This is a genomic window from Pseudomonas sichuanensis (assembly GCF_003231305.1).
Classification (GTDB): Bacteria; Pseudomonadota; Gammaproteobacteria; order Pseudomonadales; family Pseudomonadaceae; genus Aquipseudomonas; species Aquipseudomonas sichuanensis.
In genome coordinates this window covers 1-56,141 of sequence record NZ_QKVM01000037.1, presented here as the reverse complement: position 1 = coordinate 56,141, position 56,141 = coordinate 1, and the positions used below count along the sequence as shown (strand labels likewise).

The window sequence follows — 56,141 nt, the reverse complement described above, 5'->3', positions numbered from 1 at the left end:
CGGTGACGCGAAGAAGGTCATCGAGGACATGGTCAAGGCCGTGGACTGATACCCGCCTCTATATATAGAAGCGTCTAAAGCCTCCGGGTGTTATGCCCGGGGGCTTTTTCATTTGCATGATCCAGATCAACGGCTCTATTGCGAGGCTTCGCCTACGACCATGGTCGCGGGACGGCACCGGGCTAAATCTCTAGACTGCGCTTCCAGTAGCTTCAGTAGCCTGAGATAACAATCCATGTACCGTGATCGCATCCGCTTGTCCTCCCTGCACAGCAAGGTAATGAGTGCGGCTGACGCCGCTGGCCTGATCGAGGACGGCATGACCGTCGGCATGAGCGGCTTCACCCGCGCCGGCGAAGCCAAGGCCGTGCCCCACGCACTGGCCGAGCGCGCCAAGCTGTCGCCGCTGAAAATCAGCCTGATGACCGGCGCCAGCCTGGGCAACGACCTCGACAAGCAACTGACCGAAGCCGGCGTACTCGCCCGGCGCATGCCGTTCCAGGTCGACAGCACCCTGCGCAAGGCCATCAACGACGGCCAGGTGATGTTCATCGACCAGCACCTGTCGGAAACCGTCGAGCAGCTGCGCAACAAGCAACTGACCCTGCCGGACATCGCGGTCATCGAAGCAGTGGCGATCACCGAAGAAGGCCATATCGTACCGACCACCTCCGTCGGCAACTCGGCCAGCTTCGCGATCTTCGCCAAGCAGGTCATCGTCGAGATCAACCTGTCGCACAACGCCAACCTAGAAGGCCTGCACGACATCTATATCCCGACCTACCGCCCGACCCGCACGCCGATCCCGCTGGTGAAAGTCGATGACCGCATCGGCAGCACCGCAATCCCGATCGACCCGGCCAAGATCGTCGGCATCGTCATCAGCGACCAGCCGGACTCGCCGTCCACCGTGCTGCCGCCTGACCACGAGACCCAGGGCATCGCCGACCACCTGATCGCCTTCCTCAAGGGCGAAGTGGACGCCGGCCGCATGACCAACAAGCTCGGCCCGCTGCAAGCCGGCATCGGCAGCATCGCCAATGCCGTGATGTGCGGCCTGATCGAATCGCCGTTCGAAGACCTGACCATGTACTCCGAAGTGCTGCAGGACTCGACCTTCGACCTGATCGACGCCGGCAAGCTGAGCTTCGCCTCGGGCAGCTCGATCACCCTGTCGAGCCGCCGCAATGCCGACGTGTTCGGCAACCTCGAGCGCTACAAGGACAAGCTGGTGCTGCGCCCGCAGGAGATCTCCAACCACCCTGAAGTGGTGCGTCGCCTGGGCATCATCGGCATCAACACGGCGCTGGAGTTCGACATCTACGGCAACGTCAACTCCACCCACGTCTGCGGCACCCGGATGATGAACGGCATTGGCGGTTCCGGCGACTTCGCCCGCAACGCCCACCTGGCGATCTTCGTCACCAAGTCGATCGCCAAGGGCGGCGCGATTTCCAGCGTTGTGCCCATGGTCAGCCACGTCGACCATACCGAACACGATGTCGACATCCTGGTCACCGAACAGGGCCTGGCCGACCTGCGCGGCCTGGCGCCACGCGAGCGTGCCCGCGCGATCATCGACAACTGTGTGCACCCGGACTATCGCGCTGCGCTGAACGACTACTTCGAACGCGCCTGCCAGCGCGGCGGCCACACCCCGCACATCCTGCGCGAAGCCCTGAGCTGGCACGAGAACCTGGAAGAAAGCGGGCGCATGCTGGCCGGTTGATCCGCTAGCGCTGTACCCATCGCGGGGCAAGCCCGCTCCCACAGATACATGTGGGAGCGGGCTTGCCCCGCGATCGTTTCACCCAAATGAGCTATCTGTGGGAGCGGGTTTACCCGCAAATGCTGCAGTAGCCATACAGGCGCTTTCGCGGGTGAACCCGCTCCCACAGTCAACCGGTCACCAGGCAAATAAAACTGTACTACTGTACTGGTAATTGTCCGCTTCCGAGCCGCGCCATTTCCCACAAAATCCAAAATTCGCACTAAATCAGTGCAGACCAGTACAGTTACGCCAATTTCGGGTGCAACAGTAGGATTACACAGTTAACTGAGCCATCGCTTTACTACAGAACTGTATCTACTGTTATGGACAGCAGAGGAGGAAGATGGGCACCAGTTAAATCACTCCCTAATGCCGCCACAAGCGGAAGGATGAAACATCATGGAACGCACCCTCAGTTCCGGTCTGGTTTTCGAAAGCAACGCCCAAGCTTCCCACGCTGCCCTGCCTCTGCGCGCCCTGTCGACCCTGCTGCTGTGGCAACGCCGCATGGCCAGCCGCCGTCAGCTGGCTCGCCTGGACTCCCGCCTGCTGGCCGACGCCGGTATCAGCGAGTCGCAGCGCTACGAAGAGCTGAGCAAGCCGTTCTGGCGCTAAGCCTCGGCCGTCGGCCAACGCCGGCACCGCGAATACACAAGAACCCGTCGCCGGAAACCGCGACGGGTTTTTTGTTTGTCCGCCGCGAGATAGAGCCATCGCAGTGCAATAGGTACAGTTTTACAAAAGTCGATATAGACAGGTACAGTTACGAAATGTGGCCGTTTGCCGCCCCAGGCGCTTGAACCGAGGCGTGTTACGCTTGTCCTACACGCCTGGCAACACCGTACCGTGACGAGCCAAGCGAGCGTCCGATAACCAGAACCCTCCAGACCCTTCGCAGGAGTCCACCCACCATGTCCCGTTATCATCTGTTTGGCGCCGCCGTGCTGCTGTCCCTCGCCGGTGCGGCCAATGCCACCAGCTTCGTGGTGACCACTGACACGGTAGTCCGTGCCGTTGCCGCCACCACCGATGCCACCTCCGACGTAACCTCGTCCTTCCGCGATGACAAGATCGTGCAGGCCGCCCGTGACGACGCCGCCAGCTTCGTTGGCAGCGAAGGCGCGATCCGCGGCGCCAAGCTGGAAAGCGCTTTGGTGCACATCCGCCAGCAGCAGCCCGCGCTGCAAGCCAGCGACGCGCAACTGGCCAGCGCCATCCTCGCGCTCTAGCACACGCCTTCACACCCGGATTCACTGGCCCCGGCCGGTGCATCCGGGGTAGCCTTCGCTGCCCGAAACCACCGCCTAGAGAGCCCATGCGTTATCTGCCGCCAGTGCTGTTAGCCCTCGCCGGTATGGGAAGCGCCCATGCCATGGATGTCACCACCCAGAGCCTCGTTGCCACCGGCTATGTCACCAGCCAGGTGACCACCGCGCCGTTCGATCGCAAGATCGTCGCCGCCGCCCGTGACGACGCTGCTGCCTTCGTTGCCAGTGATGGCTTGATTCGCGGTGCGCGCCTTCAGGCGGCGCTGGTTTCGTTGCGCCAGGTGCACAGCTGTCACTCTGTCGGCGACCTTGAACTGGCCGAAGCCATTCTCGTCCAATAATTACCTGTTACGCCTTTGTACCTTCTGGAGATGCTCCATGCGTAAATCGCTGATCGCCGCTTCCCTCGGCATGTTGCTGCTGGCCGACATGGCCCAGGCTCACACGCTGGTGGCTACCAGCAACATCATCGTCCGTGCCTCGGCGCGCACGATCGATTTCACCTCCGACACCACCACCTCGATTCGCGACTCGAAAGTCATCCGCGAAGCCCACGACGACGCCGCCAGCTTCGTCGCCAGCAATGGCAACATCCGTGGCGCCCAGCTCGAAGCGGCCTTCGACACCCTGCGCACCCGTGTGCCGCAAGCCCGCGACGCCAGCGACCAGGTGCTGGCCGAAGCTATCCTCGCCCTGTGAAGCACGCGCGTGCCTGGCTGCTCGGCTGCGTCCTGACGCTGCTCGGCACGCCCGCCCTGGCCGACCTGCAGTTGGTGCTGCAGGCAGACGGCCTCGACCAGCCACAGCAGCAGGCCACCCAGCAGCTGCTCGATGAAGCCATGGCCAAGCTGCCGCCACGCTTCAAGCAGCAGCTGGACCGCCAGATAACGGTGGGCTGGACCGACCGTATGCCCGAGGATGCCTACGGCCAGGCCTCGCCGGTCTCCACCCTCGACCTCAACCGCCGCCTGCTGCCGGGCCTGGTCGATGGCAGTGCCGCCCGCGAAAAGACCAACCGCCCCCACGGCACCGTCCGTGAAGAGCTGCTGGCCACGGTGCTGCATGAGCTCACCCACATCTATGACCGCGCCCGCCTGTGGCCCAGCGCCGAACGCCAGCTCATCACCCGCTGCAAGCGCCAGCAGGGCGCACTGGGCAAGGTAGGCCTGCCACAGGACTGCCGGGGCCAGGCCGAGCGCCGCTTCACCCTGAGCGACGATCCACGCCTGCTCGACCTGGCCGGCTGGGCGCAGTACGTCGGCCGCCGCGGCGAGCGCGAACAGCACAACGGCCAGGTGGCGCGCAGCCCCGACAGCTACGAGCTGAGCAGCCCGAAGGAATACATCGCGGTCAACATGGAGTACTTCCTCCTCGACCCTAGCTATGCCTGCCGTCGCCCGGCGCTCAACCAGTACCTGAGCGAGCATTTCGGCTGGGCACCGCCGCAGAACACCTGCGCCAAGGCCCTGCCGTTCCTCAACGCCGGCAATGACTTCGCCCGCCAGCCGCTTGGTGAAATCGACCCCGAACGGGTCTACGAAGTCGACTACCTGCTGGCCGAGGCCAACCAGAACCTGGTCAGCCGCTGGGGCCACAGCATGCTGCGCCTGGTGATCTGCGCCCCAGGCCGGCCGCGCGGTCCAGCGTGCCGCCTGGACCTCGACCAGAGCCTGGTGCTGTCCTACCGGGCCTTCGTCAACGATGTGCAATTGTCGAGCTGGGGCGGGCTGGTCGGGGCCTACCCATCGCGGCTGTTCGTCCTGCCGCTGGGCCAGGTGATCGACGAGTACACCAAGACCGAACTGCGCAGCCTGGCCTCGGTGCCGCTCAAGCTCAGCCGCAGCGAGATCGAGAACCTGGTGCGCCAGGCTGCCGAAATGCACTGGAGCTACGACGGCAACTACTTCTTCCTGTCCAACAACTGCGCGGTCGAGAATTTGAAGCTGCTGCGCAGCGGCACCGCCAACCCGCGCCTGAACGACCTCGACAACATCATGCCCAACGGCCTGCTGGAAGTGCTCAAAGGGCGTGGCCTGGCCGACACCAGTGTGCTCGACGACCCACGTGAGGCGCTGCGCCTGGGTTATCGCTTCGACTCCTACCGCGACCGCTACCAGGCCATGTTCGAGGTGTTGAAGAAGCAGTTGCCGATCAAGCAGAGCGCCGTGGAAGACTGGCTGGCCCTGGATGCCGAGCAGCGCCGTCCGTGGTTCGCGCGCGCCGACCTGCGCACCAGTGCGGCGCTGCTGCTGCTCGAACAGGCCAGCCTGCGCCGGCAGCTGCTTTTGGCCCAGGATGAGGTCAAGCAGCGTTACCTCAGTGGTCGGGCGATGAAGGATGGCAGCTTCGACAAGGCCGACCAGGCCCTGCAGGCGATTCTCGCCAACAGTGGCTACCTCAGCCGCCCGGCGGAACTGCTGGGGGCGGGCGGCTACGGCCTGCCACAGCCCGAGGAGCGCCAGCACCTGGAGCAGGAGAGCAAGGCACGCCAGGCGCAATTGCTGCGCCTGAGCAACGACCTGGACCAGCAGGTGAGGGCACTGCTGGGGCCGGAGCGGGCCAGGGAGATCAAGGCGGTGGAAGCCAACATCAAGCAGGTAGGCGAACACCTGCGCGCGCTGCACAAGGCGGCTGGCGGGTTGCAGTTGCCCTAGCGAAAGCCGGTGAGGGCCCAATCGCGGGGCAAGCCCGCTCCCACGCTGTGGACTGCCCCCAAGAAGTTGAACACTAGAGGGGTAGCCCACAACGTGGGAGCGGGCTTGCCCCGCGATTAGGGCAGAACAGCCAGCTCAAGACCTCACAGGCTTTCCTCATCCTCCTGGGGCAACCCATCACCCACCGGCATCCACGGCAAGCGGCTCGTCACCCAGATGTGCCGGCTGGGCTTCACCCGCTCGGGATGATCCAGCGTCGCCACCGTCACATCGATCGTCTGCGGGCTGCGCTCGGTCACCAGCGCCACATGGGCCCCACAACCACCACAGAAATAGCGGCTGCACCCAGCCGGCGCCACATACCGCTGCGCCGAGCCCGCCAACCACTCGAAATCCTCGCAGGCCAGCGTCACCCAGGTCACCAGCGTGCCGCCGCTGACCCGCCGACATATCGAGCAATGACAGTGGGCGACATCGCCCAGATCGCCCCGCAACCGGTAACGCAGGGCACCGCAATGGCACCCCCCTTGCTCGACACGCGTCATCATCATGACCTCCCGTCGCCTTGCACTGGCCGAAAGCTGGCTGAAAGCTTGCGCACATAGGATAGCGCCACCACCGGCAGCAGACCGGTCAGCCAGGGCACCCGGAAACTTCCGTGCCCGGCCCAATCAACAACAACAATGGTGATTCTGATGTTTTCCTGTGCCCGCCTTTTCGCAGTCCCTCTTCGCCTACTCCCCGCGCAGCGCCTGACGCGCTGATCCGCCCGAATCGTCCTTCCTTTCGCCGCGCCACGCCTGGAGTACCGCCATGCTGACCTTCCTCGGCTTTGCCATGGTCATCACCTTCATGTACCTGATCATGACCAAGCGCCTGTCGGCCTTGATCGCGCTGATCCTGGTACCGATCCTGTTCGCCCTGTTCGGCGGCTTCTACAGCGACATCGGCCCGATGATGCTGCAAGGCATCAGCAAGCTTGCGCCCACCGGCGTGATGCTGATGTTCGCCATCCTGTACTTCGCCCTGATGATCGATTCCGGCCTGTTCGACCCGGCCGTGCGCAAGATCCTCAAACTGGTCAAGGGCGACCCGCTGAAAGTCTCGGTCGGCACCGCGGTGCTGGCCCTGGTCGTCTCCCTCGACGGTGACGGCGCCACCACCTACATGATCTGCTGCGCCGCCATGCTGCCGCTGTACAGCCGCCTGGGGATGAGCCCGCGGATCATGGCCGGCCTGATCATCCTGGCCGGCGGGGTGATGAACATGACCCCCTGGGGCGGCCCGACTGCCCGCGCAGCCAGTGCGCTGCATGTGGACCCCTCGGACATCTTCGTGCCGATGATCCCGGCCATGGCCTTCGGTGTGCTGGCGATCCTCGCCATCGCCTACTGGTATGGCCTGCGTGAACGTGCCCGCCTGGGCGAGCTGCACCTGCCGACCGACGACATCGATCACAGCGAGATCAGCGTGTCGCAGTTCCCCGAAGCGCGCCGGCCCAAGCTGATCTGGTTCAACGGCGCCCTGACCGCCGCCCTGATGGTCGCGCTGATCGCAGGCGTGCTGCCGCTGCCGGTGCTGTTCATGATCGCCTTCAGTATCGCCATGATCGTCAACTACCCGTGCCTGCAGCAGCAGAAGGACCGCATCGGCGCCCACGCCTCAAGCGTGCTGGCCGTGAGCGGGTTGATCTTCGCCGCCGGCATCTTCACCGGCATCCTGTCGGGCACCGGCATGGTCGACGCCATGTCCAAGAGCCTGCTGGCGGTGATCCCGGAAGCGTTCGGCCCGTACATGGCGGTGATCACCGCCCTGGTCAGCATGCCGTTCACCTTCTTCATGTCCAACGACGCCTTCTACTACGGCGTGCTGCCGGTGCTGTCGGAGTTCGCCAGCCACTACGGCGTCACCCCGGTGGAAATGGCCCGCGCATCGATCGTCGGCCAGCCGGTACACCTGCTCAGCCCGCTGGTACCCTCCACTTATCTGTTGGTGGCCCTGGCCGGCATCGAGTTCGGCGATCACCAGCGCTTCACCCTCAAGTGGGCAGTGCTGGTATGCCTGTGCATAATGTTCGGCGCGCTGGCCCTGGGCACATTCCCGCTGTTCAGCAGTCTGTAATACACACGCTTCATCCAACCGCAAAGCGCCCGCCCTCCGGGCGCTTTGCCATTACCGCTCGAAGGAATACACATGGAATGGCTGACCAGCCCGGAAATCTGGGTTGCCTTTTTCACCCTCACGGCCCTTGAGATCGTGCTCGGGATCGACAACATCATCATGATCTCGATCCTGGTCAGCCGCATGCCCAAGCATATGCAGCCGCGCACGCGGATCTTCGGCCTGGCCCTGGCCATGGTCACGCGGATCCTGCTGCTGCTGTCGATCACCTGGGTCATGCGCCTGACCGACGACCTGTTCCATGTGTTCGGCCAAGGCATCTCCGGGCGCGACCTGATCCTGTTCTTCGGTGGCCTGTTCCTGCTGTGGAAAAGCTCGCAAGAGATCTACCACGGCCTGGAAGGCGAGGACGAAAACCCGGACGAGCCCAAGGGCGCGGGCGGCAAGTTCTTCTACACCATCATCCAGATCGCCATCATCGACATCGTGTTCTCGCTGGACTCGGTGATCACTGCCGTGGGCATGGTTTCCCACGTGCCGGTGATGATCGCCGCGATCATCGTCGCAGTACTGGTGATGATGCTCTGCGCCGGCACCATCAGCGACTTCATCGACAAGCACCCATCGCTGAAGATGCTTGCGCTTTCGTTCCTGATCGTCGTCGGTACCGTGCTGATCGCCGAATCTTTCGACGTGCATGTACCGAAGGGCTACGTCTACTTCGCCATGGCCTTCTCGCTGGCGGTGGAAGCGATCAACATCCGCATGCGCACTGCGGCGGCGCGCAAGAAGGGTGAAGAGCCCGACGCGGTGAAGCTGCGCAAGGACATTCCGGGTCAGTAATCCCGGCGAGCGCAGTACAGAAAGGGCCCTTCGGGGCCCTTTTTGCGTTCCTGTGGGAGCGGGTTTACCCGCGAACACCGGCAAAGCCGGTGCCATGCATGGTGGTGCCTGTTTCGCGGGTAAACCCGCTCCCACAGGATCGTGGCATGTTTCAAATATGTTTCAGCCATGCCAAGCTGGCGACAGCCGCGCAAAACAACTAAAGCTTGAGTGAGCCCTGCACAAAACCGATGCCCACCCCCGGGCCAGGCTCACTGCATTGCCGATTGGCCCCGCACTGGGGCACAAGAATAAAGGGGGCCCGACCATGCTGACCCTGCTCAACCTGCTCTCCGCCGTGGCCCTGCTGGTGTGGGGCACGCACATCGTCCGTACCGGCATCCTGCGCGTCTATGGTTCGAACCTGCGCCGGGTGCTCAGCCAGAACATGAACAAGCGCCCGCTGGCGTTCATCGCCGGCATCCTGGTCACCGCCATGGTGCAAAGCAGCAACGCCACCGCCATGCTGGTCACCTCGTTCGTCGGCCAGGGCCTGATGGCCATGACCCCGGCCCTGGCAATCATGCTCGGCGCCGACGTGGGTACCGCGCTGATGGCGCGGGTGCTGACCTTCGACCTGTCCTGGCTGTCGCCGCTGCTGATCTTCCTCGGAGTGATCTTCTTCCTTTCGCGCAAGCAGACCCGTGCCGGCCAACTGGGCCGCGTCGGCATCGGCCTGGGGCTGATCATCCTGGCGCTGCAACTGATCGTGCACGCCGCCACCCCGATCACCCACGCCCAGGGCGTGAAGGTGCTGTTCGCCTCGCTGACCGGCGACATCCTGCTCGACGCGCTGATCGGCGCGCTGTTCGCCATGATTTCCTACTCCAGCCTGGCCGCCGTGCTGTTGACCGCCACCCTGGCCGGCGCCGAGGTGATCAGCCTGCCGGTGGCCATCGGCCTGGTGATCGGCGCCAACATCGGCAGCGGCCTGCTGGCCTTCCTCACCACCAGCCTGCAGAACTCGGCAGGGCGGCGTGTGGCCCTGGGCAGCCTGCTGTACAAGCTGTTCGGCCTGGTGCTGATCATCCCGGTGCTGCACCCGCTGGTGGCCTGGATGGACAGCCTGAGCTTCAGCCCGCAGGAGCTGGTGATCGGCTTCCACCTGCTCTACAACACCCTGCGCTGCTTGCTGATGCTGCCCACGGTCAAGCCCATGGGCCGCCTGTGCAACTTCCTGCTGCCCGAACAAGGCAACGGCAACGGCCATACCCAGGCACGCCACCTCGACCCCACGGCACTCACTACCCCGAGCCTGGCGCTGGCCAATGCGGTGCGCGAAACCCTGCGCCTGGGCGATCTGGTCGACAGCCTGCTCGATGCCATGCTTGGCGCCCTGCGCGGTACCCAGACCGCCATGCCGCAGCAGGTGCGCACCCTCGCCGAAGACGCCGAGGCGCTGTACAACGCCATCAAGCTGTACTTGGCACAGATGCCCCGCGAGGACCTGAGCGAGCAGGACAACCGGCGCTGGGCCGAGATCATCGAGCTGGCAATCAACCTCAAGCTGGCCACCGACCTGATCGAGCGCATGCTGCGCAAGGTCCAGCAGCAGAAAACCTCCCAGCGCCGCGAGTTCTCGCAAACCGGCCTGCAGGAGCTGACCGGCCTGCAAGAGCAGCTGCAAGCCAACCTGCGCCTGGGCCTGTCGGTGTTCCTCAGCGCCGACCCGCAAAGCGCGCACCAGCTGCTGCGCGAAAAACGCCGCTTCCGCGCCCAGGAGCGGCGCCTGGCACATGCCCATGTCAGCCGCCTGCAACGTAAAGTGGTGCAGAGTATCGAAACCAGTTCGCTACACTTGGAACTCATTGCCGACATGAAGCGGTTGAACTCTTTGTTCTGCAGCAGTGCCTATGTGGTACTGGGCGGCACCGACACCGGCGGGCTGATGCTCGACAGCGTGCCGGACGAAGCCCGCCAGCCTTGAGCCTTTGCCCCTGGAGACCGTAGCTCGCCCATGCGTTGTCTGATGTTCATTTGCCTGCTGATCGCCAGCCTGCCTACCTTTGCCCTCGATCGCTCGCGGGTCGAGGGCTACCTGTTGCCCAACGGCCTGCAGGTGATCCTCAAGTCCGGCTACGAGCGCGACCATGTGTCGATCCGCCTGGTGGTGGGCGTGGGCCTGGACGATTTCGACTGCAACCAGCGCGAGCTGCCGCACCTGCTCGAGCACCTGCTGTTCAGCGGCATCGACGACACCGGCGAGGGCGGCCTGGAAGAACGCCTGCAAGAACTGGGCGGGGAATGGAACGCCTTCACCAGCAGCGCCGACACCACCTTCGTCATCGAGGCCCCGGCACGCAACCAGCGCAAAGTGCTCGACCTGCTGCTGGCGCTGCTGCGCGACACCCGTATCGACGCCAAGGCGCTGGCCACGGCCAAGCGCATCATCGAGCGCGAGGACGGCGGCCATTACGGGCACCTGCAGCGCTGGCTCGACCGCCAGGAAGTCGGCCGCCCGGCCAGCGATCAACTGGCGACCGAACTGGGCCTCAAGTGCAAGGAGCGCTCCGACCTCGACGACATGACCCTGGAGCAGGTGCAGCACCTGCGCGAGCACTGGTACGCCGCCAACAACATGAGCCTGATCGTCGTCGGCGGCCTCGACCGCCTGCTGCCGGCCTATCTGGAACGCACCTTCGGCGCATTGCCGTCGACCGAGCCCGAAGAGCGCCGCACCCTCGAAACCATCAGCCAGCAGGCCGAGCAACGCCGCGACCTGACCCGAGGCTGGCTGGGCGACAACGTCAAGCTGCACTGGCTGTTCGTCGAGCCGACACTGGACACGGACAACGACCAGACCCTCGAACTGCTCTCGCGCTACCTGGACTGGGCGCTGTACGACCAGCTGCGCTTGCGCCATGGCCTGTCCTACGGCCCCTCGGCGCAACGCGAGAGCTTTGGCGACACCGGCCTCTTGAGCCTCAATGCCGACCTTGAGCGCCAGGACCTCGACGCGGCGGTGAAGGTGCTCGAGCAGCTGTTCGAACACCTGCGCAAGCACGGCCTGGACCCGGACACCTTCGCCCGCATCAAGGACGCGGCAATTGCCCGCGAGAGCTGGAGCACCCAGGGCAACACGGCGTTGGCCGACTACTACTGGGGTGCGCTGAACGCTTACGAGAACGGCCGCTTCAGTGACCCGGTGCGTGCGATGCGCCAGGTCAGCCTCAAGCAGGCCAACGAGGCCCTGCGCGAAATGCTCAAGGAGCCGGGGTACCTGCGCATCGAGAAGCCGTTGCTGGGGTATGACGAACTGTATGGGCTGGTGGCGCTGTTGCTCGGGCTGATCCTTGCGGCCGGGCTGGTTCGCTGGCGGCGCGTAATGGCGAATCGCCCCAGCGGCGCTACACGAAAGTAGGGGTTCGGCGGTATCCTGTCGGCCTTTCACCAGCGCTGATCGCGGGGCAAGCCCGCTCCCACGGAGCCATGATTTTCGTGGGAGCGGGCTTGCCCCGCGATCAGCGCCGGCACAGCCATCCTGAGCACCTGTCATAGCCCCATGCCCCCAATACCCAACTTCGTCCTGCGCGTGATCGAACTGCTCAAGCGCTACCCCGGCATCATCGCGCTCTACGGTTTCCTGTCGGGTATCGGCAGTTTCATCCTGGTCGACCGCCAGGCCGGCCTGGCCAGCTGGATCGCCATCGTCATGCTGATCAGTTGGGTCTGGCTGATGCTGGAGAACACCCTCACCGAGTTGTTCGCCCGTACCTTCAAGCGCGAGATCCCACAGCCGCTGCTGCGCTTCGCAACGCAGATGATCCACCAGGAGAGCCTGTTCTTCGTCCTGCCGTTCTTCTTCATCACCACCACCTGGAACAGCGGCCAGCTGGTCTTCACCGGCCTGCTCGGCGCCGCGGGGCTGATTTCCATCGTCGACCCGCTGTACCACAAGTGGCTGGCCCCCAGGCGCTGGCTGTTCCTGGCGCTGCACACCCTGACCCTGTTCGCCGCGCTGCTCACGGCACTGCCGATCATCCTGCACCTGACCACCGCGCAGAGCTTCAAGCTGGCGCTGGTCGCCGCCATGGTGCTGTCGTTCCCAAGCCTGGCCAGCAGTTTCCCGATCAACAACTGGCGCCGTGGCGTGGCCCTGGTGCTGGTGACCCTGGCGGTGGGTGGCGGCGGCTGGCTGATGCGGTCCTGGGTGCCGCCAGCGACCCTGTGGATGACCGACGTGGCGATCAGCACCGAAGTGCTCAACCGCCAGCCGGGCGCATCGCTGGAGGAAGTACCCGCCAGCCGCATCCGCAATGGCGGCCTGTACGCCTACACCGCGATCAATGCCCCGCGCGGCCTCAACGAGCGCATTTACCACGTGTGGCAGCTGGACGGCAAAGAGGTGGACCGCATCGCCCTGGACATTCACGGCGGGCGCAAGGAAGGCTACCGGGCCTGGACCCACAAGCAGAACTTCCCGCCCAACCCGGTGGGCAAGTGGCAGGTGCGGGTGCTGACCGAGGATGGCCAGGTGATTGGGGTGCTCAGGTTCAAAGTGCTCGAAGATCTGCCAAAACCCTTGTAGGAGCGGCCTTGTGCCGCGAAAGGGCCGCGCAGCGGCCCCGGCAATTCTTACCTTGACGCTGAGATCCTGGGGCTGCTTCGCAGCCCTTTCGCGGCACAAGGCCGCTCCTACAGGAATGCACTGCCCATCGCTGCCCACTGCGCTATGATCTGACTCGCCACCCGCCAGTCAGATGCATGGAGCCTATGACCGCCCCGAGCGCCATCCTGGACAACAACCAGCAGCCCTCCCGCCTGCGTATCGTCGGCGACTGGACCCTGGCCCACTACGCCAGCCTCAAGCGCGACTGCGAGCAACTGCGCAGCCAGTACGGCGCCGACACCCAGGTCGACCTCAGCCAGCTGGGCCGCCTGGACACCGCCGGCGCCTCGCTGCTGGCCGAACTGCTCGGCTCCGAACGCCTGGCGCACTGTACCGAGCAACTCCCCGACGCCAGCCGCGCCCTGCTCAAGAACGTCTACTGCTCGGTGCAGGACTACTGCATCCCGGTCAAACAACCCGAGCGCCCGGTGCTGCTCCTGCTGCTGGCGCGCATCGGCTGCGCCGTCGACACCCTGTGGCAGGACACCAGGCAAGTGCTGGGCTTTCTCGGCCTGATCCTCGAAACCCTGCTGCGCCGCCTGCTGCAGCCCCACCGCTGGCGCGTCACCCCGGTGGTCGCCCACCTCGAACAGACCGGCCTGGACGCCGCCCCCATCGTTGCCCTGCTGACTTTCCTGGTCGGCGCCGTGGTGGCCTTCCTCGGCGCCACGGTGCTGGCCAACTTCGGCGCGACGGTCTTCACCGTCGACCTGGTGGCGTTCTCTTTCCTGCGGGAATTCGCCGTGCTGCTGACCGCCATCCTCATCGCCGGGCGGACCGCCAGCGCGTTCACCGCGCAGATCGGCTCGATGAAAGCCAACGAAGAGATCGACGCCATCCGCACCCTGGGCCTGAACCCCATCGAGCTGCTGGTGGTGCCGCGGGTGCTGGCGCTGCTGATCGCGCTGCCGTTGCTGACCTTCGTCGCGATGATCTGCGGCATCGTCGGTGGCGCGGTGGTCTGTGCGCTGTCGCTGGGCATCTCGCCGGCCATGTTCCTCTCGCTGCTGCAAAGCGACATCGGCGTGCAGCACTTTTTGGTGGGCCTGGCCAAGGCGCCGTTCTTCGCCTTCCTGATTGCCACCATCGGCTGCCTGGAAGGCTTCAAGGTCAGCGGCAGCGCCGAATCGGTGGGCGCCCACACCACCTCGGCGGTGGTGCAGTCGATCTTCGTGGTCATCGTGCTGGATGCGGTGGCCGCGCTGTTCTTCATGGAGATGGGCTGGTGAGCGCCCGGGAAACGGTGATCGAAGCCCGGGGCATCTGCAACCGCTTCGGCAGCCAGAGCGTGCACGAAAACCTCGACCTGGACCTGAACCGCGGCGAAATCCTCGCCGTGGTAGGGGGCTCGGGCAGCGGCAAGTCGGTGCTGTTGCGCAGCATCATCGGTTTGCGCCGGCCCAACGAGGGCACCGTGAAGGTGTTCGGCCAGGACCTGGCCAGCCTCGACGAAGGCCAACGCTCGCAGGTGGAGCGGCGTTTTGGCGTGCTGTTCCAGAAGGGCGCGCTGTTCTCGTCGCTGACCGTCACCGAGAACGTCGCGCTGCCGCTGATCGAACACGCCGGGCTGTCGCGCGCCGACGCCGAACACCTGGCCGGGGTCAAGCTGGCCCTGGCCGGGCTGCCGATCAGCGCTGCCGACAAGTACCCGGCCTCGCTGTCCGGCGGCATGATCAAGCGCGCTGCCCTGGCCCGGGCCCTGGCGCTGGACCCGGACATCCTGTTCCTCGACGAGCCCACCGCCGGCCTCGACCCGATCGGCGCCGCCGCCTTCGACCAACTGATCCTCACCTTGCGCGACGCCCTGGGGCTGTCGGTGTTCCTGATCACCCACGACCTGGACACCCTCTACACCATCACCGACCGGGTGGCGGTGCTGTCGCAGAAGAAGGTGCTGGTGGCCGGCCCCCTCAGTGACGTCGAACAGACCGACGATCCCTGGATTCACGAATACTTTCACGGCCCGCGCGGCCGGGCGGCCGAAGACGCCGCCCTGCGCGCCCGCCAGGAGCCTTGAACGATGGAAACCCGAGCGCATCATGTCCTGATCGGCCTGGTCACCGTGCTGGTGGTGGCTGGCGCCATGCTGTTTGGTCTGTGGCTGACCAAGTCCAGCGTCGACGACACCTTCAAGGATTACGAAGTGGTGTTCAACGAGGCGGTCTCCGGCCTGTCCCGCGGCAGCCCGGTGCAGTACAACGGCATCAAGGTCGGGGACGTCAGCACCCTGCGCCTGGACCCGAAAGACCCGCGCCGGGTACTGGCGCGCATTCGCCTGTCCGCCGACACGCCGGTGAAGGAAGACACCAAGGCCAAGCTGACCCTGGCCGGGGTCACCGGCAACTCGTTCATCCAGCTCACTGGCGGCACGCCAGAGAGCCCAGCGCTCAAGGGCCAGGACGGCAAACTGCCAGTGATCGTCGCCTCGCCATCGCCGATTTCGCAACTGCTCAACGACAGCAGCGACCTGGTGACCAACATCAACTTGCTGCTGCATAACGCCAACCAGATGTTCTCGGAAAACAACATCGAGCACCTGAGCAACACCCTGGCCAACCTCGACCAGACTACCGGCGCTTTCGCCAACCAGAAAGACGGCATCGGTGCGGCCATCGTCCAGCTGGGCGAGGTCGGCAAGCAGGCCAGCGCCACCCTGGCCGAGACCCAGGCGCTGATGCGCAACGCCAACGGCCTGCTCGGCACCCAGGGCAAGCAGGCCATCGGCAGCGCCGAGCAGGCCATGCAGTCGCTGGCCCAAAGCAGCGCGACCATCAACAGCCTGCTGCAGGACAACCGCCAGTCCCTCGACGACGGCGCCCAGGGCCTTAACCAGATTGCCCCGGCCATCCGCGAGCTGCGCGACACCCTCAATGCGCTCAAGGGCATCTCCCGGCGCCTGGAGGCCGACCCCAGCGGCTATCTGCTCGGTCGCGACAACAACAAGGAGTTCCAGCCATGAGCCCGTCGCCACGCCTGCTCGCCCTGGCCGTCACGCTGAGCCTGGCTTCGGCCTGCTCGATCCTGCCGCAGACCGAACCTGTGGATATCTACCGCCTGCCCGTGCACCAGGCGGCCGGCAGCGCCACACCGGCGAGCTGGTCGCTGCGCCTGAACAAACCCCTGGCCAGCGAAGCCCTGGCCGGGCCGCGCATCGCGGTGATCCCCCAGGGTGACGTGATCAGCAGCTACAAGGGCGCGCGCTGGAGCGACCCGGTGCCCATGCTGGTGCGCAACCGACTGCTCGATGGTTTCCAGCGCGACGGCCGGGTGCAGCGCCTGAGCGCCGACGACGCCAACCTGCAGGCCGACTACGAGCTGGGCGGCGAGCTGCAGGCGTTCCAGAGTGAATACCGGGCGAAGGACCAGGTGGAGGTGGTGATCCGCTACGACGCCCGGCTGGTGCAGGGGCGCAGCCAGCGCATTCTCGCCAGCAAGCGCTTCGAGGTGCGCCAGCCACTCGCCAACCCGCAGGTGCCGTCAGCGGTCGCCGGCTTCGGCGCGGCCAGCGACCAGCTGGCGCGCCAGGTGATCGACTGGACCGTGAGCCAGGCCGCTCAGGCTCAGGCGAAGAACCAGTAGCAGACGAAGATCGCCGCGACCACGCCGGACAACTCGGCCAGCAGGGCGCAACCCACGGCATGGCGCACCCGCTGGATGCCCACCGCGCCGAAGTACACCGCCAGCACGTAGAAGGTGGTTTCGGTGCTGCCCTGGATGGTCGCCGCCACCAGCGCCGGGAAGCTGTCGACACCGTGGGTCTGCATGGTCTCGATCAGCATGGCCCGCGCCGCGCTGCCCGAGAACGGCTTGACCAGCGCGGTGGGCAGGCCCTCGACGAAGCGGCTGTCCAGGCCCATCCAGCTCACCGCATGGCGGATACCGTCCAAAGCCAGCTCCAGGGCGCCGGAAGCGCGCAGCACGCCCACGGCCACCAGCATGGCCACCAGGTACGGCAGCAGGCTCTTGGCCACGTCGAACCCTTCCTTGGCACCTTCGACGAACACCTCGTACACCTTCACCCGCTTCAAGGCGCCGATCAGCAGGAACAGGATGATCACGCCGAACAGCGTCAGGTTGCCGAGGATCGACGACAAGCTGGCCAGCGCGGCCGCCGAGAGGGTGCCGAGGAACGCCATGAAACCGCCCAGCAGCAGCGCACCAGGAATCAGGTAGGCCAGCACCACCGGGTCCCACAGGCGCAGGCGCTGCATCACCGCCACCGACAGCAGGCCGACCAGGGTCGAGCAGCTGGTGGCCAGCAGGATCGGCAGGAATACCAGGGTCGGGTCGGTCGCGCCCTGCTGGGCGCGGTACATGAAGATGGTCACCGGCAGCAGGGTCAGCGACGAGGCGTTGAGCACCAGGAACAGGATCTGCGCGTTGCTCGCCGTGGTGCTGCTGGGGTTGAGCTCCTGCAGCGCGCGCATGGCCTTGAGGCCGATGGGGGTGGCGGCGTTGTCCAGGCCCAGGCCGTTGGCGGCGAAGTTCATGGTGATCAGGCCCAGGGCAGGGTGGCCGGGCGGCACTTCCGGCATCAGCCGGGCGAACAGCGGGCCGAGCACCTTGGCCAGCCATTCGACGATGCCGGCCTGCTCGGCGATCTTGAGAAAGCCCAGCCACAGCGTCAGGGTGCCGAACAGCAGGACCATGACCTCGACCGACAGCTTGGCCATGGCGAAGATGCTCTCGACCATCGCGGCGAAGATGCCGGCGTTGCCGCCGACCAGCCATTGGGCCAGGGCGGAAATGGCCGCCACCAGGAAAAAGCCGAGCCAGAGGCCGTTGAGCATCTGTGATCCCCCGTGAAAAATGCCCGAATGATAGCGTAATCGGCACGGCCCCTGTGGGAGCGGGTTTACCCGCGAAGCAGGCACTGCGGTGTATGGCACCGGCTTTGCCGGTGTTCGCGGGTAAACCCGCTCCCACAGGGAATAGCGTAAATCCCCAAAATGCAAAAAGCCCCGACTGGTCGGGGCTTTTTGTTCAGCGCGAAGGCTTACTGGTTGACGGTCTTGCCGGCCACCACTGCCTCGGTCTTGCCTTTGTCCAGCACCAGCGACTTGTAGTACGCCTCGCCTTTTTCGGCGTCGTACATACCCTGCCATTTGGCGATGACCACGGCGGCCAGGGCGTTACCCACCACGTTCAGCGCGGTACGGGCCATGTCCATGATGCGGTCGACACCAGCGATGAAGGCCAGGCCTTCCAGCGGGATACCGACGCTGCCCAGGGTGGCCAGCAGCACCACGAAGGACACGCCCGGTACGCCGGCGATACCTTTGGAAGTGACCATCAGGGTCAGCACCAGCAGCAGCTGCTGGCTCCAGGACAGGTCGATGCCGTACAGCTGGGCGATGAAGATCGCCGCGATGCTCTGGTACAGGGTCGAGCCGTCGAGGTTGAACGAGTAGCCGGTCGGCACCACGAACGAGCAGATCGACTTCGGCGCACCGTACTTTTCCATCTTCTCGATCACGCGCGGCAGCACGGTCTCGGAGCTGGAAGTGGAGTAGGCGAGGATCAGCTCGTCTTTCATGATGCGCATGATCTTGATGATCGAGAAGCCGAACACGCGCGCCACCAGGCCCAGCACCATGAAGGCGAAGAAGGCGATGGCGAAGTACACCAGCAGCACCAGCTTGGCCAGCGGCAGCAAGGAGGCGAAGCCGAAGTTGGCGACAGTGGCGGCGATCAGGGCGAACACGCCGATCGGGGCGTAGTTCATGATCATGTGGGTGACCTTGAACATGGTCTCCGACACGCCCTGGAAGGTGCGCACCAGCGGCTCGCGCAGCTCGGCGTTGAGGCTCGACAAGCCCATGCCGAACATGACCGAGAAGAAGATGATCGGCAGCATTTCGCCACGCATCAGCGCTGCGAAGATGTTCGACGGGATCAGGTTGAGCAGGGTTTCGATGAACGCATGCTCATGCTGCACCTCGGCCGCGGTGGCCTGGTACTTGGAGATATCGACGGTGCCCAGGGTGCTCATGTCGATGCCGGCGCCCGGGTGGAACACGTTGGCCAGCACCAGGCCGACGACGATGGCGATGGTGGTCACCACCTCGAAGTAGAGGATGGTCTTCAGGCCAATGCTGCCCAGTTTCTTCGCGTCGCCAACTCCGGCGATACCCACGATCAGCGACGAAATCACGATCGGGACAACGATCATCTTGATCAGGCGAATGAAGATGTCGCCGGCCGGCTGGAGGACGTTGCTGATCCACCATGCCTTTTCTGCACTGAAATGATTCAGTAGCGCGCCGACTGCAACGCCCAGCAACAGACCGATGACGATCTGCCAGGCGAGGCTCAGTTTTGCCTTCTTCATGTCATTACCCTTTGTTGTAGTGGTCAAGGACGCCAACCGCTAAGCCGCGTACCAGAGCCGTTTAAAGCGTGATGGCAACACGAGCTTGGCGTGCGGTGGCCCCATGAAAGGACACCGCGAGCACATCTTTCGAGTGCTTGGGCCAGGGAAAAAGGCGGCAACTATTGCGATGGGAAGGGGGGCAGTCTAATGCCGGAAACGAGTACCCCATGCCGAATCGGCATGAGACCAGAACACAAAATCGAGCATCGCCAAGCCCTTGATTTTCAACGTTCGGATTTCCGAACAAGACCAAAGCGCCATAATTCGGCAGAATTGACGGCGTACGTACGGGGGTTTGAATGGCGTGTTCGACAATCCGAATGGCTGAAATGCCACTGAACCTGAGCTGTCAGTCAGACTAAAAAATTTCGATGTACGGTCAAGACAAAATGTGTCTTTGGTGCAAAGACGTACATATGAAGGAAGGAGTCCTACAGAAAGGCACCTCGGAAGCGAGATCGGTCTCTGATCCCTGTTGGACATGACCGATCTGCAACTTCCGATGCCACCTTCGCCTGACCCGGCCCATTACGGAGGTACTCCCTGTACCCCTAGGCCACTCCGATCCTGCAACAATCAGAACAGCCCGGCCCCCTGGTCATGCGCTGCCCCTCCTCGGGGCGGCGCATCATAGAAGCCAGAAAGATAGAAAGGTTCAGCTTCTATTTCGTGACAGTGCGTACCCGCAGGCCATCAATGGCTCAGTACCAGTTCGGGTCGCGCTTGAGCTGCTCCTGCAGCAAGGCTTTCATGCCGTCGTCAGGTTTGCCCAGCCAGCGATAGTCCGCATGGCGGGTGGGCGACTTGTCCGAGGGCAGGCCTTCGGGCACTTCCACGAGCATCCCGTAGGCGTTGTCCTTGTCCCAGCTGAACGCCACGATCAGGCGCTTGTAGGTGCAGGTACTGTCGGTTTCGCACAACGGGCCGACCAGATACTGCTCGCCGTCCTCGGTGACTGCCGACATCTGCAGCGGGGCGCTGCCGGTGAGGTTGATCACCCACTCGGGCAAACGCTCCTCGCCCTTGATCGTGTGCTGCCAGGTTGCCTGGTATTCGGGGTCCGAGCCCAACAACTGGTTGGCCCGGACCTGGCCGTCATTGGCCGCCAGCGCCAGGCCAGTGGCGCCCACAAGCAGGGCGCCAGCCAAGGCGTGGCAAAGCATCCGCTTCATGGTTCAACCCCTGCCTCGTCCAAAGAAGAAAGAAGCCACGAACAGCACCAGGAAGACAATGAACAGGATCTTCGCGATACCGGTCGCCGCGCCAGCGATACCACCGAAGCCCAGGACCGCGGCGACAATGGCGATGATCAGGAAGGTGATAGCCCAGCTCAGCATGATGTTTCTCCTTTCGCGTGCAGAATCGTTGTTGGTCTAGAACACCCAGCGTTGCTCGGGCTGGACGTTCTCGACCCGTGCAGGGGTGGTGTCACCCACCGGCAACGGCGCCACCGCCGTCACCTGCGTGCTCACACGGCTCGCCTTGAGCTGCGTCAGCACCAGGGTTTGCGCCGCCACCTGGTCGGCCAGGCGGGCGGTCTGCCAGCTGTAGTAGAACTGGCCGGCTGCCAGGGTGATCAGCAAGGCCGCGCCGAGGAACAGCAACTGGCGCAGGGGCAGTACGGCGTACTGCGTGCGGTTGACGGGTGGGTGATTCATGCCGGCTCCTCCTGCTGTACTTGTTCTTGAAACCTGAACAGGTAATTGCAGCTCGCGTGCCAGTCTTTTTCAGCTTAGAAAACTCAATAAAATCAGATAGTTATAAAATCTGACGAAATCGAGCGGGGCGTATCCTGCACGATGACCGGCAAACGCGTCGGGCGATTTGCACGATTCACCCGCACACCTGGCCCGCTGTTTAAGGGGCGGCATCCACCAGCGCTCTGCACAACCGCCATGATGGCCACGCCCTAACACCCAACTCTAAAGTTATCAGTCACTTAGCAACCATGAAGGCAACCGGCTAGCATGCAGGGCGTCGGATCAATCAGAATCGACCATGCAACTTGCCCGATTTTTCCGACACTAATTGAGATCTATCCCAAAGGAGCGCAGGAAAATGGAATCAGCCCAGGACAACCAAGGCCGCATTCTGCTGGTGGACGATGAGTCCGCCATCCTGCGTACCTTCCGCTACTGCCTCGAGGACGAGGGCTATAGCGTGGCCACCGCCAACAGTGCCGCCCAGGCCGAGGCCCTGCTGCAGCGCCAGGTGTTCGACCTGTGCTTCCTCGACTTGCGCCTGGGCGAGGACAACGGCCTCGATGTACTGGCGCAGATGCGCGTCCAGGCCCCCTGGATGCGCGTGGTGATCGTCACTGCCCATTCGGCGATCGATACCGCCGTGGACGCGATCCAGGCCGGTGCCGCCGACTACCTGGTCAAACCCTGCAGCCCTGACCAGCTGCGCCTGGCTACCGCCAAGCAACTGGAAGTGCGCCAGCTGTCGGCGCGCCTGGAAGCCCTGGAAGGCGAGCTGCGCAAACCCAAGGACGGCCTCGACTCCCACAGCCCGGCCATGATGGCCGTCCTGGAAACCGCCCGGCAGGTGGCGACCACCGACGCCAACATCCTCATCCTCGGCGAGTCGGGCACCGGCAAGGGCGAGCTGGCCCGCGCCATCCATGGCTGGAGCAAGCGCGCGCGCAAGGCCTGCGTGACCATCAACTGCCCATCGCTGAATGCCGAGCTGATGGAGAGCGAGCTGTTCGGCCACACCCGGGGCGCCTTCACCGGCGCCAGCGAAAGCACCCTGGGGCGGGTCAGCCAGGCTGACGGCGGCACCCTGTTCCTCGACGAGATCGGCGATTTCCCCCTCACATTGCAGCCAAAACTGCTGCGCTTCATCCAGGACAAGGAATACGAACGGGTCGGCGACCCGGTCACCCGCCGTGCCGATGTGCGCATCCTGGCGGCGACCAACCTCAACCTGGACGAGATGGTCCGCGAGAACCGCTTCCGTGAAGACCTGCTCTATCGCCTGAACGTGATCACCTTGCACCTGCCACCGCTGCGTGAACGCAGCGAGGACATCCTGACCCTGGCCGAGCGCTTCCTCGCCCGCTTCGTCAAAGAGTATTCACGCCCAGCCCGTGGCTTCAGCGACGAAGCCCGCACGGCACTGCTCAATTACCGCTGGCCAGGCAACATCCGCGAGTTGCGCAACGTGGTCGAGCGCGCCAGCATCATCTGCCCACAGGAGCGCGTGGAAATCAGCCACCTGGGCATGGGCGAGCAGCCCACCGGCAACGCGCCACGGGTCGGCGCCGCACTGAGCCTGGACGAACTGGAGCGCGCCCATATCGCGGCAGTGCTGGCGGCCAGCGACACCCTCGACCAGGCCGCCAAGACCCTGGGCATCGACGCCTCCACGCTGTACCGCAAACGCAAGCAGTACAACCTGTGAAAACGCCGATGAAGCTGCGCACGCGGCTGTTCCTGAGCATTTCGGCGCTGGTCACGGTGGCCCTGCTGGGGCTGCTGCTGGGGCTGGTCAGCGTGCTGCAGATGGCGAGCATGCAACAGCGCCTGGTGCAGGACACCTCCCAGACCCTGGAGTTGGGGCTCAAGCTGCGGCAGAACCTGGGCGAGCAGTTGACCCTGATGCTCGACGAAGACACCACTGCGCAAAGCCTGGTCAGCTTGCAGAACGAGTTCCAGGCCCTGCTCACCCAAGGGCTGGAGCAGGGCGGCGAACGGACCGGCTTCAGCAAGGCCGCCAGCCATTACCAAGCCTTCCTTCAGGCCTACCGGGAAAGTCCGGCTCCCGCGCGCAGCCTGGGTACCGAGCAACCCCTGGGGGCGGCATTCAGCCAGTTGCGCAACGACCTGCTCGACTCACACGAACAAGCGTTGCAGCACATCACCCGCAGCGAGGAAACGTCCCGCGACCGTGCCTTGCTGATCAGCGGCCTGCTCGGCCTGATGGGCCTGGCCGTGCTGGTGCTGGGCTTCATCACCGCACACAACATTGCGCGACGCTTCGGCCAGCCCATCGAGGCGCTGGCCAAGGCCGCCGACCAGCTGGGGCAAGGCAATTTCGACGTGACCCTGCCCGTCACCCAGGCTACCGAGCTGAACCAGCTGACCCGACGCTTCGGGCTGATGGCCGATGCCCTGCGCAAGCATCAGGCGACCAACGTCGACGAACTGCTCGCAGGCCAGCAACGCCTGCAAGCGGTGCTCGACAGCATCGACGACGGCCTGCTGATCATCGACCGACAGGGCCGCCTTGAGCACTTCAACCCGGTGGCCCAGCGCCAGTTGGGCTGGGACCACGACCGCCTGGGCGCGAGCCTGGCCGAAGCGCTGCAACGCCCGGAGCTTGAGCAGCAACTGCGCCAGGTGCTGCGCGGCGGCAGCCTGGATCGCCCGCCCGACGACCTGAGCCTGGAGGTGGACGAAGAAAGCCGCCTGCTGACCTACAGCCTGACCCCGGTCAGCCACCCGCAAGGGCCGATCCTCGGCGCGGTGATGGTGCTGCACGATGTCACCGAACAGCGCGCCTTCGAGCGGGTACGCAGCGAGTTCGTGTTGCGCGCCTCCCACGAACTGCGCACCCCGGTCACCGGCATGCACATGGCCTTCGGCCTGCTGCGCGAGCGGGTCAGTTTCCCGGCCGAGGCCCGTGAGCATGACCTGCTGGAAACCATCGGCGAAGAGATGCAGCGCCTCACCCAACTGATCAACGACCTGCTCAACTTTTCCCGCTACCAGAGCGGTCTGCAAAAACTGGAACTGGCGCCCTGCGCACTCGACGACCTGTTCGAGCGGGCCCAGGCCCGCTTTGCCGAGCAGGCGGCGGCAAAACAGATCGAGCTGATTCGCGAACTGGAACCGCCGCTGCCGCGGATCCAGGCCGATATCGCCCAGCTCGACCGGGTGCTGGACAACCTGCTGCACAACGCCATCCGCCATACCGCCAGCGGCGGGCATATCCGCCTGCATGCACGGCGGCACGCGGAGCGGGTGATCGTCAGCGTCGAGGACAACGGCGAAGGCATCGCCTATGGCCAGCAGGGGCGGATCTTCGAGCCGTTCGTGCAGGTCGGGCGCAAGAAAGGCGGGGCCGGCCTGGGCTTGGCGCTGTGCAAGGAGATCGTGCAGTTGCATGGCGGGCGCATGGGGGTGTTCTCACGGCCGGGGCAGGGGACACAGTTCTACATGGCGTTGCCGGTCTGATTCACACAGCCTAATGGGGTTATCGGTCCTTGTAGGAGCGGCCTTGTGCCGCGAAAGGGGCGCGAAGCGGCCCCAGTATCTCCAGCCCGACTCATGATTGCAGGGGCTGCTGCGCAGCCCTTTCGCGGCACAAGGCCGCTCCTACAGGCTTACGACCAGAAAGCAGCACGCCCCTCAAGGCTCGTCATCGATCCGCCGCCCCGCCACCCGCCGCCCGCGGGTGATCAACTCGGCGAACTGGCGGGCGTTGAGCGGGTGGGCGAACAGCCAGCCCTGGCCGTAGTTCACCCCTTCGCTGCTGAGGAACTGCGCCTGGTCCTCGCACTCGATACCCTCGGCGATCACCCGCAGGTGCAGGTCGTGGGCCATGCGGATGATGTGCGGGGCCACGCCACTGCTGGCGGCGTCATGACCAAGGGCGTCGATGAACGCCTTGTCGATTTTCAGGCAGTCCACCGGCAGGGTCTGCAAATAGGCCAGGCTGCAATAGCCGGTACCGAAATCATCGATCAGCACCTGATGCCCTTCGGTGCGCAAAGCCTGGAGGTTGTCCCGGGCCACCACGACGTCGATCAACCCGCGCTCGGTCACCTCGAAGGCGATCTGGCTGGCGGCCACCCGATGCTGCGCCAGCAGCCTCGCGGCAACCCGGCCGATACGCGGTTCCATGACATCACAGGCCGCCAGGTTCACCGAGATGTACAGGTGGCGGTTGGCGCGCAGCAGTTGGCCGAGCTGTTCAAGCACCCGCTGCAGGACAAAATCGGTGATCTGGCGGATCTGCCCGGTATTTTCCGCCAGCGGAATGAACAGCTCCGGGCTGGTCAGGCTGCCGTCCGGGCGGCGCCAGCGTATCAGCGCCTCGGCCCCTACACAGCGGCGGCTGTCCAGCTCGATGATCGGCTGGTACAGCACCTGCAGCTCGCCCCGGCGCAAGGCCTGCTGCAGCTCGGAACTCATCGAGCGGCGCTGCTGGATCAGTTGCAGCACCAACCAGCCGATGCAGCAGGCCAGCACCAGGCTGCCCGGGAACAGCAGCCAGAGCAGGCCGTTGAGTTTGAGCGGCAGGCTGGCCCGCGGGGCGATCAGCACCAACTGGTAGTCGGGCGACTTGGTGGCCATGCGGTAGACCAGCCGATCATGCAGTTCCAGCAGCGACTTGTGCGACGGCGGCGGCCAGTCCGCCGTGGGCGGCCATGCCTGCGGCGGGCCGAGCACCGGGATCGCGCGGTTGCCGCGGTCAAGCACCACCAGCAGGCTGCCGCCCGGCGGCAGGTCGACCACATCGCTCAGATGGCCGCGCGAGGTCGACACCAGGAAATTGCCACGGCCCAGCATCAGGGCAGCCAGGTTTTCATTGGGTTCGGTGGTGGTGTTGAGCCAATAGCTGTAGGTCGGCCCTTCTATGTCCGGCGCACGCAAGGGCTCGATGACCCGCTCGCCGCCGCGGTTGGAGCAGGCCGACTGGCCATCGGCATAGGCCGCCTCGTAGATGAACCGCGACTTCAGCGCCACCTGCTGCAGCAGGGCCTGCATCGGCGGGCCGCAGCCGCGCAGGGATTGAGACTGCAATTGGTCGACCCCTTCGCGCAACTGGCCGAACACCTGCTCCAGCCGTTCGAGAAAGCGCTCACCCCGGGCATTCATCTGGGCGCTTTCACTGTCCTTCATTTGCTGCAGGGTCACACCAACACTGGCGGCCAACAGCAGCGCAGCGCTGCCCAAGGCCGCGAGCACCGCGAGCAGCCAGGGGTGGTGAAAAAATTGACGCACTGAGGCGTTAGGGGCAGGCATGCGCGGCATCCAGTTGAATACCAAAGGTATAGCAACTGAATGACTAGCCAGCTTTGCCGTTCGGAAGACGGCGCCGCGAAGCAGGCCCCGCAAGGTTCAACGTTTGCGGTTGAGCACCTGGAGCATGGCGGCAGTCTGCGCATCCGGCAGGCCGTCGAAACGCTGCGGGCGGAAGCGCATCTGGAACGCCGCGATCACGTGGCGCGTGGCCACATCGAGCTCGCCAGTCTGGTCGATGGCATAGCCGAAACGCGCGAGTTGCTGCTGGTACCAGGCGACGGTCGGCGGGTTGGCCTCGAAGTAGGCCTGTTGGCGTGCCACCGATGCGGCGTCCGGCCAGATGCCCAGCCCAGCATCGGCCAGGCGCTTCCAGGGGAACAACGGCCCGGGGTCGAGCTTGCGCAGAGGGGCGATGTCGCTGTGACCGATGATATGGCGTGGGTCGATGTTGTTACGTTTGACGATGTCCTTGAGCAGGGCGATCAGCGCCTGCACCTGGGCTTCGCTATAAGGGTGCCAAACCCGGCCAGCCGGCGTGTCGGTGTAGCCCAGGTTGACGATCTCGATGCCGATTGAGCTGGAGTTGAGCCAGGTGCGGCCCTGCCACTGGCTGTCGCCGGCATGCCAGGCGCGACGGTTTTCATCGACCAGCTGGTAGACCGTGGCCGGGCCGTCGCCGATCAGGTAATGGCTGCTGACCTCGCCGTGGGTCAACAACGCCAGCGAGCGCTCCAGCGAAGCGTTGGTGTAATGCACGACGACGAACTGGATGCGGCTGTCCTGGTTGACCGAAGGGTGACTGCGGTCGATGCGCAGGCCGCTGGAACAACCGGCCAGGGCCAGCAGGAGCAGGGCGGTGAGGAGCTTTTTCATTGCAGGGGGCACGTCATTGAGTAGGCGACAACAGCGCTACAGTATAACGTGCTCCTGATCTGACGTTAGCCTGTATCTATTCATGCCTGCTCGACGCGATTGCGCCCTTTGTCCTTGGCCCGATACAAGGCTTCGTCCGCGCGCTTGAGCACCTGGTCGCCACGCTCGCCGGGGCGGAAGGCGCTGAGGCCGATGGAGGTGGTGATCACCACCCGCTCGCCCTTGAAGTGGAACGGGCAGGCTTCGATCGCCGCACGCAGTGCTTCGGCAACCTGCACCGCAGCGGGCGGTGAGGTTTGCGGCAACAGCAGGACGAATTCCTCACCGCCAAAGCGGGCGATGAAGTCCCGCCCACGCAGGCGTTTGCGCAGCTGGTCGGCGACGATCTTGAGCACTTTGTCGCCCGCCAGGTGGCCATAGCCATCATTGATGCGCTTGAAGTGATCGAGGTCGAGGATGGCCATCGCCAGGTGGCCGCCGTTTTCATGCCAGTCGAGCACTTCCTGTTCGACCCGCTCGGACCAGGCCGCGCGATTGGGCAGGCCGGTCAGCGGGTCGATCATTGCTTTCTGCCGCTGCTCCTCAAGGTGCTCACGGTACCCCTGGGCCTCCTGCTCCATGCTCGCCACACGCTCGGCCAACCCATGCAGGCGGCCGGCCAGCTCCTGCTCGCGACGGTCACGCTCGTGCTGGTGGTCGTCCATGGTCAGCAGCAACCCTTCCAGGCGGCCTTCGAGGATGTGCTTGAGGCTGTCGACATCGGCAGCACCCTGCACGCTGCTCTGCAGGCCGTCGACCTGCTCGCGCAACTGGCTGTCCAGCTCGCGAGCGACGGAGCTGTTGTCGGCATGGCCGGTACTGGCTTCGTGCAGATGGCTCTGGAAGCTTTCCAGGCGTTCGTTGAGCTGCTGCAGGTAGGCTTCGAACTCGTGCTGGCCGCTGTCGGTAATGGCCAGCATCAGTACCGCCAGGTCATCCAGCACCGGGATCAGTTCATACCAGTTGAGGCCGCGCGCCACGCGCTCGCGCATCTCCAGGGCCTGGGCCTTGTGGCGCTCGGGCAGGCTGAGGTCGTCGAGCAGGCCGATCAAGGTCTGCTCGATGTGGGCGGCCACCTGGCTGTAGGGTGGCTCGACTGCGTCGGGCAGGGCATACGGGCCGTCTTCGCCGGCCAGCTCTTCGAGGGTCTGTAGCGGTGCTGGCCGGGTGGCTTCGGGCACATCCTCGGCGGGCAATGGTGCAGGCTCCTGCGCCTGCTGCTCAATGACTTGCGTCTCGGCTTGCGGCTCAAGTTCAGGCCCGGCTTGCGGCTGGGGCACCGCGAAGACTGCTTCGACAGCGTCAACCAGTACAGGGCCCGATACCTCGATCACCGGCTGCTGCGGCGGGGCGGGCGCGTGTTCGGTGACGTCCTGGGCTGGCACCGGCGCACTGACCGAGAGCGGGTGGAGTTCGTCGGCATCCTGTGGTTGTGCATCCAGTTCAACAGGCAAGCTCGCCAAGGCCTCAGGTTGAACAGGTCCAGGCGTGGCCGTGGGTTGCAGATCCCCCTGCGCCTCATCGCGACCACCGAACAGGCGCTGGAGAAAACCCGGGCGGGCCTCGTCGTCGGTTTTTTGCACCGCACTCAAGGCGCGTCCTTGCAGGCCGCTGAGCTCACCCAGCAGGGGCGGCAGTTCACGGGACTGGCTGACGCCACCGTCGAGCTTTTTCGCCAGTTTCTTCAGGGGCCGCGACACTTCACCCGGGAGCGGCAAGGCCTGCAGTTGGCTGACCAGTGCTGTCAGCGCGTCGCTGACCTGGTTCATGCGGGTTTCCCGACGCTGCTCGGAATCGAGCACGGCCTTTTCCAGGCGTGGGATCAACCCGGCGAGCCCGGCGTCCATATTGTCGCTGCGGATGACTTCGCGCATTTCCTTCATGCACTGGTCGACGATCTTGTCGCTACCTTCCGCGGCCAGGGTGCTGCGCACCAGGCCACGACGCAACAGGTCGAGCCGGGCGTCCCAACGCCGCTCGAGTTTTTCCTGCTGTTCGATGCTTTTAAGGTATTTTTCTTTCCAGCGCTCGGCTTCTTCGCTCATGCCTGAATCCGCAAAGGGTGATGGCATCTAGCCCTGTGATGACTGGATTTCGGCACAAGTCCCCAACACTTGAACGCGCCGATCACATACGCAGGCCTAGCTCAGGACCGGCAGCGTATCCACAGTCAGGGCATCAGGCAATCGGATCTCGACGGCGACGGGCAGGTGATCGGAAATCGGTTGTGCCAGCACCTCGACCCGTTCCAGGGTGAGGCTCGGGCTGAGCAGGATGTGATCGAGGCAGCGCTGTGGTCGCCAGCTCGGGAAGGTGGCCTCGACCTGGGGCGCAATCAGGCCCAGGTCGCGCAGCGGCGAGTGCTCGAGCAGGTCGGTGGCATGGGTGTTCATGTCACCCATGAGGATCTGATGACGGTAGCCGCCGATCAGCTCACGAATGTAGGCCAGTTGGCGGGCGCGGGTCTTGGCACCCAGCGCCAGATGCATCATCACCACGATCAGCGCGTCGTCGCCTTCGCCAAAACGCACCAGGATCGCGCCGCGACCGGCCGGGCCGGGCAGCGGGTGGTCTTCCAGGTGCTGGGGCTTCAGGCGGCTGAGTACGCCGTTGCTGTGCTGGGCGAAACGCCCGAGGTTGCGGTTGAGCTGCTGGTACCAGTAGGGAAAGGCGCCCAGTTGGGCAAGGTGCTCCACCTGGTTGACGTAGCCTGAGCGCAGGCTGCCGCCATCGGCCTCTTGCAGGGCCACCAGGTCGAAATCGCCCAGCAGGTCACCGATCTTCTGCAGGTTGCCCGCTCGCCCGGTATGCGGCAGCAGGTGCTGCCAGCTGCGGGTCAGATAATGACGGTAGCGCTCGGTGCTGATGCCGACCTGGATGTTGAAACTGAGCAGCCGCAGGCGACCATCCTCTGGCAGGCCAGAGGCCTGCAGGTGATGTTCGTTGACCTGCGGCTGGTGCAGGCCGACGCCACGGGTGGGGCGCAAGCGAGCCATGGGGTTCGCCGCTTACTTAGCGGCGCGCTCCTTGTCGATCAACTGGTCGGCAACGTTCAGTACGCCTTCCGGACCACCTGCGGTGCCCAGGTCGAAGCGGTACTTGCCGTTGACCACCATGCTTGGCACGCCGGTGATTTCGTACTTCTTGGCCAGCTCTTTGGCCTGGTTGACCTGGCCCTTGATGGCGAAGGAGTTGAAGGTGGCGAGGAACTTGTCCTTGTCCACGCCCTGGGTAGCCAGGAAGTCGGCCATGTCTTGCGGGTCGGTCAGGCGCTTGCGCTGGTTCTGGATGGCATCGAAGACCGCGGCATGCACCTTGTGCTCGACGCCCATGGCTTCGAGGGTCAGGAACATCTGGCCGTGGGCATCCCACGGGCCGCCGAACATGGCGGGTACGCGCTTGAAGTTGACGTCCTTGGGCAGCTTCTCGGCCCACGGGTTGATCACAGGTTCAAAGTGGTAGCAGTGCGGGCAGCCGTACCAGAAGAGTTCGACCACTTCGATCTTGCCCGGCACGGACACGGGGACGGGGTTGCTCAGCTCGATATATTCCTTGCCGGCGGTGGCAGGCTCCGCGGCCTGTACGGCGGTCATACCGAACACGCTGGCGGCGACCAGCGCAGCGCTGAGAATCAGTTTACGCATGCTTTACTCCTGAGCAGTCTTTGGTCGCCTCGACGCGACCTGTCTGGGACAGGCCGGGAAGGGCGTGAGTTCTGTAGTGTACGACCCTGAACGAAAAAAAGGGCAGCACGGGCTGCCCTTTCATCTTTGCCGCACATCATTAACCCATTGTTAACGCGCGGCTTGCCGAGCCCTGTTGCCGGCAAGCAGACGCCAGGGCCTGGCGACTGACCTCAGTGCAACCCCTGGATGTAGCTGGAGAGCGCCTCGATATCCTTGTTGCTCAGCTTGCCGGCGATGGTGCGCATGGTCATGGCGTCGCCGTCGTTGGTGCGGTTGCCTTCACGGAAATCCGTGAGCTGCTTGGTCACGTACTGCGAATGCTGGCCACCGAGGTGCGGGAAACCGGCCAGGGCGATCCCTGCGCCGTTGGGCGAGTGGCAGCCGGTACAGGCGGGCATGCCTTTTTCCAGGTCGCCGCCGTTGAATAACGCGCGGCCTCGTTCCACCAGTTTAGGGTCGGCGGCGCCGACACTGCCTTTCTGGCTGGAGAAGTACGCGGCGATATCGGCCAGGTCCTGGTCGCTGAAGTTGGCGAGCATGCCCGTCATTTCCAGCACGGTACGCTTGCCGGCCTTGATATCGTGCAGCTGTTTTTCGAGATAACGTTCGCCTTGGCCGGCGAGTTTCGGGAAGTTCGGCGCCAGGCTGTTGCCGTCGGGGTTGTGGCAGGCGCCACAGACGGCCGTCTTGGCCTGGCCAGCGGCAGCATCGCCTTTGATGGGTTCGGCAGCAGTGGCCGCACCCGCGACACCCATGGTCAACAGCAGACTCACGACTAGTTTGTTCATCAGCTAATCCAACACGGCTAAGGGTGAAATGTTATGTATCGGGACTGCCGCTCATCCAAAGGATGACCAATCGGTAGTCCTCGGCACTGCAGTCCATGCACAATCCACGCGGCGGCATAGCCTTGAAACCCTGTGTAACATGCGCCACCAGTTGCGCCATGCCTTGCGCCAGCCTTGGCTCCCAGGCCGCCCGGTCACCCCGTTTGGGGGCCTGTGGCAACTGTCCGGCGTGACAGGCCGCACACGTGCGGTTGTACAACGCCTCGGGATCCTGTGTAGCCTGTGCGCTGAAATACGGCAGGAACATACCGACAGCAAGCAGCCATTTCGCCATGCGGAACGACCTGACAGGGTTGGGGGCCGCGCTGCGTTCTATTGCGCGAGCTATTGTTCGGCACCCCATGCCCGTTCTCCTTCGCTGGGAGAATGAGCACACAAAAACTGGGGCATTATATACTTCCGTCATCCAAACGGAAACGACACCGCTTGCCGCGCCTGGGCCAACCGTTCCAGTGCCGGGCAACACCCACATCGGATATCCCATGCAAGTCAAGAACCCCATCCTCGGCCTCTGCCAGAAAGCCACCTTCGCCCTCAGCGCCGCCAAGGTCGAACAATGCCCTGAAGACCAGGGTTACGAGGTGGCCTTCGCCGGCCGTTCCAACGCCGGCAAATCCAGCGCCCTCAACACCCTGACCCATGCCAGCCTGGCGCGGACTTCCAAGACCCCAGGCCGCACCCAGCTGTTGAATTTCTTCAGTCTGGACGATGAACGGCGTTTGGTCGACCTGCCGGGCTACGGTTATGCAAAAGTGCCGATCCCGCTCAAGCAGCACTGGCAAAAGCACCTGGAAGCCTACCTGGGCAGCCGCGAGTGCCTGCGCGGGGTGATCCTGATGATGGACGTGCGCCACCCGATGACCGACTTCGACAAGATGATGCTCGACTGGGCCAAGGCCAGCGGCATGCCCATGCACATCCTGTTGACCAAGGCCGACAAGCTGACCCACGGTGCCGGCAAGAACACCCTGCTCAAGGTGCAGTCGGAAATTCGCAAGGGCTGGGGCGACAGTGCCACCATCCAGCTGTTCTCGGCGCCCAAGCGCCTGGGGCTGGAAGAGGCCTACCGCGTGCTGGCGGACTGGATGGAGCTGGAAGACAAGCCGGTGGCGTAAATGCTTTCGAGCTGGGTGCGTGGGAGCGGCGGTGCGCCGGTCCCACGATGCCCCCGCAAACGCTGAATTGCGGGCAAAAAAAACCCCGGACTTCGTATGGGGAGGGGGAAGTTCGGGGTCTAAGTCCGGACCGCTAGGGCGGGGTCCAGATATCTGCCAACACTTAACACAACATAGGAGCATCGAAAGGCTTCACCAGCCATTCAGTTACTCTGAGTGGCGGTTCACCGGATTAGTTCCGAGGCCCTCAAAACTATTTGAAATAGTTTCATGAACCAGCCGATCTAAGGCCAGGACCCGCGACACCACGCCGCAGATCCTACACAGCTTTCACCCCGCGTTTAGTGAGCTTCGTCCCAATTCGAGCCGACGCCCACTTCCACCAGCAGCGGCACGTCAAGCTCGGCGGCGCCACTCATGTAGCCGCGAATTTCATCTTTGACCTGCTCCACCATGCCCTCGCGCACTTCCAGCACCAGTTCGTCGTGCACCTGCAGGATCACCCGCGCATCCAGCCCGCTGTCGGTCAGCCAGTTGTCCACCGCCACCATGGCGCGCTTGATGATGTCCGCCGCAGTGCCTTGCATCGGCGCGTTGATCGCGGTGCGTTCGGCGCCTTTGCGCAGGGCCGGGTTCTTGGCGTTGATGTCCGGCAAGTACAGGCGGCGCCCGAACAAGGTCTCGACGAAGCCCTGCTCGGCCGCCTGGGCGCGGGTGCGCTCCATATAGGCCAGCACGCCCGGGTAACGGGCGAAGTAGCGGTCGATGTAGTCCTGGGACTGTTTGCGGTCGACGCCGATCTGCTTGGCCAGGCCGAATGCGCTCATGCCGTAGATCAGGCCGAAGTTGATCGCCTTGGCGCTGCGGCGCTGGTCAGTGGTGACTTGATCCAACGCCACGCCGAAGACTTCGGCGGCGGTGGCGCGGTGCACGTCCAGGTCGTTGCGGAACGCGTGCAGCAGCCCTTCGTCCTTGGCCAGGTGGGCCATGATGCGCAGCTCGATCTGCGAATAGTCCGCCGCCAGCAACTTGTAGCCGGGGCTTGCGACAAAGGCCTGGCGGATGCGTCGGCCTTCGGCGGTGCGCACGGGAATGTTCTGCAGGTTCGGGTCGCTGGACGACAGCCTCCCGGTAGCGGCGACCGCCTGCTGGTAAGAGGTATGCACACGCCCGGTACGCGGGTTGATCTGCCCCGGCAGCTTGTCGGTGTAGGTGCTCTTGAGCTTGCTCAGGCTGCGGTACTGCATCAGCACCTTGGGCAGCGGGTAGCCTTGCTCGGCCAGGTCGTCCAGCACGGCTTCGGCGGTGGAGGGCTGGCCCTTGGCGGTCTTGCTCAGCACCGGCATGCCCAGCTTGTCGTAGAGGATCACCCCCAGTTGCTTGGGTGAGCCAAGGTTGAATTCCTCGCCGGCCAGCTCGAACGCCTCGCGCTCCAGCTCGACCATCTTCGCCCCCAGCTCACCGCTCTGCACCCCCAGCAGCGCGGCATCGACCAATGCGCCCTGGCGCTCGATCTTCGCCAGCACCGGCACCAGCGGCATCTCGATGTCCATCAGCACTGGCAGCACGCTCGGCGTTTCGGCCAACCGCGCCTGCAACGCATGGTGCAGGCGCAGGGTAATGTCGGCGTCCTCGGCGGCGTAGGGGCCGGCTTTCTCCAGCGGGATCTGGTTGAAGGTCAGCTGCTTGGCGCCCTTGCCGGCGATGTCTTCGAAACTGATGGTGGTGTGCTCGAGGTACCTCTGCGCCAGGCTGTCCATGTCGTGACGGCTGGCGGTGGAATTGAGCACGTAGGACTCGAGCATGGTGTCGTAGGCCACGCCGCGCATCTGGATGGCCGGGCTGCCGTTGGCCAGGATGTTGATGTCGTACTTGGCGTTCTGGCCGATCTTGCCTTTGGCCGGGTCTTCCAGCAGCGGCTTGAGCGCCTGCAGCACTGCCTCGCGGTCCAGCTGGGCAGGCGCGCCTTCATAATCGTGGGCCAGGGGCACGTAGGCGGCCACATTGGGTTCAATGGCGAACGACAGGCCGACCAGTTGCGCCTTCTGCGCATCAAGGCCGGTGGTTTCGGTGTCGAAGGCGAACAGCGGCGCCTGGCGCAGCTTCTCCAGCCAGGCGTCGAAACGCGCCTGGTCCAGGATGGTTTCATACTGCGGCTCGACCTTGGCCGCGGGTGCCTCGACAACAGGTGCAGTGCCAGTGGCGGCGCCCTTGGGCGCAGCCTGGGCAGCATCACGCTGCACTTCGGCGACCCAGCTCTTGAACTCCATCTCGGTGTACAGCGCCAGCAAGGCGTCACGGTCCGGCTCGCCGCAAACCAGGGCGTCAACCTCGACATCCAGCTCCACATCGCACTTGATGGTGGCCAGCTCGTAGGAAAGGAAGGCCGCGTCGCAGTGCTCCTCAAGCTTGGCGGCCAGGGTCTTGGCCCCGCGAATGGCCAGGCCCGCGACCTTGTCCAGGTTCTGGTACACATCGCTCAGCCCGCCACCGATACCGGTCAGCAGGCCCACGGCGGTCTTCTCGCCAACACCCGGCACGCCGGGGATGTTGTCGACCTTGTCGCCCATCAGGGCGAGGAAGTCGATGATGTGTTCGGGACCGACGCCAAACTTCTCGTGCACGCCAGCCACGTCCAGCACGCTACCGGTCATGGTGTTGACCAGCGTAACGTGGCCGTCCACCAGCTGGGCCATGTCCTTGTCGCCGGTCGAGATGATCACCGGCCGGCCGGCGGCCGCGCTGCTGCGGGCCAGGGTGCCGATCACGTCATCGGCCTCCACTCCCTCTACACACAGCAGCGGGTAGCCCAGGGCACGCACGCTGGCGTGCAGCGGCTCGACCTGCACCCGCAGGTCGTCGGGCATGCTTGGGCGGTTGGCCTTGTACTCGGCGAACATGGCGTCGCGGAAGGTCCCGCCCTTGGCATCGAACACCACCGCGAACAGGCTGTCCGGGTATTGCTTGCGCAGGCTCTTGAGCATGTTCAGCACGCCCTTGACCGCACCGGTGGGCAGGCCTTTGGAGGTGGTCAACGGCGGCAGCGCGTGGAAGGCACGGTAGAGGTAGGAGGAACCGTCCACCAGGACGAGGGGCGCTTGGCTCATGAGGAGAATCAACCTTTTCGACGGGTCCGGCGCTAGAATAGCCAGAATCATTGACGACAAAGGGACTAGGTTATCATGCGTACATTGAATCGCCTGTTAGTGCTCGGCCTGTTGGCAACCATGCCAGTCGTCACCCTGGCGGCGGACGACGCCCCATCGGCAGATCCCGATGTGACCATTCGCACGGAAGGCGACAAAACCATCCAGGAATACCGGCAAAACGGCTTCCTGTATGCGATCAAGATCACGCCGAAAAACGGCAAGCCTTATTTCCTGGTACGCGCGGATGGCACCGATGCCAACTTCATTCGTTCCGACCAGCCGGACATGCTGATCCCGGCCTGGAAGATCTTCGAGTGGTAAGCCAGTAACGCGTATCGTTCTTATCAACCAGGCACTTCCCGGCGGAAGTGCCCGCATGGGCAATTTTTCAACATGTCAGTCTTCACCCCTGTGTCCCGGCCTGAGCTGGAAACCTTTCTGGCGCCCTACGAGCTGGGCCGTCTGCTCGACTATCAGGGCATTGCCGCCGGCACCGAGAACAGCAATTTCTTCGTCAGCCTGGAACAAGGGGAATACGTGCTGACACTGGTCGAGCGTGGGCCGGTGGAAGACATGCCGTTCTTCATCGAGCTGCTCGATGTGCTGCACACAGCCGACATGCCCGTGCCCTATGCCCTGCGCGATCGCGACGGCAATGGCCTGCGCGAGCTGTGCGGCAAACCGGCACTGCTGCAGCCGCGGCTGTCGGGCAAGCACGTGAAAGCGCCGAACAACCAGCACTGCGCCCAGGTGGGTGAATTGCTTGCACATATCCACCTGGCAACCCGCGAGCACACCATCGAGCGCCGCACCGACCGTGGCCTGGACTGGATGCTGGCGTCCGGTGCCGAGCTGCTGCCGGGCTTGAACCCCGAGCAGGCGCAACTGCTGCAACCGGCGCTGGACGAGATCACCGCGCACAAGGCGCAGATCCTCGCCTTGCCCAAGGCCAACCTGCACGCCGACCTGTTCCGCGACAACGTGATGTTCGAAGGCACCCACCTGACCGGTGTGATCGACTTCTACAACGCCTGCTCCGGGCCAATGCTGTATGACATCGCCATCACCGTGAACGACTGGTGCCTGGACGAGCACAGCGGCCTCGACCTGCCCCGCGCCCAGGCGCTGCTGGGGGCCTACGCGGCGCTGCGGCCATTCACGGCGGCCGAAGCCGAACTGTGGCCGCAGATGTTGCGCCTGGCGTGCGTGCGCTTCTGGCTATCGCGGCTGATTGCCGCGCAGGCGTTTGCCGGGATGGACGTGATGATCCATGACCCACGCGAGTTCGAAGTACGCTTGGCGCAGCGCCAGCAGGTGGCGCTGAAGCTGCCGTTCGCTCTGTAAACCGTGGGAGCGGGCTTGCCCCGCGATGGCGGTAGCAACTTCACCATCGCTATCGCGGGGCAAGCCCGCTCCCACGAGGGTCACAGCTGTTCCAGGCAGCCCGCCAGATCGCCACCCAGTTTCTCCAGCAAGCGCTCGTAGCCCTTGGCGTCCACCGGATCGGTGCCGCCCAGGGCATCCAGCTCGGCCAGGCGTACCGGCAGCCCCGCCGTCAGCGTCTCGGCCAGGCGCGGGCGCAGCGGCGGCTCGCTGAACACACACGTCTTGCCCACTTCCTGCAGGCGCTTGCGCATCGCGGCGACGTGCTGCGCACCCGGCTGCACTTCGGCAGCGACACTGAACACGCCGGTGTGCTTGAGGCCATAGTTGGCCTCGAAGTAGTCGAACGCTTCGTGGAATACGAAATACGGCTTGCCGGCGATCCCGGCCACGCGCTGCTTGATGCGCAGGTCCAGGGCATCCAGGCGCTCGACGAAGGCTTTCAGGTTGCCCTGGTAACGGGCCGCATTGGCCGGGTCGGCCGCCGCCAGGTCAGCGGCCATCTTCGTCGCGATCACCCGCGCGTTGGCCGACGACAGCCACAGATGGGCATCGAGGCTGCCCGGGCGGTGGTCATGGTCGTGATCGTCGTGGTCGTCTTCGTCGTGAGAGTGGCTGTCCTCACCGAAATGACGCAGTTGCATGCCAGCCAGCGACTGCACGGCCACGGTGGGCTTGCTGCGGCTACCCAGCACGCGGGGCAGGAAGTTCTCCATGTCCGGGCCGATCCAGTACAGAAGGTCGGCATCGCCAACCTTGCGCACGTCAGACGGGCGCAGTGCGTAGTGATGCGGGGAGGCACCCGGCGGCAGCAGCACATCCGGGCTGCCAACACCGTCCTGCACCGCAGCGGCAATCTGCTGCAGGGGCTTGATGCTGGTCAGCACGCGCACGTCGGCCTGGGCCGAACAGGCGATGAAAGCGACAAACAGGGCAAGGAATCGGGACACGGTGGGTACTCGGCTCGTCAGAAACAGGTAACATAATAACGTCTCCATCCTGAACCGTCGCTGCCCATGTCCATCACGCCGCTGGCCCACCGCCCCCATGATCACTCCCACTGCGTGCACAGCGCACTGGCCGAGGCCGACACGTTGTGCACCCGACAGGGCCTGCGCCTGACCGCCTTGCGCCGCCGCGTGCTGGAGCTGGTGTGGCAGAGCCACAAGCCGCTGGGTGCCTACGACATCCTCGCCGTGCTGAGCGAGCAGGATGGCCGCCGTGCGGCGCCGCCGACCGTGTACCGCGCCCTCGACTTCCTGCTCGACAACGGCCTGGTGCACCGCATCGCCTCGCTCAACGCCTTCATCGGCTGCAGCCACCCCGAGCACGCGCACCAAGGCCAGTTCCTGATCTGCCGCGAGTGCCACGTGGCCATCGAGCTGGAGCAGGACAGCATTAGCGACGCGATCATCGCCAGCGCCAAGGGCGTGGGCTTCAGCGTCGAAACCCAGACCGTGGAAATCGTCGGCCTGTGCGCCAACTGCCGGGGCGCGGCATGAGCGACGCCCTGATCCGCCTTGAGCAGGTCGGCGTCAGCTTCGGTGGTGAAGCGGTGCTCGACAGCATCGACCTGGCGGTGGCACCGAAACAGATCGTCACCCTGATCGGCCCCAACGGTGCCGGCAAGACTACCTTGGTGCGCGCCGTGCTGGGGCTGCTCAAGCCGCACCGCGGCAAGGTCTGGCGCAAGCCCAAGCTGCGCATCGGCTACATGCCGCAGAAAATCCAGGTAGACCCGACGCTGCCTCTGTCGGTGCTGCGCTTTCTGCGCCTGGTGCCCGGGGTAGACCGCGCGGCAGCCTTGTCGGCGCTGCAGGAAGTCGGTGCCGAGCAGGTGATCGACAGCCCGATCCAGACCATCTCCGGCGGTGAAATGCAGCGTGTGCTGCTGGCCCGCGCACTGCTGCGCGAGCCCGAGCTGCTGGTGCTGGACGAGCCGGTGCAGGGGGTCGACGTGGTCGGCCAGACCGAGCTCTACAACCTCATCACCCGTCTGCGCGATCGCCATGGCTGCGGCGTGCTGATGGTCAGCCACGATCTGCACCTGGTGATGAGCACCACCGACCAGGTGGTCTGCCTCAACCGCCACGTCTGCTGCTCGGGCCACCCGGAGCAGGTCAGCGGCGACCCGGCCTTCGTCGAGCTGTTCGGCCAGAACGCCAAGAGCCTGGCCGTCTACCACCACCATCACGATCACAGCCACGACCTGCACGGCGCAGTGATCGCCCCTGGCGCCCATGTTCACGGAGAGCACTGCAAGCATGGCTGATTTTCTTCTGTATGCCTTGCTTGCCGGCCTGTCGCTGGCGCTGGTGGCCGGCCCCCTCGGTTCGTTCGTGGTGTGGCGGCGCATGGCCTATTTCGGCGACACCTTGTCCCATGCCGCGCTGCTCGGCGTGGCGCTGGGCCTGGCCCTGGATGTCAGCCCGGCGCTGGCGGTGACGGTCGGCTGCCTGTTGCTGGCGATCCTGCTGGTGACGCTGCAGCAGCGCCAGCCGCTGGCGTCCGACACCCTGCTCGGCATCCTCGCCCCCAGCACCCTGTCGCTGGGGCTGGTGGCGCTGAGCTTCATGCACGACGTGCGCATCGACCTGATGGCCTACCTGTTCGGTGACCTGCTGGCGATCAGCACCACCGACCTGGGCTGGATCCTCGGCGGCAGCGCGCTGGTGCTGGTGCTGCTGGCGATGTTCTGGCGCCCCTTGCTGGCCGTCACCGTGCATGAGGAGCTGGCGATGGTCGAGGGGCTGCCCGTGGCGGGCCTGCGCCTGGCGTTGATGCTGCTGATCGCCGTAGTGATCGCGGTAGCGATGAAGATTGTCGGCGTGCTGCTGATCACCTCGTTGCTGATCATCCCGGCGGCCGCGGCACAGCGTCACGCCCGCTCACCGGAGCAGATGGCCCTGGGCGCCAGCCTGCTGGGGGTCACGGCCGTGTGCGCAGGGCTGGCCATGTCCTGGTTCAAGGACACCCCCGCCGGGCCGTCGATCGTGGTCTGCGCGGCAGTGCTATTCTTGCTGAGCCTGGCGTTGCCAAAGCGCTGAAAAATCAGGCTGCGAACCAACGCAGCCTGCAACCTTTTCGCAGGTTCAAGGTCAACCAGACCTATTTTCGAGCGTGCGCACCTGGGTGTAGACTTGCTCGCTTTTTGCGCAAATAGAGAGTCGCAGGAATGAAGCCGTTCGCCTCACGTTATCTGCTTGTTGCCGCGTTTTCCCTGTTCCTGACGGCCTGCGCCAGCACGCCCGCCGAGCAGCCGGCCGCGCCTGCCCAACCGGATGCCTGGCAGCAGCTGGAGCAGAACATTGCCAGCAATGAGCTGGCCACCGCCGAAGATCAACTGGCCGCCCTGCAGGCCCAGGCACCCGACGATGCGCGCCTGGAGCCCCACCAGCGTCAGCTGGCCGAAGCCTATCTGCGCCGCAGCCAGATCGTCCTGCAGAAAGGCGATGTGAATGCCGCCGCCACCGCGCTGGCCCGCGCTCGTGCACTGATGCCGCAAGCCCCGGCCGTGACCGGTGGCGACACCATGGCCCAGGCACGCAAGGCCGAGCTGGAAAAAGCCGAGGCTGCCCTCAAGGCCGCTGCGGCACAACCCAAGGCCCGGCTGCTCGACCCGACTGCCCCGAGCACCGTGATCGCCCTGAAGACCACCGACAGCCGCGCCCTGCGCCGCCAGCTCGATGACATCGCCGCCGACGTGGTGAACTACCAGTGCGACGTGGTGTTCCAGGTGCCCCGCACCGAGGATGCGCCCTGGCTCAAGACGCTGCTGCACAAGCGCGTGCACAAGCTCGACAGTGATTTCGTGCTGAACCAGAAGCACGAGATCCAGCGTTCGTTGCCGGCGCAGGTGGTATTGATCCCCCATCAGCAGTGAATCAATCGCGGGGCAAGCCCGCTCCCACGCTGGATAACGCGTGGGAGCGGGCTTGCCCCGCAATGCTCTGCCTAGGCCGGCACAGACTCGGCAGCCGCCTCCCGCACCCACACCCGGTGCCCTTCAACAGCCTTGAAGAACTGCTCGAACACCTTCTGCTGATCCCCCAGCAGCAACCCCGCATCCTCCTTCAACCCCAATGTGTTCAACAGCAGCTTGCCGTCCACGGCCAACCCCATGGGCTTGAGGTGCTTGTAAGCCTCCAGCAGAAAATGCCGGGCCACACCGCTGCTGTGCAGCGCTTCAAGCGAAGCCTTGCCGGCCGGCACCCACACCCCGTCGAACATGACCGACGGCATGCCCTCCATCGCGGCATCCACCGGCAACAGCTGGCCATCGGCGGTTTTCACCGGCGCCGAAGTCGGCCCCAGCAACACGGGCCGGGCACTCTGCGCCTCCAGGGCCTTGACAACCTTGTCGACGCTCGCGCCGTCCACCCCATTGGCCACCAGCACGGCGACCTTGCGCCCCTTGATACCGATGCTCCCCGGGTGATTCATCTGGCTCAAAGCCTTTGACTGCGCTGGCTTGCCGGCTTTTACCTTGACCGTCCCCGCCTTGGGCGCCGGCAGCCCGAGGTTGCTTGCCACCGCCGCTGCCAGCTTCAGATCGATGTTGGCGAGTATTTCGTTCACCTCCCGCACCCGGATCGCTTCACGCTCCACCTTGCCCAGCTCGAAGCTGTAGGCCTTGATGATGTGCTGCTGCTCGCTCGCGCTCATGCTCTGGAAGAACAGCCGTGCCTGGGAAAAGTGGTCAGCGAACGACGCACTACGCTCGCGGATCTTGTTCGCATCGATGCGTTCCTGATAACTCTCGAAGCCACCTTGCCGTGCAGCGGCCGGGGTCTCTTTCGGCCAGCCACCATCGATACTGTTCGGCTCGTAGGCGGCGCGGCCCTTGTCGAGGGTCATGCGGTGCATGGCATCGCGCTGGCTGCTGTGGTTGGGCGCGATTGGCCGGTTGATTGGGATTTCGTGGAAGTTCGGCCCACCGAGGCGGCTGATCTGCGTGTCGGTGTAGGAGAACAGCCGGCCCTGCAGCAAGGGGTCGTTGCTGAAATCGATGCCCGGCACGATATGCCCGGGGCAAAAGGCAACCTGCTCAACCTCGGCAAAGAAGTTGTCGGGGTTGCGATCGAGCACCATCTTGCCCAGCGGGGTCACCGGTACCAGCTCCTCAGGGATCAGCTTGGTCGGGTCGAGCAGGTCGAACCCGAACCTGTGTTCATCGGCCTCGGAAACGACCTGCACGCCCAGCTCCCATTCAGGGCAATTGCCGGTCTCGATGGCCTCCCACAGGTCGCGGCGGTGGTAATCGGCGTCCTTGCCGGCCAGCTTCTGTGCCTCGTCCCACAGCAGCGAATGCACGCCCTGGCGAGGTTTCCAGTGGAACTTGACGAAGCTGGCCACGCCGTCGGCATTGACCAGGCGGAAGGTGTGCACGCCAAAGCCCTCCATCATTCGCAGGCTACGCGGGATGGCGCGGTCGGACATGGCCCAGATGACCATGTGCGCCGTCTCCGGCACCAGCGAGACGAAGTCCCAGAACGTGTCATGGGCCGAGCCGCCGGTGGGCATCTCGTTGTGCGGCTCGGGCTTCACCGCGTGCACGAAGTCGGGGAACTTGATCGCGTCCTGGATGAAGAACACCGGCATGTTGTTGCCGACCAGGTCGAAGTTGCCTTCGTCGGTGTAGAACTTCACCGCAAAGCCGCGCACATCACGCACGGTATCGCCCGAACCACGCGGCCCCTGCACGGTGGAAAAACGCACGAATACCGGGGTGATCTTCTCCGGGTCCTGCAGGAAGCCGGCCTTGGTCAGCTCGGCATGGCAGCCATAGCATTGAAAGTAGCCATGGGCGCCGGCGCCCCGAGCATGGACGATACGTTCGGGGATGCGCTCATGGTCGAAGTGGGTGATCTTCTCGCGCATGATGAAGTCTTCGAGCAACGACGGCCCGCGCGCGCCTGCCTTGAGGCTGTTCTGGTTGTCGGCGACCTTGACGCCCTGGTTGGTGCGCAGCGCCTGCCCCGTGGCATCGCTGCGAAACGCTTCCAGGCTCTGCAACTTGGCATTGGTATTGGCCCGGTCGGGAGTGTCGGTGCCCGCTACCTGGCTTTCACGCGGCTGCGGCGCTTTCTTGCTGGCCATGTTCGGCTCTCCTCATCAGTCTTCAGGCTGCCCGTACGGGCTTGTTCAACTAGTGACTGGGAGGCCTTGGCGAGCGTTCAATCAGGATTGCCGGTTGTCGCGTTATGCCCAACGGATTGGACAGATCACAAATAAATGCTAAGAACGCCTATGGGAAAAGGCTAAAATGCGCGACCCCAGCTAACCGCTGACCCAAATTCCATGCGCCCCACAAGGTTCGCTCAGTGATCGAGTTTCAAAACGTCCATAAGACCTACCGCGTCGCCGGTAGGGATATCCCGGCCCTGAACCCGACCAGCCTGACCATCGAAGATGGCCAGGTGTTCGGCCTGATCGGCCACTCCGGCGCCGGCAAGAGCACCATGCTGCGCCTGATCAACCGCCTCGAGGCCCCGAGCGGCGGCAAGATCATCGTCGACGGTGAAGACGTCACCGCCTTCGATGCCAACCAGCTGCGCCGCTTCCGCCAGCAGGTCGGGATGATCTTCCAGCACTTCAACCTGCTGGCCTCCAAGACCGTTGCCGACAACGTCGCCCTGCCGCTGGTACTGGCGGGCGAGCTGCCCCGTGCCGCGATCGACAAGCGCGTGAGCGAGCTACTGGCCCGCGTCGGCCTTTCCGAGCACGCCAAGAAGTACCCGGCACAGCTGTCGGGCGGGCAAAAGCAGCGCGTCGGCATTGCCCGCGCCCTGTCCACCAACCCCAAGATCCTGCTGTGCGACGAGGCCACCAGTGCCCTCGACCCGCAAACCACCGCCTCGGTGCTGCAACTGCTGGCCGAGATCAACCGCGAACTGAAGCTGACCATCGTGCTGATCACCCACGAGATGGACGTGATCCGCCGGGTCTGCGACCGCGTGGCGGTGATGGATGCCGGGCAGATCGTCGAGCACGGCCCGGTGGCCGAGGTGTTCCTGCACCCACAGCACGCCACCACCAAGCGCTTTGTCCAGGAAGACGAGCAGGTCGACGAGAACGACCAGCGCGACGACTTCGCCCATGTGCCGGGGCGCATCGTGCGCCTGACCTTCCAGGGCGATGCCACCTATGCACCGCTGCTGGGCACCGTGGCCCGCGAAACCGGGGTCGACTACAGCATCCTTGCCGGGCGCATCGACCGCATCAAGGACATCCCCTATGGCCAGCTGACCCTTGCCCTGATCGGCGGGGACATGGACGCGGCATTCGCCCGCTTCACTGCAGCTGACGTACATATGGAGGTACTGCGTTGATGGACGCCCTGAATTTCTTCGCCAACGTCGACTGGGCCGAAATCTGGCTGGCCACCGGCGACACCCTGATCATGCTGTTCACTTCGCTGGTCTTCACCGTGCTGCTGGGCCTGCCCCTGGGCGTGCTGCTGTTCCTGTTCGGGCCACGGCAGATGTTCGAGCACAAGCAGATCTATGCGGTGATGGCGACCATCGTCAACATCGTGCGCTCGCTGCCGTTCATCATCCTGCTGATCGTGATGATCCCCGCCACGGTGCTGATCACCGGCACCTCGCTGGGCGTCGCCGGGGCCATCCCGCCGCTGGTGGTGGGGACCACGCCATTCTTCGCACGCCTGGTGGAAACCGCGCTGCGCGAAGTGGACCGCGGCATCATCGAAGCGACCCAGTCGATGGGCGCCACCACCCGCCAGATCATCTTCAAGGCGGTGCTGCCTGAAGCCATGCCGGGCATCATCGCCGCCACCACCGTCACCGCCATCACCCTGGTGTCCTACACGGCCATGGCCGGTGTGGTTGGCGCCGGTGGCCTGGGCGACCTGTCGATCCGCTTCGGTTATCAGCGTTTCCAGACCGATGTGATGATCGTCACCGTGGTGCTGCTGGTCATCCTGGTTCAAGTCCTGCAGATGATCGGCGACAAACTGGTCGTGCATTTTTCCCGTAAGTAACCCCAATGGGGTCGGCCCGGCCGACCCGTTCGGGGGCCGTCGCGGCCCTCACAAGGAGTGATCAATGAAGAAGCTGCTTGCTGTTGTCGCCGCCGTCGCGGCCTTCTCGGCCCACGCCGAAACCCTGACCGTCGCCGCCACCCCGGTGCCGCACGCCGAGATCCTCAACTTCGTCAAACCGCAACTGGCGAAAGAGGGCGTGGAGCTGAAGGTCAAGGAGTTCACCGATTACATCCAGCCGAACGTGCAGGTGGCCGAAAAGCGCCTGGACGCCAACTTCTTCCAACACCAGCCGTACCTGGATGAGTTCAACAAGGCCAAGAAGACTGACCTGGTCAGCGTCACCGGTGTGCACATCGAGCCGCTGGGCGTGTACTCGGCCAAGGTCAAGAAGCTCGACGAGCTGGCCTCCGGCGCCACCGTGGTCATCCCCAACGACGCCACCAACGGCGGCCGCGCCCTGCTGCTGCTGGACAAGGCCGGCGTGATCAAGCTCAAGGACAACAAGAACATCCTGTCGACCGTGAAAGACATCACCGGCAACGACAAGGGCCTGAAATTCCGTGAGCTGGAAGCGGCCACCATTCCGCGCGTGCTGACCCAGGTCGATGCGGCCCTGATCAACACCAACTACGCGCTGGAAGCCAAGCTCAACCCTGAGAAGGACGCGCTGGCCATCGAAGGCAGCGACTCGCCGTACGTGAACATCCTGGTTGCCCGCCCGGACAACAAAGACTCCGACGCCATGAAGAAACTGGCTGCGGCGCTGCACTCGCCTGAGGTGAAGCAGTTCATCACCGAGAAGTACAAAGGCGCTGTGGTGCCGGCGTTCTGATCAAAGCCTGAAACAATCGCGGGGCAAGTCGCGGCGGTGCGCCGCTGCGACTTGCCCCGCGATGTTTTCAAGCCTCGATCAATCCCGCTTGACCAACCCCGGCAACTGCGCCACCAGCTTCTGGTTATTGAACGGCGCACGAATGAACCCGCGCTGACGCCCATCCGGCCCCACGACCGCCAGGTTGCCGCTGTGATCCACGGTGTAGCCCGGCTTGCTGGTATCGGCCGGAATGAACGGAATGCTCAGGCCGTTGGCCAGCTTCTGGGTATCCTCGATAGTCCCCGCCACCCCGACGAAATCCTTGTCGAAATAGCCCAGGTACTGCTTGAGCTGGTTCGGCGTGTCGCGGTGCGGATCAACGCTCACCAGTACCACCTGCAAGCGGTCCCACGCCTCTTTCGGCAGTTCGCTCTTCACCTGGCGCAGCTGGGCGAGGGTGGTCGGGCAGATGTCCGGGCAGTAGGTGTAGCCGAAGAACAGCAGCGACCACTTGCCCTTGAGCTGATCCATCGCAACGGGCTGGCCATTCTGGTCGGTCATCGACACATCCGGCACGGTGCGGCTTTGCGGCAGCAGGATGATGCCGGCATCGATCAGTTCAGTGGGGTTCAACTGCCCCCGGTCACTGAGCACCTTGTTGACGGTCAGGCCCATGATCAGCGCGACCAGGGCAACAAGGATGAATACGGTTTTCTGGGTTCGAGTCATAGGTTCAGCAACAAGTAGTGGTCAACGAGCAGGGCGATGAACAGGGCGAACAGGTAGCCGATAGAGTACTTGAACGTATTGATCGCCGCGTGCGGCCGGGTGCCACGGTACAACACCCAGGCCCAGTGCAGGAAGCGCAGGCCCAGCCCCAGGGCGCAGGCCAGGTACAACGGCCCGCTCATGTGGATGGCGTAAGGCAGCAGGCTCACCGCCAGTAAAATCAAGGTGTACAGCAGGATATGCAAGGCGGTGTAACGCTCGCCGTGGGTTACCGGCAGCATCGGAATATCCGCTTTTTCGTACTCGCCCCTGCGGTGAATGGCCAGGGCCCAGAAATGCGGTGGGGTCCAGGCGAAGATGATCAGCACCAGCAACAGCGGCTCGGCACTCACATGCCCGCTGACCGCCACCCACCCCAGCAGCGGCGGGGCCGCGCCGGCCAGCCCGCCGATCACGATGTTCTGCGGCGTGGCACGCTTGAGAAAGCCGGTGTAGAGCACCGCATAGCCCAGCAGCGAGGCCAGGGTCAGCCAGGCAGTCAGTGCATTGGTGAAGGCCAGCAGCAACCCCATCCCCGACATCGCCAGCAGCGTGGCGAAGCACAGCGCCGGCAGCGGCGCCACCCGGCCCTGGGCCAACGGGCGCTTATGGGTGCGGGCCATCAGCGCATCGATGCGCCGGTCCAGCACATGGTTGACCACCGCCGCGCCGCCCGCGCACAGGGCGATGCCCAGGTTGCCGAACAGCAGCACGCTCCAGGCCACGCCGGCACGGGTGGCGAGGAACATGCCCACCAGTGAGGTGATCAGCATCAGCACCACCACCTTGGGCTTGGTCAGCTCCAGATAGTCGCGCCAACCGGCGCGCTGTCGCTCAGCGCTCAGAAGCGTCGCCACGAATCGTTCCTCATGTGATGGGTGAGGCCCACGCCGGTGACCGGGGTCAGGCGCCAACCTTGGCCTACGCGCACCTTGTCGGCCACGCGGATGCGGTAGTTCACCAGCACCATGCTCAACAGCAGCAGGGCGCCGCCGGCGTTATGCGCCACCGCCACGGCCAGCGGCAGGTGCAGCAGCACGTTGCTGATGCCCAGGCTCAATTGCAGCCCCAGGGCCAGCAACACCAGGCGCGCCAGGCCGCCCAGGCCATGGCGCTGGAGCTTCCAGCTGAGCAGCAGCAGCACCGCCGTCACCAGCAACGCGCCCAGGCGATGGCTGATATGGATCGCCGTGCGCGCATCGCTGTCCAGCTGCCCGCCCAGGTAGTTGGGGCCGACATGCTGGGTAAGGTGGAAGCCGTTGCTGAAGTCCGCCGCCGGCCACCACTGGCCATGGCAGGTGGGCAGGTCGATACAGGCCACCGCCGCATAGTTGGCACTCACCCAACCCCCCAGGGCGATCTGGCCGATCACCACCAGCAAGGCCAGGGCGGCTATCCGGCGCAGGCTCAAAGGCAATTTAGGGAGTGGCGCAAAGGCCCGGGATAGACGCAGGGATAGCAGGAAAAGCAGGCTCAGGGTGGTGAACCCGCCAAGCAGGTGCGCGGTGACCACCTGCGGCCACAACTTGAGCGTCACCGTCCACATGCCGAAGGCCGCCTGGGCCAGGACCACCGCCAGCAACAGCAGCGGCAGACGATAAGGCTGGCCATCGCGGGCATGCCGGCGCACGGCCTGGAAGGCGAGCAGGGCGATCACCAGCGCCAGGCTGCCGGCGAAGTAGCGGTGGGTCATTTCGGCCCAGCCCTTGGCCTCTTCCACCGGGTGCTCGGGGAAGTGCAGTTCGGCGTGGGCCAACTGCGCCTCGCTCTTGGGCACGCCGATGAAGCCGTAACAACCCGGCCAGTCGGGGCAACCGAGGCCGGCGTGGGTCAGGCGGGTGTAGGCACCGAGCAACACCACCAACAACGCCAGCAGGGTGGCGAACACGGCAAGGCGAAATCCTGGTCTGGCCATGGCAGGCTCCTAGCCAATGTTGGACAGCTTGAGCAGGTGGCGCAGGTCGTCCAGCACTTTCTTGCCGTTGACCTTGGCGTCGTAGCGCAGCACCAGGTTGCCGTGGGGGTCGACGATCCACAGCTGCGGGCCGGGCTCGCCGACCTGCTGCTGGTAGCGCTGGCTATCCAGCGGGTAGCGTTGCAGCTGCGGATATTCACGACCGAGCACAGCCTGGTAATCCGCATCGAGCGCCTGCGCGGCGGCCAGGGCATGGCTGGCGCGGCTGGCGTCACGGCCCAGGCCCACCTGGATCTGCCGAGCCAGGTACACCAGCTGGCGGCAGTCCTCGGCGCAGGCCTGCGGAGTGCTGACCAACAGCTGCCAGCGCTCGTCCTGGGCATCGATGCCAATGTCGGCGCGGCTCTGGCCATTGCCGATCATCACCCCATGGAAGCTGCGCCCCTCCGGCACCCAGAACTGCAGTTTGTACATGCTGGTGGCGAGGATCATCGGCCCCAGCACGACGAACAGGATCAACAGCAGCTGCAAGCGCCCGCGGGCCTTGCGCCCTTCAGGCACGTTCAGTGGACTCGTGGCGGCGGCCATGGCGATTCTCCTTGTTGTGGTTGTGCCAGCCGAAATACAGGTAAAGCAGCACCAGCGTGGTGGCCAGGGCAAACCACTGCACGGCATAGCCCAGGTGCTTTTCCGGGCCCATGGCGACCACCGGCCAACCCAGTCGGTAGCTGGCCGGCCCAGGCTCCAGGCGCAGTTCGTGGGCGAAGCCTTCACGCCCCAGCAGTTGCCAGAGCCCGGCCGGGTCGACGGCGGTCAGCAGATGCGGCCACTGGCCGCCGGCGGGGTCGGGGTGCAACTGGAAGGTCTTGCCGGGTGCCACATAGACCGAGGCATCCAGTGCCAGGGCTTGATCGGGTGTGACGAACTGCACCGGCACACGCCGATCGGGCCAGGGCAACCAGCCGCGATTGACCAGCAGCCACTGGCCGCTGGCCTGGTCGTGGAAGGGCTGCAGCAGTTCGACGCCGGCCTGGCCGTCGCGCATCTGGTTGTCCAGCAGCAGACTGTGGCGGGCGTCGAAACGGCCATAAAGGTGCACTCGGTAGAAGGCAGGGTCCGGCAACTGGGCAAGCTGAGCGGCGGCCAGTGGCGCCTCCACCTGGCGTTCGGCGTAGCTGTCCATCAGGGCGCGCTTGTCGTCGGCCCGGCCCAGCTGCCAGAAGCCAAGCGCGATCAGCCCCGGCAGCAGCGCAAGCACCACCAGGGTCGGGATCCAGCCGGGGCGAAACGGCTTCACCGTGGCCCCGCAAGGTCGAACGCTATACTTGCACTCATCACCGCATCCCCCCGGAGTCTCGTCATGCTCAAGGCCGCGATAGTCCTGATGCTGCTGGCCACCGTCGCCAGCCTGTTCAGTGGCCTGGTGTTTTTGGTCAAGGACGACGACCAGTCGACCCGGCTGCTCAAAGCCCTCACCCTGCGTGTCACCCTGGCGGCCCTGACCATCGGGCTGGTGGCCTGGGGCTTGATCAGTGGGCAGTTGGTGTCACACGCGCCGTTCTGAACACTTCATTCACCCGTGGGAGCGGGCTTGCCCCGCGATTGCAATCGCGGGGCAAGCCCGCTCCCACGGGGCCTTCGTTCTATAGAACGTAAACAAAGATGAACAACCCCACCCAGACCACGTCGACGAAGTGCCAGTACCAGCTGGCGGCCTCGAATCCGAAGTGCTTCTCCGGGTTGAAGTGCCCGCGCAGAATGCGCACGAACATCACGATCAGGATGATCGTGCCCAAGGTCACGTGCGCACCGTGGAAGCCGGTCAGCATGAAGAACGTCGCGCCATAGATCCCCGACCCCAGCGTCAGCCCCAGCTTGGTATAAGCCTCGTGGTACTCGTAGGCCTGCAACGTGATGAAGCTGATACCCAGGAGAATGGTCAGCGCCATCCAGAATTTCAGCGGTCCACGGTGCCCCTTGCGCAAGGCATGGTGGGCAATGGTGATGGTCACGCTGGAGCTCACCAGCAGGATGGTGTTGATCAGCGGCAGGTGCCACGGGTCGATGACCTCTTTAGGCGGCGGGAACAGTTTCGGGTCTGGCGTGTGCAGCAGCGGCCAGGCGAACTCGAAACTGGGCCAGAGCATGTGCGCCACGCCCTTGGCCCCTTCGCCGCCCAGCCACGGCCCGGCCAGCACGCGCACGTAGAACAGCGCGCCGAAGAAGGCCATGAAGAACATCACCTCGGAAAAGATGAACCAGCTCATGCCCCAGCGGAACGAGCGGTCCATCTGCGCGCTGTACAACCCGGCATGACTCTCCTTGACCACCGCGCCGAACCAGCCGAACAGCATGTACGCCAGGAACAGCGCACCGACGAAGAAGATCAGCGGCCCGTGGGATTCCGGGTGGCCGGCCTTCAGGTCGTTGAACCAGGTGCCCAGGCCGAACACCGTGATGAACATGCCGATCGTGGCGATGATCGGCCACTTGCTCTGCGCCGGTACGTAGTAATGCTCGTGGCTTGCCATGACGTATCTCCTTCCCTCAACGGGCGCCCTCGGTCGCGGCTTGGGCGACCGGGGGGTGGCGAGCGGTGATGTCGAACAAGGTGTAGGCCAGGGTCAGGTGTTTCACCGAATCCGGCAGGTCGCGGTCGACGATGAAGCGCACCGGCATCTCGATGCGCTCGCCAGGCTGCAGCACCTGCTGGGTGAAGCAGAAGCATTCGGTCTTGTGGAAATACGCCGCCGCCTCGGCCGGGGTGATGCTGGGGATGGCCTGGGCGCTCATCGGGTGCTTGGTCGGGTTGCGGGCAATGAAGATCATCTGGTTCACCGCACCCGGGTTGACCTCGATCTGGTCGGCGCTGGAGTGGAACTCCCAGCTCATGTCGCCCGCGTTGGTCGACATGAACTGCACCCGCACCGAACGCGTCGGGTCGCTGACCTGACTGCCCTCGTACTGCCCGCCGGTCTTGCCGTTGATGCCGAAGGCCTTGCACATCACGTCATAGATCGGCACCAGGGCAAAGCCGAAGGCGAACATCACCACGGTCAGCATGACCAGGCGGGTGACCAGGCGGCGCAGCGACAGGCCGTCCATGGGCGCGCTCCTACTTCACTTCCGGCGGAGTCTGGAAGGTGTGGTAGGGCGCCGGCGACGGTATCGACCACTCCAGCCCCTCGGCACCGTCCCACGGCTTGGCCGGCGCCGGCGCGCCGCCACGGATGCACTTGATGACGATGAACAGGAAGAAGATCTGCGTGGCGCCGAACATGAACGCGCCGATCGACGAGACCATGTTGAAGTCGGCGAACTGCAGGTTGTAGTCGGGGATCCGCCGGGGCATGCCGGCCAGGCCGACGAAATGCATGGGGAAGAAGGCCATGTTCATGCCGATGAACGACAGCCAGAAGTGCAACTTGCCCAAGGTCTCGTCGTACATGTGCCCGGTCCACTTCGGCAGCCAGTAATAGGCCGAGGCGAAGATCCCGAAGATCGCCCCGGGCACCAGCACGTAGTGGAAGTGCGCCACCACGAAGTAGGTGTCGTGGTACTGGAAGTCCGCCGGTGCGATGGCCAGCATCAGCCCGGAGAACCCGCCGATGGTGAACAGGATGACGAAGGCGATGGCGAACAGCATCGGCGTCTCGAAGGTCAGCGAGCCTTCCCACATGGTGCTGACCCAGTTGAACACCTTCACCCCGGTGGGCACGGCGATCAGCATGGTCGCGTACATGAAGAACAGCTCGCCCACCACCGGGATGCCGACCACGAACATGTGGTGGGCCCAGACGATGAACGACAGAAAGGCGATCGCCCCGGTGGCGTAGACCATCGAGGTGTAGCCGAACAGCGGCTTGCGCGAGAACGCCGGGATGATCGAGCTGACCGCGCCGAACGCCGGCAGGATCATGATGTACACCTCGGGGTGGCCGAAGAACCAGAACACGTGCTGGAACAGCACCGGGTCGCCGCCGCCGGCAGCGCTGAAGAAGCTGGTGCCGAAGTGGATGTCCATCAGCATCATGGTCACCACGCCGGCCAGCACCGGCATCACCGCGATCAGCAGGAACGCGGTGATCAGCCAGGTCCAGACGAACAGCGGCATCTTCATCAGGGTCATGCCCGGGGCACGCAGGTTGAGGATGGTGGCGATCACGTTGATCGCGCCCATGATCGAGCTGATGCCCATCAGGTGGATGGCGAAGATGAAGAAGGTCACGCTGGCCGGGGCGTAGGTGGTTGAAAGCGGGGCGTAGAAGGTCCAGCCGAAATTCGGCCCGCCGCCGGGGCTGAACAGGGTCGAGACCAGCAGCAGGAAGGCCGCCGGCAGCAGCCAGAAGCTGAAGTTGTTCATCCGCGGCAGGGCCATGTCGGGCGCGCCGATCATCAGCGGGATCATCCAGTTGGCCAGGCCTACGAAGGCCGGCATCACCGCGCCGAACACCATGATCAGCCCGTGCATGGTGGTCATCTGGTTGAAGAAGGCCGGCTCGACGATCTGCAGGCCCGGCTGGAACAGCTCGGCACGGATCACCATGGCGAACGAGCCGCCGAGCAGGAACATGGTGAAGGCGAACCACAGGTACATCGTGCCGATGTCCTTGTGGTTGGTGGTCAGCACCCAGCGCATCAGGCCCTTGGCCGGGCCGTGCGCGTGGTCATGGCCGTGGGCGTGGTCGTCGATCACTGCACTCATGTCCTGTCTCCTGCAATCCACTGATTGCCGCGGGTAGCCCGGCTCATTGCGCTTCGGCCTGCTTGAGCGCCAGCACATCCTTCGGCGTGACCATGTCGCCCTTGTTGTTGCCCCAGGCGTTGCGCTCGTAGGTGACCACGGCGGCGATATCGACTTCCGAGAGTTGCTTGCCGAACGCCGCCATGGCGGTGCCGGGCTTGCCGTGGAAGACGATGCTCAGATGGCCTTCCTTCGGCCCGGTGGCGATCTTCGAGCCTTTGAGCGCCGGGAACATCGGCGGCAGGCCCTGGCCCTCGGCCTGGTGACAGGCCACGCAGGTGGTGTGGTAGATCTTGTCGCCGCGCGCCACCAGTTCTTCGAGGGTCCATTCCTTGCTGGTCAGCTCCTTGAGCTTGGCCGCCTCGGCCTTGCGCTCACCGAGCCAGGTGTCGTAGTCGGCCTTGGATTTCACCTCGACCACCACCGGCATGAAGCCGTGGTCCTTGCCGCACAGCTCGGTGCACTGGCCGCGGTAGATGCCGGGCTTCTCGATACGCGTCCAGGCCTCGTTGACGAAGCCGGGGATGGCGTCGCGCTTGACCGCGAAGGCCGGCACCCACCAGGAGTGGATGACATCGGCGGCCGTCACCAGGAAGCGCACCTTGGCGCCCACCGGCAGCACCAGCGGCTGATCGACTTCGAGCAGGTAGTGCTCGTCCTTGGGCGCCTTGTTGTGGATCTGGTCGGCGGGGGTGGCCAGGTTGCTGAAGAACTCGACGTCCTGGCCCAGGTACTTGTAGTGCCACTTCCACTGGTAGCCGGTGACCTGGATATCGATGTCCGAGTCGGTGGCGTCGTAGATGTCGATCAAGGTCTTGGTGGCCGGGATGGCCATGGCCACCAGGATCAGGAAGGGAACGACCGTCCAGAGGATTTCCACCCAGGTGTGCTCGTGGAAATGCGCAGGCTGCTGGCCGGTGGAGCGGCGGTGGATGACCATCGACCAGAACATCGCGCCGAACACCACGATGCCGATGATCACGCAGATCCAGAAGATGGTCATGTGCAGGTCGAAGACGGCGTGGGAGACTTCCGTCGCCCCGGGCGCCATGTTCACGGTCCATGCAGCCTGTGCCTGACCAAACACCGACCACAGCAGGAGGCCCATCCAGACATGTGGATGTCGCATCATTGCGGGTTCCCCTTATCGTTCTTGTAGTCCCGGAGGCGTGGACGACCTGCTACGACAAAGAAGGGTACGGCGGTCAAGACTGCTGACTTCGACGACCGAGCCCCCTGCTAAAGGCAGTCGGGCCTCATCAACGAATCACGTTTCATCGGGAGTATAGACAGCGACCAATGGCGCGCAATGAACACCATCAAATGACTTTCACCAAACCAAACGTTTGCGCTGAAAGCCGCATGGATGCTGGGCTGGGGCACAATGATGGCATATTGATATAGCCAATTTCCTACACGTGTCTCAGTGATATAACAAATGCGTCTTAGCCAATCTCGTAAGCGAGCTAACTTAGTGTCTTCCGTTTGTAACGCCTTGTCCCTGGAGTTGTCATGAACATCGCTGCTGTACGCGAGCAGATTGAAAATGCCCATCAACATGAGAGCCGCACAGGCCAGCTGAAAACCCGTCTCGAGCAGCAATTGCCGCACTTGCATCCTTCGATCCAACTACCCGAGCAGGATGCCCAGGGTACCCTGGCGCGCTTCGTCGGCGCCTATATCAACGAAGTGCCGGAGTTGCTCGAGGCCGCGCACAGCGTGGCCCGCGAGGCCGGCATCGAGTCGCAGATCAAACCGGTGCTGAAAATCGCCGAAGCCTACTTCCTGCAGCCACCCAGCGTGATGGCCGGGCATGTCGGCCTCGACTGCCTGCTGGACGAGGCCTACCTGGCGCATCGTCTGGTGGAGGAGGTCAACGACCTGTACATCCGCCATTTCCAGCAGCCGCTGATTCCGGTGGATACCACGGTGGCCAACGTGATCGCCCATCAACTGATCGGCGAGACCTTTGCCAATCAGCTGGATGAGGTGGTGCACCACTCGGTGGATGAAATGCTCGACGATGAGAGCTTTGCCGTGGAATCGGTGGAGCGCTATCGCGACAAGCTGTCGAGCCCTGAGACCGGGGAGGCGTGGAAGCGCTGGCCTTGCTTGTCTCGCCAGCTGGGCGTGGAGCTGGGCCAGTCGGC

At 64.4% G+C, this 56,141-nt stretch carries 55 protein-coding genes (1 of these 55 running past the window's edge); 30 read left to right on the top strand and 25 right to left on the bottom strand.

Going from position 1 to position 56,141, the window contains the following annotated elements:
* The 7 genes from DM373_RS18985 to DM373_RS18955 all read left to right on the top strand — a co-directional run.
* Positions 1-49 carry the 3' portion of an NAD(P)(+) transhydrogenase (Re/Si-specific) subunit beta gene (locus DM373_RS18985; protein ID WP_110995048.1) on the top strand. It extends 1,388 nt beyond the left edge of the window, so only the last 49 of its 1,437 coding nucleotides appear in the window; its start codon lies off the left edge, out of view; it ends in the stop codon at positions 47-49.
* Positions 50-235: 186 nt separating this feature from the next.
* Positions 236-1,729 carry an acetyl-CoA hydrolase/transferase family protein gene (locus DM373_RS18980; RefSeq protein ID WP_110995047.1) on the top strand — a complete coding sequence of 498 codons (1,494 nt, stop codon included), beginning with the start codon at positions 236-238 and terminating at the stop codon, positions 1,727-1,729.
* 441 nt (positions 1,730-2,170) lie between these two features.
* Positions 2,171-2,386 (top strand): DUF1127 domain-containing protein, encoded by a 216-nt coding sequence (locus DM373_RS18975; RefSeq protein ID WP_110995046.1) that lies wholly within the window; start codon positions 2,171-2,173, stop codon positions 2,384-2,386.
* A 296-nt stretch (positions 2,387-2,682) separates the two neighbouring features.
* Positions 2,683-3,000: a DUF2388 domain-containing protein gene (locus DM373_RS18970; protein WP_110995045.1), complete on the top strand. Its 318-nt coding sequence runs from the start codon at positions 2,683-2,685 to the stop codon at positions 2,998-3,000.
* Positions 3,001-3,086: 86 nt separating this feature from the next.
* A complete protein-coding gene (locus DM373_RS18965) occupies positions 3,087-3,380 on the top strand; it encodes a DUF2388 domain-containing protein (protein ID WP_110995044.1) in 294 nt (97 codons plus the stop codon).
* Between the two features lie 37 nt (positions 3,381-3,417).
* Complete coding sequence (locus DM373_RS18960; protein ID WP_110995043.1) at positions 3,418-3,738, top strand: DUF2388 domain-containing protein; 321 nt, start codon at positions 3,418-3,420, stop codon at positions 3,736-3,738.
* Positions 3,735-5,693 (top strand): DUF7844 domain-containing protein, encoded by a 1,959-nt coding sequence (locus DM373_RS18955; RefSeq protein WP_110995042.1) that lies wholly within the window; start codon positions 3,735-3,737, stop codon positions 5,691-5,693. The genes DM373_RS18960 and DM373_RS18955 overlap by 4 nt, the downstream gene beginning before the upstream one ends.
* 143 nt (positions 5,694-5,836) lie before the next feature.
* On the opposite strand, the gene DM373_RS18950 is transcribed toward DM373_RS18955, so the two are convergent.
* The gene (locus DM373_RS18950; RefSeq protein ID WP_110995058.1) at positions 5,837-6,238 is read right to left on the bottom strand and encodes a GFA family protein; all 402 of its coding nucleotides are present in this window, start codon (positions 6,236-6,238) and stop codon (positions 5,837-5,839) included.
* Positions 6,239-6,506: 268 nt separating this feature from the next.
* Here DM373_RS18950 and DM373_RS18945 point away from each other — a divergent pair, with 268 nt between their 5' ends.
* The 9 genes from DM373_RS18945 (at position 6,507) to DM373_RS18900 (ending at position 16,884) form a co-directional block, all read left to right on the top strand.
* Positions 6,507-7,814, top strand: a complete 1,308-nt coding sequence (locus DM373_RS18945; protein ID WP_110995041.1) for a CitMHS family transporter — start codon at positions 6,507-6,509, stop codon at positions 7,812-7,814.
* A gap of 72 nt (positions 7,815-7,886) precedes the next feature.
* Entirely contained in the window at positions 7,887-8,657 is a 771-nt protein-coding gene (locus DM373_RS18940) for a TerC family protein (RefSeq protein WP_110995040.1), read from the top strand.
* Between the two features lie 307 nt (positions 8,658-8,964).
* A complete protein-coding gene (locus DM373_RS18930; protein ID WP_110995039.1) occupies positions 8,965-10,623 on the top strand; it encodes a Na/Pi cotransporter family protein in 1,659 nt (552 codons plus the stop codon).
* A gap of 30 nt (positions 10,624-10,653) precedes the next feature.
* Positions 10,654-12,057, top strand: a complete 1,404-nt coding sequence (locus DM373_RS18925) for a M16 family metallopeptidase (protein ID WP_110995038.1) — start codon at positions 10,654-10,656, stop codon at positions 12,055-12,057.
* 141 nt (positions 12,058-12,198) lie between these two features.
* The gene (locus tag DM373_RS18920; protein ID WP_110995037.1) at positions 12,199-13,224 is read left to right on the top strand and encodes a DUF5924 family protein; all 1,026 of its coding nucleotides are present in this window, start codon (positions 12,199-12,201) and stop codon (positions 13,222-13,224) included.
* Between the two features lie 176 nt (positions 13,225-13,400).
* Entirely contained in the window at positions 13,401-14,534 is a 1,134-nt protein-coding gene (locus DM373_RS18915; RefSeq protein ID WP_110995036.1) for an ABC transporter permease, read from the top strand.
* Complete coding sequence (locus DM373_RS18910; RefSeq protein ID WP_110995035.1) at positions 14,531-15,322, top strand: ABC transporter ATP-binding protein; 792 nt, start codon at positions 14,531-14,533, stop codon at positions 15,320-15,322. The genes DM373_RS18915 and DM373_RS18910 overlap by 4 nt, the downstream gene beginning before the upstream one ends.
* 3 nt (positions 15,323-15,325) lie before the next feature.
* Positions 15,326-16,264, top strand: a complete 939-nt coding sequence (locus DM373_RS18905; protein ID WP_110995034.1) for an MlaD family protein — start codon at positions 15,326-15,328, stop codon at positions 16,262-16,264.
* The gene (locus DM373_RS18900; RefSeq protein ID WP_110995033.1) at positions 16,261-16,884 is read left to right on the top strand and encodes an ABC-type transport auxiliary lipoprotein family protein; all 624 of its coding nucleotides are present in this window, start codon (positions 16,261-16,263) and stop codon (positions 16,882-16,884) included. The genes DM373_RS18905 and DM373_RS18900 overlap by 4 nt, the downstream gene beginning before the upstream one ends.
* On the opposite strand, the gene DM373_RS18895 is transcribed toward DM373_RS18900, so the two are convergent.
* The 5 genes from DM373_RS18895 to DM373_RS18875 form a co-directional block, all read right to left on the bottom strand.
* Positions 16,866-18,095 carry a nucleoside recognition domain-containing protein gene (locus DM373_RS18895; RefSeq protein ID WP_110995032.1) on the bottom strand — a complete coding sequence of 410 codons (1,230 nt, stop codon included), beginning with the start codon at positions 18,093-18,095 and terminating at the stop codon, positions 16,866-16,868. The two genes, DM373_RS18900 and DM373_RS18895, sit on opposite strands and share 19 nt — an antisense overlap.
* A 206-nt stretch (positions 18,096-18,301) precedes the next feature.
* Positions 18,302-19,636, bottom strand: coding sequence for a glutamate/aspartate:proton symporter GltP (gltP, locus tag DM373_RS18890; RefSeq protein ID WP_110995031.1), 1,335 nt, complete (start codon positions 19,634-19,636; stop codon positions 18,302-18,304).
* Positions 19,637-20,379: 743 nt separating this feature from the next.
* The gene (locus tag DM373_RS18885; protein ID WP_110995030.1) at positions 20,380-20,850 is read right to left on the bottom strand and encodes an inhibitor of vertebrate lysozyme family protein; all 471 of its coding nucleotides are present in this window, start codon (positions 20,848-20,850) and stop codon (positions 20,380-20,382) included.
* A gap of 3 nt (positions 20,851-20,853) precedes the next feature.
* Positions 20,854-21,015, bottom strand: a complete 162-nt coding sequence (locus tag DM373_RS18880) for a DUF1328 domain-containing protein (RefSeq protein WP_003252966.1) — start codon at positions 21,013-21,015, stop codon at positions 20,854-20,856.
* A gap of 36 nt (positions 21,016-21,051) precedes the next feature.
* A complete protein-coding gene (locus DM373_RS18875; protein WP_110995029.1) occupies positions 21,052-21,336 on the bottom strand; it encodes a hypothetical protein in 285 nt (94 codons plus the stop codon).
* Positions 21,337-21,736: 400 nt separating this feature from the next.
* Between DM373_RS18875 and algB the strand changes: the two genes are divergently transcribed.
* Entirely contained in the window at positions 21,737-23,083 is a 1,347-nt protein-coding gene (gene algB, locus DM373_RS18870) for a sigma-54-dependent response regulator transcription factor AlgB (protein ID WP_110995028.1), read from the top strand.
* A gap of 8 nt (positions 23,084-23,091) precedes the next feature.
* The gene (locus DM373_RS18865) at positions 23,092-24,858 is read left to right on the top strand and encodes a KinB sensor domain-containing domain (RefSeq protein ID WP_425272600.1); all 1,767 of its coding nucleotides are present in this window, start codon (positions 23,092-23,094) and stop codon (positions 24,856-24,858) included.
* Between the two features lie 174 nt (positions 24,859-25,032).
* Here the strand turns inward: DM373_RS18865 and DM373_RS18860 are convergent, their stop codons facing one another.
* From DM373_RS18860 to DM373_RS18830, 7 genes are all read right to left on the bottom strand, one after another.
* A complete protein-coding gene (locus DM373_RS18860; protein WP_110995026.1) occupies positions 25,033-26,652 on the bottom strand; it encodes an EAL domain-containing protein in 1,620 nt (539 codons plus the stop codon).
* 96 nt (positions 26,653-26,748) lie between these two features.
* Positions 26,749-27,525, bottom strand: coding sequence for an N-acetylmuramoyl-L-alanine amidase (locus tag DM373_RS18855; RefSeq protein ID WP_208642810.1), 777 nt, complete (start codon positions 27,523-27,525; stop codon positions 26,749-26,751).
* 80 nt (positions 27,526-27,605) lie between these two features.
* Positions 27,606-29,609: a GGDEF domain-containing protein gene (locus DM373_RS18850; RefSeq protein ID WP_110995024.1), complete on the bottom strand. Its 2,004-nt coding sequence runs from the start codon at positions 29,607-29,609 to the stop codon at positions 27,606-27,608.
* 96 nt (positions 29,610-29,705) lie between these two features.
* The gene (locus DM373_RS18845) at positions 29,706-30,560 is read right to left on the bottom strand and encodes an endonuclease/exonuclease/phosphatase family protein (protein WP_110995023.1); all 855 of its coding nucleotides are present in this window, start codon (positions 30,558-30,560) and stop codon (positions 29,706-29,708) included.
* A gap of 12 nt (positions 30,561-30,572) precedes the next feature.
* Positions 30,573-31,208, bottom strand: coding sequence for a thiol:disulfide interchange protein DsbA (dsbA, locus tag DM373_RS18840; protein ID WP_110995022.1), 636 nt, complete (start codon positions 31,206-31,208; stop codon positions 30,573-30,575).
* A 212-nt stretch (positions 31,209-31,420) separates the two neighbouring features.
* Positions 31,421-32,038: a c-type cytochrome gene (locus DM373_RS18835; protein ID WP_110995021.1), complete on the bottom strand. Its 618-nt coding sequence runs from the start codon at positions 32,036-32,038 to the stop codon at positions 31,421-31,423.
* A 31-nt stretch (positions 32,039-32,069) separates the two neighbouring features.
* Positions 32,070-32,372, bottom strand: a complete 303-nt coding sequence (locus tag DM373_RS18830) for a c-type cytochrome (RefSeq protein WP_110995057.1) — start codon at positions 32,370-32,372, stop codon at positions 32,070-32,072.
* A gap of 208 nt (positions 32,373-32,580) precedes the next feature.
* On the opposite strand from DM373_RS18830, the gene yihA reads away from it, so the two are divergent.
* Positions 32,581-33,213 (top strand): ribosome biogenesis GTP-binding protein YihA/YsxC, encoded by a 633-nt coding sequence (yihA, locus tag DM373_RS18825; RefSeq protein ID WP_110995020.1) that lies wholly within the window; start codon positions 32,581-32,583, stop codon positions 33,211-33,213.
* 341 nt (positions 33,214-33,554) lie between these two features.
* On the opposite strand, the gene polA is transcribed toward yihA, so the two are convergent.
* Complete coding sequence (gene polA, locus DM373_RS18820) at positions 33,555-36,320, bottom strand: DNA polymerase I (protein WP_110995019.1); 2,766 nt, start codon at positions 36,318-36,320, stop codon at positions 33,555-33,557.
* A 75-nt stretch (positions 36,321-36,395) separates the two neighbouring features.
* Here polA and DM373_RS18815 point away from each other — a divergent pair, with 75 nt between their 5' ends.
* Together DM373_RS18815 and DM373_RS18810 are read left to right on the top strand one after the other, a co-directional pair.
* A complete protein-coding gene (locus DM373_RS18815; protein ID WP_110995018.1) occupies positions 36,396-36,683 on the top strand; it encodes a DUF2782 domain-containing protein in 288 nt (95 codons plus the stop codon).
* Between the two features lie 72 nt (positions 36,684-36,755).
* Positions 36,756-37,706 carry a homoserine kinase gene (locus DM373_RS18810; RefSeq protein WP_110995017.1) on the top strand — a complete coding sequence of 317 codons (951 nt, stop codon included), beginning with the start codon at positions 36,756-36,758 and terminating at the stop codon, positions 37,704-37,706.
* Between the two features lie 80 nt (positions 37,707-37,786).
* Here the strand turns inward: DM373_RS18810 and DM373_RS18805 are convergent, their stop codons facing one another.
* Positions 37,787-38,743 carry a zinc ABC transporter substrate-binding protein gene (locus tag DM373_RS18805; protein ID WP_110995016.1) on the bottom strand — a complete coding sequence of 319 codons (957 nt, stop codon included), beginning with the start codon at positions 38,741-38,743 and terminating at the stop codon, positions 37,787-37,789.
* 18 nt (positions 38,744-38,761) lie between these two features.
* Between DM373_RS18805 and zur the strand changes: the two genes are divergently transcribed.
* The 4 genes from zur (at position 38,762) to DM373_RS18785 (ending at position 41,628) form a co-directional block, all read left to right on the top strand.
* Positions 38,762-39,247 carry a zinc uptake transcriptional repressor Zur gene (zur, locus tag DM373_RS18800; protein WP_110995015.1) on the top strand — a complete coding sequence of 162 codons (486 nt, stop codon included), beginning with the start codon at positions 38,762-38,764 and terminating at the stop codon, positions 39,245-39,247.
* Positions 39,244-40,017, top strand: a complete 774-nt coding sequence (znuC, locus tag DM373_RS18795) for a zinc ABC transporter ATP-binding protein ZnuC (RefSeq protein WP_110995056.1) — start codon at positions 39,244-39,246, stop codon at positions 40,015-40,017. Before zur ends, znuC begins: the two co-directional genes overlap by 4 nt.
* Positions 40,010-40,792, top strand: a complete 783-nt coding sequence (gene znuB, locus DM373_RS18790) for a zinc ABC transporter permease subunit ZnuB (protein ID WP_110995014.1) — start codon at positions 40,010-40,012, stop codon at positions 40,790-40,792. The genes znuC and znuB overlap by 8 nt, the downstream gene beginning before the upstream one ends.
* 128 nt (positions 40,793-40,920) lie before the next feature.
* Entirely contained in the window at positions 40,921-41,628 is a 708-nt protein-coding gene (locus tag DM373_RS18785) for a PA5502 family lipoprotein (RefSeq protein ID WP_110995013.1), read from the top strand.
* Between the two features lie 71 nt (positions 41,629-41,699).
* On the opposite strand, the gene katE is transcribed toward DM373_RS18785, so the two are convergent.
* Positions 41,700-43,844, bottom strand: coding sequence for a catalase HPII (gene katE / locus DM373_RS18780; protein WP_110995012.1), 2,145 nt, complete (start codon positions 43,842-43,844; stop codon positions 41,700-41,702).
* A 224-nt stretch (positions 43,845-44,068) separates the two neighbouring features.
* Between katE and DM373_RS18775 the strand changes: the two genes are divergently transcribed.
* The 3 genes from DM373_RS18775 to DM373_RS18765 all read left to right on the top strand — a co-directional run bounded on the left by DM373_RS18775 (position 44,069) and on the right by DM373_RS18765 (position 46,582).
* Complete coding sequence (locus DM373_RS18775; protein ID WP_110995011.1) at positions 44,069-45,076, top strand: methionine ABC transporter ATP-binding protein; 1,008 nt, start codon at positions 44,069-44,071, stop codon at positions 45,074-45,076.
* Positions 45,076-45,747 (top strand): methionine ABC transporter permease, encoded by a 672-nt coding sequence (locus tag DM373_RS18770; protein WP_110995010.1) that lies wholly within the window; start codon positions 45,076-45,078, stop codon positions 45,745-45,747. The genes DM373_RS18775 and DM373_RS18770 overlap by 1 nt, the downstream gene beginning before the upstream one ends.
* A 64-nt stretch (positions 45,748-45,811) precedes the next feature.
* Complete coding sequence (locus tag DM373_RS18765; protein ID WP_110995009.1) at positions 45,812-46,582, top strand: MetQ/NlpA family ABC transporter substrate-binding protein; 771 nt, start codon at positions 45,812-45,814, stop codon at positions 46,580-46,582.
* Between the two features lie 78 nt (positions 46,583-46,660).
* On the opposite strand, the gene DM373_RS18760 is transcribed toward DM373_RS18765, so the two are convergent.
* Genes DM373_RS18760 through DM373_RS18740 form a run of 5 tightly spaced genes read right to left on the bottom strand, consistent with a single transcriptional unit; the run spans position 46,661 to position 50,544 of the window.
* Positions 46,661-47,293: an SCO family protein gene (locus tag DM373_RS18760; protein WP_110995008.1), complete on the bottom strand. Its 633-nt coding sequence runs from the start codon at positions 47,291-47,293 to the stop codon at positions 46,661-46,663.
* Positions 47,290-48,189, bottom strand: coding sequence for a heme o synthase (gene cyoE, locus DM373_RS18755; RefSeq protein WP_110995007.1), 900 nt, complete (start codon positions 48,187-48,189; stop codon positions 47,290-47,292). Before cyoE ends, DM373_RS18760 begins: the two co-directional genes overlap by 4 nt.
* Positions 48,174-49,247 carry a COX15/CtaA family protein gene (locus DM373_RS18750; RefSeq protein ID WP_110995006.1) on the bottom strand — a complete coding sequence of 358 codons (1,074 nt, stop codon included), beginning with the start codon at positions 49,245-49,247 and terminating at the stop codon, positions 48,174-48,176. Before DM373_RS18750 ends, cyoE begins: the two co-directional genes overlap by 16 nt.
* Before the next feature lie 9 nt (positions 49,248-49,256).
* Entirely contained in the window at positions 49,257-49,835 is a 579-nt protein-coding gene (locus DM373_RS18745; RefSeq protein WP_110995055.1) for a hypothetical protein, read from the bottom strand.
* Positions 49,801-50,544 carry an SURF1 family protein gene (locus tag DM373_RS18740; protein ID WP_110995005.1) on the bottom strand — a complete coding sequence of 248 codons (744 nt, stop codon included), beginning with the start codon at positions 50,542-50,544 and terminating at the stop codon, positions 49,801-49,803. Before DM373_RS18740 ends, DM373_RS18745 begins: the two co-directional genes overlap by 35 nt.
* 63 nt (positions 50,545-50,607) lie before the next feature.
* On the opposite strand from DM373_RS18740, the gene DM373_RS18735 reads away from it, so the two are divergent.
* Positions 50,608-50,811: a twin transmembrane helix small protein gene (locus DM373_RS18735; RefSeq protein ID WP_110995004.1), complete on the top strand. Its 204-nt coding sequence runs from the start codon at positions 50,608-50,610 to the stop codon at positions 50,809-50,811.
* A gap of 79 nt (positions 50,812-50,890) precedes the next feature.
* On the opposite strand, the gene DM373_RS18730 is transcribed toward DM373_RS18735, so the two are convergent.
* The 4 genes from DM373_RS18730 to coxB are packed head-to-tail and all read right to left on the bottom strand — an operon-like array spanning position 50,891 to position 55,123.
* Entirely contained in the window at positions 50,891-51,778 is an 888-nt protein-coding gene (locus DM373_RS18730; RefSeq protein WP_110995003.1) for a cytochrome c oxidase subunit 3, read from the bottom strand.
* A gap of 16 nt (positions 51,779-51,794) precedes the next feature.
* Complete coding sequence (locus DM373_RS18725) at positions 51,795-52,352, bottom strand: cytochrome c oxidase assembly protein (protein ID WP_110995002.1); 558 nt, start codon at positions 52,350-52,352, stop codon at positions 51,795-51,797.
* Positions 52,353-52,362: 10 nt separating this feature from the next.
* On the bottom strand, positions 52,363-53,952 hold the full coding sequence (gene ctaD / locus DM373_RS18720) for a cytochrome c oxidase subunit I (protein ID WP_110995001.1): 1,590 nt from the start codon (positions 53,950-53,952) through the stop codon (positions 52,363-52,365).
* Between the two features lie 43 nt (positions 53,953-53,995).
* A complete protein-coding gene (gene coxB / locus DM373_RS18715) occupies positions 53,996-55,123 on the bottom strand; it encodes a cytochrome c oxidase subunit II (RefSeq protein WP_110995000.1) in 1,128 nt (375 codons plus the stop codon).
* Positions 55,124-55,503: 380 nt separating this feature from the next.
* Between coxB and DM373_RS18705 the strand changes: the two genes are divergently transcribed.
* Positions 55,504-56,141 (top strand): hypothetical protein (locus tag DM373_RS18705; RefSeq protein ID WP_110995054.1); only part of this gene is annotated, 638 nt, incomplete at its 3' end.

Excerpts from the sequence above, each read along its gene's own strand:
- DM373_RS18980 (WP_110995047.1), top strand. The coding sequence starts at position 236 with ATGTACCGTGATCGCATCCGCTTGTCCTCCCTGCACAGCAAGGTAATG.
- DM373_RS18975 (WP_110995046.1), top strand. The coding sequence starts at position 2,171 with ATGGAACGCACCCTCAGTTCCGGTCTGGTTTTCGAAAGCAACGCCCAA.
- DM373_RS18970 (WP_110995045.1), top strand. The coding sequence starts at position 2,683 with ATGTCCCGTTATCATCTGTTTGGCGCCGCCGTGCTGCTGTCCCTCGCC.
- DM373_RS18965 (WP_110995044.1), top strand. The coding sequence starts at position 3,087 with ATGCGTTATCTGCCGCCAGTGCTGTTAGCCCTCGCCGGTATGGGAAGC.
- DM373_RS18960 (WP_110995043.1), top strand. The coding sequence starts at position 3,418 with ATGCGTAAATCGCTGATCGCCGCTTCCCTCGGCATGTTGCTGCTGGCC.
- DM373_RS18950 (WP_110995058.1), bottom strand. The coding sequence starts at position 6,238 with ATGACGCGTGTCGAGCAAGGGGGGTGCCATTGCGGTGCCCTGCGTTAC.
- DM373_RS18945 (WP_110995041.1), top strand. The coding sequence starts at position 6,507 with ATGCTGACCTTCCTCGGCTTTGCCATGGTCATCACCTTCATGTACCTG.
- DM373_RS18940 (WP_110995040.1), top strand. The coding sequence starts at position 7,887 with ATGGAATGGCTGACCAGCCCGGAAATCTGGGTTGCCTTTTTCACCCTC.
- DM373_RS18930 (WP_110995039.1), top strand. The coding sequence starts at position 8,965 with ATGCTGACCCTGCTCAACCTGCTCTCCGCCGTGGCCCTGCTGGTGTGG.
- DM373_RS18925 (WP_110995038.1), top strand. The coding sequence starts at position 10,654 with ATGCGTTGTCTGATGTTCATTTGCCTGCTGATCGCCAGCCTGCCTACC.
- DM373_RS18920 (WP_110995037.1), top strand. The coding sequence starts at position 12,199 with ATGCCCCCAATACCCAACTTCGTCCTGCGCGTGATCGAACTGCTCAAG.
- DM373_RS18915 (WP_110995036.1), top strand. The coding sequence starts at position 13,401 with ATGGAGCCTATGACCGCCCCGAGCGCCATCCTGGACAACAACCAGCAG.
- DM373_RS18905 (WP_110995034.1), top strand. The coding sequence starts at position 15,326 with ATGGAAACCCGAGCGCATCATGTCCTGATCGGCCTGGTCACCGTGCTG.
- DM373_RS18900 (WP_110995033.1), top strand. The coding sequence starts at position 16,261 with ATGAGCCCGTCGCCACGCCTGCTCGCCCTGGCCGTCACGCTGAGCCTG.
- DM373_RS18895 (WP_110995032.1), bottom strand. The coding sequence starts at position 18,095 with ATGCTCAACGGCCTCTGGCTCGGCTTTTTCCTGGTGGCGGCCATTTCC.
- gltP (WP_110995031.1), bottom strand. The coding sequence starts at position 19,636 with ATGAAGAAGGCAAAACTGAGCCTCGCCTGGCAGATCGTCATCGGTCTG.
- DM373_RS18885 (WP_110995030.1), bottom strand. The coding sequence starts at position 20,850 with ATGAAGCGGATGCTTTGCCACGCCTTGGCTGGCGCCCTGCTTGTGGGC.
- DM373_RS18880 (WP_003252966.1), bottom strand. The coding sequence starts at position 21,015 with ATGCTGAGCTGGGCTATCACCTTCCTGATCATCGCCATTGTCGCCGCG.
- DM373_RS18875 (WP_110995029.1), bottom strand. The coding sequence starts at position 21,336 with ATGAATCACCCACCCGTCAACCGCACGCAGTACGCCGTACTGCCCCTG.
- algB (WP_110995028.1), top strand. The coding sequence starts at position 21,737 with ATGGAATCAGCCCAGGACAACCAAGGCCGCATTCTGCTGGTGGACGAT.
- DM373_RS18865 (WP_425272600.1), top strand. The coding sequence starts at position 23,092 with ATGAAGCTGCGCACGCGGCTGTTCCTGAGCATTTCGGCGCTGGTCACG.
- DM373_RS18860 (WP_110995026.1), bottom strand. The coding sequence starts at position 26,652 with ATGCCTGCCCCTAACGCCTCAGTGCGTCAATTTTTTCACCACCCCTGG.
- DM373_RS18855 (WP_208642810.1), bottom strand. The coding sequence starts at position 27,525 with ATGAAAAAGCTCCTCACCGCCCTGCTCCTGCTGGCCCTGGCCGGTTGT.
- DM373_RS18850 (WP_110995024.1), bottom strand. The coding sequence starts at position 29,609 with ATGAGCGAAGAAGCCGAGCGCTGGAAAGAAAAATACCTTAAAAGCATC.
- DM373_RS18845 (WP_110995023.1), bottom strand. The coding sequence starts at position 30,560 with ATGGCTCGCTTGCGCCCCACCCGTGGCGTCGGCCTGCACCAGCCGCAG.
- dsbA (WP_110995022.1), bottom strand. The coding sequence starts at position 31,208 with ATGCGTAAACTGATTCTCAGCGCTGCGCTGGTCGCCGCCAGCGTGTTC.
- DM373_RS18835 (WP_110995021.1), bottom strand. The coding sequence starts at position 32,038 with ATGAACAAACTAGTCGTGAGTCTGCTGTTGACCATGGGTGTCGCGGGT.
- DM373_RS18830 (WP_110995057.1), bottom strand. The coding sequence starts at position 32,372 with ATGGCGAAATGGCTGCTTGCTGTCGGTATGTTCCTGCCGTATTTCAGC.
- yihA (WP_110995020.1), top strand. The coding sequence starts at position 32,581 with ATGCAAGTCAAGAACCCCATCCTCGGCCTCTGCCAGAAAGCCACCTTC.
- polA (WP_110995019.1), bottom strand. The coding sequence starts at position 36,320 with ATGAGCCAAGCGCCCCTCGTCCTGGTGGACGGTTCCTCCTACCTCTAC.
- DM373_RS18815 (WP_110995018.1), top strand. The coding sequence starts at position 36,396 with ATGCGTACATTGAATCGCCTGTTAGTGCTCGGCCTGTTGGCAACCATG.
- DM373_RS18810 (WP_110995017.1), top strand. The coding sequence starts at position 36,756 with ATGTCAGTCTTCACCCCTGTGTCCCGGCCTGAGCTGGAAACCTTTCTG.
- DM373_RS18805 (WP_110995016.1), bottom strand. The coding sequence starts at position 38,743 with ATGGAGACGTTATTATGTTACCTGTTTCTGACGAGCCGAGTACCCACC.
- zur (WP_110995015.1), top strand. The coding sequence starts at position 38,762 with ATGTCCATCACGCCGCTGGCCCACCGCCCCCATGATCACTCCCACTGC.
- znuC (WP_110995056.1), top strand. The coding sequence starts at position 39,244 with ATGAGCGACGCCCTGATCCGCCTTGAGCAGGTCGGCGTCAGCTTCGGT.
- znuB (WP_110995014.1), top strand. The coding sequence starts at position 40,010 with ATGGCTGATTTTCTTCTGTATGCCTTGCTTGCCGGCCTGTCGCTGGCG.
- DM373_RS18785 (WP_110995013.1), top strand. The coding sequence starts at position 40,921 with ATGAAGCCGTTCGCCTCACGTTATCTGCTTGTTGCCGCGTTTTCCCTG.
- katE (WP_110995012.1), bottom strand. The coding sequence starts at position 43,844 with ATGGCCAGCAAGAAAGCGCCGCAGCCGCGTGAAAGCCAGGTAGCGGGC.
- DM373_RS18770 (WP_110995010.1), top strand. The coding sequence starts at position 45,076 with ATGGACGCCCTGAATTTCTTCGCCAACGTCGACTGGGCCGAAATCTGG.
- DM373_RS18765 (WP_110995009.1), top strand. The coding sequence starts at position 45,812 with ATGAAGAAGCTGCTTGCTGTTGTCGCCGCCGTCGCGGCCTTCTCGGCC.
- DM373_RS18760 (WP_110995008.1), bottom strand. The coding sequence starts at position 47,293 with ATGACTCGAACCCAGAAAACCGTATTCATCCTTGTTGCCCTGGTCGCG.
- DM373_RS18750 (WP_110995006.1), bottom strand. The coding sequence starts at position 49,247 with ATGGCCAGACCAGGATTTCGCCTTGCCGTGTTCGCCACCCTGCTGGCG.
- DM373_RS18745 (WP_110995055.1), bottom strand. The coding sequence starts at position 49,835 with ATGGCCGCCGCCACGAGTCCACTGAACGTGCCTGAAGGGCGCAAGGCC.
- DM373_RS18735 (WP_110995004.1), top strand. The coding sequence starts at position 50,608 with ATGCTCAAGGCCGCGATAGTCCTGATGCTGCTGGCCACCGTCGCCAGC.
- DM373_RS18730 (WP_110995003.1), bottom strand. The coding sequence starts at position 51,778 with ATGGCAAGCCACGAGCATTACTACGTACCGGCGCAGAGCAAGTGGCCG.
- DM373_RS18725 (WP_110995002.1), bottom strand. The coding sequence starts at position 52,352 with ATGGACGGCCTGTCGCTGCGCCGCCTGGTCACCCGCCTGGTCATGCTG.
- ctaD (WP_110995001.1), bottom strand. The coding sequence starts at position 53,952 with ATGAGTGCAGTGATCGACGACCACGCCCACGGCCATGACCACGCGCAC.
- coxB (WP_110995000.1), bottom strand. The coding sequence starts at position 55,123 with ATGATGCGACATCCACATGTCTGGATGGGCCTCCTGCTGTGGTCGGTG.